We start from the raw sequence: 57,671 nt of genomic DNA, 5'->3' as shown, positions 1-57,671 counted from the left end.
GGTGCGCTCGCTGACCGTCATGTACACCATCGCCGCCAGCGCCCTGGTGGTGGTCAGCTTCGCCCTGCCGCAGGCCTGGATGGCCCTGGCCGTCTTCGTGGTCGCCATGCTGGCCCTGGGCATGGGCAACGGCGCCGTGTTCCAGCTGGTGCCGCAGCGCTTCCGCCGCGAGATCGGCGTCATGACCGGCCTGGTCGGCATGATGGGCGGCGTGGGCGGCTTTTACCTGGCCTCCAGCCTCGGCTACTCCAAGCAGCTGACCGGCGGCTACCAGGCGGGCTTCCTGCTGTTCGCCCTGCTGGCCCTGGCCGCCCTGGTCGGCCTGACCGGGGTGAAGCGCCGCTGGCGCACCACCTGGGGTTCCGCCGCCCTGGGCGCGGCCCGCGTCTGATCCCGACGTTACAGCTTTAAATTCAAGGGAAGGGTTCCCCCATGGACACGCATATGCCCCCGCGCCAGAAGCTGGTGGTCGTCGGCAACGGTATGGCCGGCATGCGGACGGTGGACGAACTGCTGAAGCGCAACCCGCTAAAGTACGACATCACGGTCTTCGGCGCCGAACCGCACGTCAACTACGACCGCATCATGCTGTCATCCGTGCTGGCCGGCGAAAAGGACCTGGAGCAGATCGTCATCAACCCTCGCTCCTGGTATGAGGAGAATGGGATCGAGCTGATCACCGGGGACGCGGTGACGGCCATCGACACCCAAGCCCGCACCGTGACGTCGGCCAGCCGCCGGGTGGTGGCCTATGACAAGGTCCTGCTGGCCACGGGGTCCCGCCCCATCGCCCCACCGGTGCCGGGCCTGGACCTGCCCGGCGTCTGCGCCTTCCGCGACATCGCCGACGTCAACACCATGATCAAGGCGTCGGAGGAACATAAGCGCGCCATCGTCATCGGCGGCGGCCTGCTGGGGCTGGAGGCCGCCAACGGCCTGCTGCGCCGGGGTATGCAGGTGGCTGTCGTCCACCTGATGGGCACCATCATGGAACGCCAGCTGGACAAGGCGGCGGCCGAGCTGCTGCAGCGCGAGCTGGACGAGCGCGGCATGAACTTCTTCACCAACGGCCAGACCGAGGAGATCTTCGGCGAGGGCCGGGTACAGGGCGTGCGCCTGGCCGATGGGCGGGAGATCCCGGGCGACCTGGTGGTGCTGGCCATCGGCATCCGCCCCAACATCGACCTGGCGCGGGCCGCCGGCCTGGCCATCAACCGCGGCATCGAGGTGGGCGACGACATGCGCACCTCCGTCCCCGACATCTTCGCCGTGGGCGAGTGCGTGGAGCATCGCGGCAAGACCTATGGCCTTGTGGCCCCGCTATGGGACATGGCCAAGGTCTGCGCCGACCACCTGGCGCGCGAGGACGCCACCAGCGACTACGTCCCCGCCGCCATGGCCACGCGCCTGAAGGTCACGGGCATCGACGTCTTCTCCGCCGGCGATTTCATCGGTGACGAAACGACGGAGGAGGTGGTCTTCCGCGACGCCGCCCGCAACACCTACAAGCGCCTGGTGCTGCGCGACGACAAGCTGGTGGGCGCCGTGCTGTACGGCGACGCCCAGGACGGCGGCTGGTACTTCCAGCTGCTGCGCGAGGACAAGCCGCTGGGCGAGCTGCGCGATACCCTGATCTTCGGCCAGGCCTTCGCCAGCCTGGCGGCCGGCGCGCCCGCCGCCGACCCCACCGCCGCCGTGGCCGCCCTGCCCGATGAGGCCGAGATCTGCGGCTGCAACGGCGTGTGCAAGGGCAAGATCATGGGCGCCATCGCGGAGCATGGCCTGACCACGCTGGAGGGGGTGCGGGCCCGCACCAAGGCGTCCGCCTCCTGCGGCAGTTGCACACCCCAGGTGGAACAGTTGCTGGCCCTGTCGCTGGGCGACGGCTACGCCAAGCCCACGGGGGAGAAGCCGCTGTGCAAATGCACGACCCACAGCCACGACCAGGTGCGCCGCGCCATCGTGGATCAGGAACTGCGCACCATGCCGGCGGTCATGTCCACCCTGGGCTGGTCCACGCCCGACGGCTGCCATGTCTGCCGCCCGGCACTGAACTTCTACCTGCTGGTGGCCTGGCCCGGTGAGTATCAGGACGACCAGCAGTCCCGCTTCGTGAACGAGCGCAACCACGCCAACATCCAGAAGGACGGCACCTATTCCGTGGTGCCGCGCATGTGGGGTGGCCTGACCACGGCGGATGAGCTGCGCGCCATCGCCGACGTGGTGGACAAGTACGCCATCCCCACGGTGAAGGTGACGGGCGGCCAGCGCATCGACCTGCTGGGCGTGACGCGCGAGCAGTTGCCCCTTGTGTGGAAGGATCTGAACGACGCCGGCATGGTCTCCGGCCACGCCTACGGCAAGGCGCTGCGCACGGTGAAGACCTGCGTAGGCTCTGAATGGTGCCGCTTCGGCACGCAGGACAGCACCGGCATGGGCGTGAAGCTGGAGCGCATGACCTGGGGGTCCTGGCACGCGCACAAGGTGAAGCTGGCCGTATCCGGCTGCCCGCGCAACTGCGCCGAGGCCACCATCAAGGACTTCGGCGTGGTGGCGGTGGACAGCGGCTGGGAACTGCATGTCGGCGGCAACGGCGGCATCCACGTCCGCGCCACCGACCTGTTGTGCAAGGTGACGACGGAAGGTGAGGTGCTGGAATACTGCGGCGCCTACCTGCAGCTCTACCGGGAGGAGGCGCGCTATCTGGAGCGCACGGCGCCCTGGATCGAGCGCGTGGGCCTGGCCCATGTGAAGCAGCGCATCGTGGACGATGAGGCCGGCCGCAAGGCGCTCTACGCCAAGTTCCTGTACGCCCAGAAATTCAGCCAGGACGACCCGTGGGCCGAGCGCGCGCCGGGCAAGGCGGCCGCCGCCCCCTTCCGCACCCTGGCGACGGTGGAGTGATGATCATGGACAGCGTTGGTATCGAGGGCCGCTGGGTCGAGGTGGGCGCCGTGGACGACATTCCCCGCCAGGGTGCGCGCGTGGTCGCCACCCCCCGGGGCGATGTCGCCGTCTTCCGCACCCTGGACGACGCCGTCTTCGCCGTGGACGACCGCTGCCCGCACAAGGGCGGCCCCCTGTCGCAGGGCACGGTGCACGGCCATGCCGTCACCTGCCCCCTGCACAACTGGGTGATCGACCTGGAAACGGGCGAGGCCTGCGCCCCCGACGAGGGCTGCGTCACCCGCATCCCCGTGCGGGTGCAGGATGGTCGTATCCTGCTGGCCATGGTGGCGTGATGCCGGAGGGGATGGCACGGGACGCTGAAGCCGGTGCCCTTGCCGGCACCGTCCGCTCCACCTGCCCCTATTGCGGCGTGGGCTGCGGCGTCGTGGCCCAGGCCGATGGCCGGGTGGTGGGCGACACCGACCATCCCGCCAACCGGGGCCGCCTCTGCTCCAAAGGGTCCGCCCTGGCAGAGACGCTGAAGGATGGAGAGCGGCTGACCCGCCCCCTGATCGACGGCCGGGCGGCGGACTGGACCCAGGCCCTGGATTCTGGTGGCCCAGCGCTTCAAGGCCACCATCGCCGAGCATGGGCCCGACAGCGTCGCCTTCTACGTCAGCGGCCAGTGCCTGACGGAGGATTACTACGTCGCCAACAAGCTGATGAAGGGCTTCTTCGGCAGCGGCAACATCGACACCAATTCGCGGCTGTGCATGGCCTCCTCCGTCGCCGGCCACAACCGCGCCTTCGGCGCCGACGTGGTGCCGGGGACGTATGAGGATCTGGAGCTGGCGGATTTGGTGGTGCTGGTGGGCAGCAATTCCGCCTGGTGCCACCCGGTGCTGCACCAGCGCCTGCTGGCCGCCAAGGCGAAGCGCCCCCTGCGCATCGTCGCCATCGACCCGCGCCGCACCGCCACCTGCGAGGATGCCGACCTGCATCTGGCCGTGCGCCCCGGCGCCGACGTCGCCCTGTTCAACGGCCTGCTGGCCCATTTGGCGGACCAGGATGCGCTGGACCACACCTGGATGGCGGCGCATGCGGAAGGGTTCGAGCCCGCCCTCGCCGCCGCCCGCCAGACGGCCGATCAGACCGCCGCCCTCACTGGTCTTGACCCGGCGGACCTGGCCCGCTTCTACCACTGGTTCGCGTCCACCTCGCGCGTCGTCACCGTCTATTCCCAGGGCGTGAACCAATCGTCCGTGGGCACCGACAAGGTCAACGCCATCATCAACTGCCACCTGGCGACGGGGCGCATCGGCAAGCCCGGCTGCGGCCCCTTCTCCATCACCGGGCAGCCCAACGCCATGGGCGGGCGCGAGGTGGGCGGGCTGGCCAACCAACTGGCCGCCCACATGCGCTTCGACCAGCCCGAGGCCATCGACCGTGTCCGCCGCTTCTGGCGGGCGCCCAACCTGGCGACCAAGCCGGGGCTGAAGGCCGTGGAGATGTTCGACGCCGTGCTGGACGGCCGCATCAAAGCCCTGTGGATCATCGCCACCAACCCCGCCGACAGCCTGCCCCGCGCCGATAGGGTGCGGGAGGCGCTGCGCGCCTGCCCCTTCGTCGTCGTCTCCGACTGCTGGCCCAACGACACCACGGCCCTGGCCGACGTGGTGCTGCCGGCGGCGGGTTGGGGGGAGCGGGACGGCACGGTCACCAACTCCGAACGGGTCATCAGCCGCCAGCGCCCGTTCCGCGCGGCCCCGGGCGAGGCGCGGGCCGACTGGCGGGTGCTGGCCGCCGTGGGCCAGCGCATGGGCTGGAAGGACGCGTTTTCCTGGACCAGCCCGGCAGCGGTGTTCCGGGAGCATGCCGCCCTGTCCGGCTTCGAGAACGCCGGCAGCCGCCCCTTCGACATCAGCGGCCTGGCCATGCTGACCGACGGGCAGTACGACGCCCTGGCGCCGGTGCGCTGGCCCGTGCGCTGGGCGGGGGATGAGGGCGGGCGTCTGTTCGGCCAGGGCGGCTTCGCCACGCCCAGCGGCCGGGGCCGCCTGGTGCCCACCCCCTGGCGCCCGCCCGCCAGCCGTACCGACGACGCCTATCCCCTGGTACTGAACACCGGCCGCATCCGCGACCAGTGGCACACCATGACCCGCACCGGCCGCGTGCCCCGCCTGCTGGCCCACACGGGGGAGCCGCGCGCCGCCCTGTCCCCCGCCGACGCCGCGCGCCTGGGCGTCACCGACGGTGATCTGGTGCGCATTGAAAGCGTCCACGCCGGCACGGTGGTGCGCGCCACCGTCGACGCCGGCCAGCGGGTGGGGGAGCTGTTCCTACCCATGCACTGGACGGATGAGTTCTGCTCCGCCGGCCCCGCCGGCCGGCTGGTCAATGCGGCACTGGACCCCGTCTCCGGCCAGCCGGAGCTGAAGCTCACCGCCGTACGGGCGGAGGCGGTGCCGGTGGCCTGGCGCGGCCTGCTACTGCACCGCACCGCCGTGCGGCCCCAGGGGGTGGCCTATTGGTCGCGCGTGCCGCTCAGCAACGGCCACGCCTTTGAGCTGGTGGGGTCGGACGCCCTGCCAGCGGGGGCGGCCCTGACGCGCTTCGTCGAGGGCCTGCTGCACCCGCCGGCGGGTGCGGAGTGGCTGCAACTGACCGATGCCGGGCGCGGCCTGCTGCGCGTCGCCATCCTGGTGGATGGCCGGCTGGAGGCCTGCCTGTTCCTGGCCGCCGGCGACGGTGCCCAATTGCCGTCCCGCGACGTGCTGGCGGCCCTGTTGGGTGACCGGGTCCCGGACGCCGCGCGGCCCAGCCTGCTGTCCGGCCGCCCCGCTTCTGGTGTCAGGCCCGCCGGCCGCACCGTCTGCGCCTGCTTCTCCGTCGGCCTCACCACCATCCGGGAGGCCATCGTCGCCAACCGCCTGACCTCGGCGGAGGAGATCGGCGCCTGCCTGAAGGCCGGCACCAACTGCGGGTCCTGCATCCCCGAACTGAAGGAGATCCTGCGCGATGTCCATGCCTCCGCCTAACGGCACCGGCCGCGCCAGTCTGGTGGGCGCCGGTCCCGGCGATCCCGAGCTGCTGACGGTCAAGGCCCTGCGCCGCATCGAAAGCGCGGACGTGCTGCTGTACGACAAGCTGGTCGACCCGCGCATCCTGGACCTGGCCCCGGCCCATGCCCGGCGCATCGACGTGGGCAAACGCTGCGGCCGGCACGAGATGAGCCAGGCGGCCATCAACCGCCTGATCGTCGCCCATGCCCAGGCGGGCGCGCATGTCGTGCGCCTGAAGGGCGGCGACCCCATGGTCTTCGGCCGCGCGGGCGAGGAGCTGGAGGCCCTGGCCGCCGCCGGCGTGGTGGCGGAGGTGGTGCCCGGCATCACCGTGGCCTGCGCCGCCGCCGCCGGCATGGGCATGCCCCTGACCCAGCGCGGCTACAGCCGCAGCCTGCACCTGATCACAGGTCACGGTGCCGACGAGGTGCTGCCCGCCCACGACTGGAACGCCCTGGCCGCCTGCGACGGCACCATCGCCATCTATATGGGCGGCCGCACGCTGGGCCAGGTGACCCAGCGCCTGCTGGCCGCCGGCCTGGACCCCAGCACCCCGGCCATCGCCATCGAGAACGCGACCCTGGCGACCGAGCGCCGCCTGCCCGGCACGGTGGCCGACATCGCCGGGCGGGTGGTGGCGGCGGCGGTGACCGGCCCCACCCTGGTGCTGGTGGGACGGGTGGTGGCATTGCGGCGGCGGGACGCGGTAGAGTCCGCGATGAACGAGGTGCGCTCCCGCGCCGCCTGATCGTCATCCGAATATTGGCCTGAGCTTGCCCGCCCCATGACCGATGAACACATCTTCGCCCAATACGTCCGCACCCTGGGGCGCGGCCCCGGCCGCTCCCGCTCCCTGACGCGGGAGGAGGCGCGCACGGCCCTGGGCATGGTGCTGAGGGGGGAGGCCGATCCCCACCAGGTGGGCGCCTTCCTCATGCTGCTGCGCTATCGCGGGGAGGACCCGGATGAGGTGGCGGGCCTGGTGGAGGCCGCCCGCGTCGCGGCGGGCCTCAGCGACGGCACCTGCAGCGGCGCCGCCGACCTGGACTGGCCGTCCTACGGCGCCGGCCGCACCCGGGATGAGCCCTGGTTCCTGCTGTCGGCCCTGGCGCTGGCCCAGGCGGGGCACCGCGTCATCATGCACGGCAGCAACGCCTTCACCCAGGGCCGCGACGTGCCCGACGCCCTGGGCGAGCTGGGCCTGCGCTCCGCCACCAGCCGCGCGGACGCCAAGGCCCTGGTGGCCGAGACCGGCTTCGCCTACCTGCCCCTGTCGGCGCTGAGCCCGGAGTTGGACCGCCTGCTGAACCTGCGCCACTTGCTGGGCCTGCGCAGCCCCATCAACACCGTCTGCCGCCTGCTGGACCCGTTCGACACGCACGCCGCCGTCGACGGCGTCTTCCATCCGCCCTACATCGACCTTCACCTGGGCGTGGCCCAGCGCCTGAACCGCCCCCGCCTGGTGGTGGTCAAGGGCGGCGGCGGCGAGGTGGAACGCAACCCCGCCAAGCCCACCACCGCCTATGTCCAGGTGGGCGCCGAGCGCCAGGAGCTACCCCTGCCCGCCCTGACCACGGCCAAGGCGGCGGCCACGGGCCTGCTGCCCGTCTGGCGCGGCGACCCCGGCCTGGAGGCCGAAACCGCCACCGTCATCGCCACCATCGCGCTGGGGGTGCTGGCACTAGGCCTGGCGCATGAGCCGGCCGAGGCCGACCGGGTGGCGGCGGAGATCTGGGCGGGGCGGCGGGCTGTAGCAGGTTGATCCCCGCGACGGCCCAGACCTCCCATGGCGTACGACAGGGCGGGGGCGACTACGCTAGTCACCGCACCTGTTGATCGCTCCGGGTTGACACCCACTCCCCCACGCTCAACGCGATTTGCGTGGCCGCGATCATGGCGGCGGTCGCAGCCCCCAGTAGCCCACCAACATCTTTATGAAACAGCAGGGTAGCTATAAGCCCCACCGCGACAACGCCGCCGACGCGCTGCAGCCCGCGGTCAACGACCGGCAAACCCCAGCTATTGATACGCACCCACCAGGGGAGCCGCCGGGCCTGCACCCGGCGCTCTTCATTCAGGGCTGAGACAACCCCTGGGAAACCCGGCTGAAGAAGTCCGCTGAAGAATATGCCAAGCGCCAGCGCCAAGTTGACGACCCCGGCGCCGACATTGGGCCAGGCCGGCCACGACGGAAAGACCAGCGGCAGGAAAATCAGGGGTGCGCTGACGATAGCGGCCGCCATCACCAGGGGCCGAAGCTTAAGTGCCAGTTTCGTTGCAAGGTATTCCCGGGTCATTCCCGATTATCGGGTGGAGTGCAATCCGACGGCAACAAGGATTCTCCTTCAGGACGCGGGCCGCCTTCACATCCCAAGGGCGCGCCTCACCCCGCCAGTTCCCGCTGTAAATCGTCCAGCGTGCCCTGGATGTGCCGGGCGGTCAGGGCTTCCACCGCCGGGGCGTCGGCGGCCATCCAGGCGTCGAACAGGGCGCGGTGCTCGTCCCGCGCCCTGTCGTCACGGCCCTGGGGTTCCAGGTGCACGCGGACATACCGTTCCGACAGGATGTGCAGGCGTTCCATCAACTGCACGGTGATGCCGCCGGTGGGGCGGATCAGGGCCATGTGGAAGGCGCGGTTGTGGGTGACATGGCCGGTGCCGGCGGTGCCCTGCTCCCGTTCCAGCGCCAGCAGGGCCGCGTGGGCGTGATCGCGGTCGGCGGGGGTGGCGCGGCGGGCGCCATCGGCCGACGCCCCCGGTTCCAGCTTCAGGCGCAGGGCGAAAACCTCCGTCGCCTCCGCCGTCGTCAGGCTGTTCACCACATAGCCCCGGTTGGGGAAGGAGGTGACGAGGCCGTCCTGCTCCAGCCGGCTCAAGGCCTCACGCAGGGGGATCTTGCTGATGCCCAGTTGGCTGGCCACCGCCCCCTGCTGCACCGGCGTGCCCGGCGCCATCGTGCCCAGCAGGATGTGCTCCCGCACGATTTCATAGGCCTGGTCGGGCAGGCTGCGAACGACAATGCTCATGCGGCGGTTTCAGTCGGAAGGCGGGGATAAGGCGGAACGCCATTCCCCACCATAGCATTTCCCGAATAAAAATACCCGGGGCGATGTTAACGCTACCACCTACGGTTTTGCCCGCAACAGCACCACGCCGTGCGCCGGCACCCTGTGGGCGGCGTTCGGCGCCACGCTGCGGTGGGCCCACAGGTCGCGCACCTTGGGATGGTCGCCCAGGCCAAGGGCGGGCCAATCGGCGATCATGGCCACCGGCGCGTCCGTGCGGTTGAACAGCCCCACGGCGACCGAGCCGTCGGCCAGGGGCCGCGTCCAGATCTCCATCCCGTCCCGCTTGCGCACCGGCAAGCCCTGGCGACCCAGCGGGTCCTGGTCGATGGCGATGACCTCGGCATTGCCCAGCAGGGCCAGGGTGTCCCGGGTCATGGAGCGGGCGTCGTTGCCCATCAGCAGGGGGGCGGCCATCAGGGCCCACAGGCTGATATGGGTGCGGTACTCCTCGGTCGTCATGCCGCCGTTGCCGACCTCCAGCATGTCGGGATCGTTCCAGCCGCCGGGGCCGGTGTGGTGGGGCACGCCGTTCTTGTCGAAGCCGATGGCGGACATGCTGGCGTAGGTATCCTCGATATCCCCGGTGGTGCGCCACAGGTTGCCGCCGACGTCGCGGCCCCAGGCGCCGACATCGAACCGGCCGTATTCGCACAGGCTGTAGACGATGGGGCGGCCGGTGGCGTTCAGCGCGGCCCCCATCTGCTGGTACACCGCCCGCACCGTCTCCGCGGTGTGGTAGAAGCCCTCGCCCGAGCAGAGGTCGTATTTCAGGTAATCGACGCCCCATTCCGCCCAGGTGCGGGCGTCCTGCTCGACATGGCCGTAGCTGCCGGCGTAGCCGGCGCAGGTCTTGGGGCCAGGGGAGCTGTAGATGCCCAGCTTCAGCCCCCGCGCGTGGACGTAATCGGCCAGGGCCTTCATGTCCGGGAACTTGACGTTGGGATGCAGCACGCCGTCGGGCCCCCGTTCGCCCTGCCAACCGTCATCGATGTTGACGTAGACATAGCCGGCGTCGCGCAGGCCGCTGCGCACCAGGGCGTCGGCGATCTCCCGCACCGTCTTGTCGTCGATGGCCTCGGCGAACTTGTTCCAGCTGCTCCACCCCATGGGCGGGGTCCGCGCCAAGCCGTTGCTGGGCACATAGGCCGGGGCGGGCAGCGGATACGTGGGAAAGTCCAGGGCCGCCATCTCCGCCGCCGTGGCGCGATGGGCGGTGGCGTCCTGCTTCTCGTACCAGACTTGGCCGGTCAGCCGAATGCCCGACCCATCCGGCGCCAGGGTCAGGTCCAGGGGCTTCAGCTTGGGATTGCCGTTGTCGATGTGGAAGGCCAACCTTTCCCCCACCGGGCCCTCCCCCACCGCTTTCAGGTCCAGCATGGGCAGGTCACCATACCACTCGGACGTGATGGTACCCCGCAGGCCATCGGCGTCGCGGCGGATGACCATCTTGGTGAAACGGGGAAAGGACGGGGCGGCCTGGAAGACCCAGTCGCCCGTCAGGTCAGCGCCCCACGCCTGGCCGGTGAGAAGAACACCGGCCAGGACGCCAAGGACGCGCCCGAGGACACGCCCGGGGGCGTGCCCAAGGAAACGCTTGGTCATTTCAGTTCCAGAACGACCACGGACTTGGCCGGCAGGGTCACACTGACGGTGTCGCCCGACAGCTTGGCGTCGCTGAAGGCCGTCGGCACCACGGTTTGCGGATGGTCGAAGGTGTTGTCGCTGTTCATGGCCGGAGCCGTCAGGATGCGGCCGGTGACCTTGCCCGCCTTCAACCCGGCCAACGTCACCTGCACGGGCGCCGCCTTGTTGGGGTCGACATTGGTCAGGGCCAGGCGGGTGACGCCGTCGGTGCCCCGGCCGGCGGAGGCGCTGACGGCGGGGACGGTACGGCCGCCCTGGCTGTAGTCCGGGCCGGTAACGGTCACCGGCAGGCTGGTGGCGCCCTGGAAGCCCTTGTACATATCGAAGACATGGTAGGTGGGCGTCAGCACCATGCGCGGCCCGTCGGTCAGGATCATGGCCTGCAGCACGTTGACCATCTGGGCGATGTTGGCCATGCGCACGCGGTCGGCATGGGCGTGGAAGATGTTCAGGCTGATGGCGGCCACCACCGCGTCGCGCAGGGTGTTCTGCTGTTGCAGGAAGCCGGGGTTGCTGCCGGGGGTCGGGTCATGCCAGGTGCCCCATTCGTCCACCACCAGGGCGACCCGCTTTTCCGGGTCGTACTTGTCCATGATGGCGCTGTGATGGCTGATGTAGGTGCCGATCTGATAGGCGCCGAAGATGCTGGCGAACCATTCCGCCTCACCAAACTCCGTGGCGGAGCCTTTCTTGGCCCAGGTGCCCTTGGGCACCATGTTGAACGACGCCACGTCGTAATAATGCATGGACAGCGCGTCGATCTCCTTGCCCGCGCGGGCCATGATGGTTTCGGTCCAGGCGGTGTCGTCGTCGCTGGGGCCGACGGCGATGAACTTCGTCGGCTGACCGGCGCCCGGCTTCAGGAACACCCGCGTCTGGCGCAGCAGGTCGGCGTAGTAATCGGCCCGCATGTTGCCGCCGCAGCCCCAGACCTCGTTGCCCACGGCGAACCAGTTCAGGGTCCAGGGCTTGTCCCGGCCGTTGGCACGGCGTTCCTGCACCAGAGTGCCGTGGTTGTCCGCCGTCATGTAGGCGACCCAGTCGGCCATCTCGCGCACGCTGCCGCTGCCCAGGTTGCCGTTGACGTAGGTGCCGGCGCCGATCAGTTCCGAGAAGTCCATGAACTCATGGGTGCCGAAGGCGTTGTTCTCCTCCACCCCGCCCCAGTTGGTGTTCACGATGACCGGCCGGCGATCCTTGGGCCCGATGCCGTCGCGCCAGTGGTATTCATCGGCGAAGCAGCCGCCGGGCCAGCGCACCACCGGGACATGCAGGTTCTTCAGCGCCTCCACCACGTCCTTGCGATAGCCGCGGATGTTGGGAATGGGGCTATCCGGCCCCACCCAGATGCCGCCATAAATCTGCGTGCCCAGATGCTCCGCGAACTGGCCGTAGATCGCCGGGGCGATGACCGCGCCGGGATGGTCGGCCTGAACCGCCACAGTGGCGGCGGAACCGGCGGCGATGGCGGCGGTGGCCGTGGCCAAGGCGGTGCCGGCCAGCAAGGCGGCAACGGCGAGACGTCCGGCGGGGCGCAGGATACGGGTCATTCCTCGGGGCACTCCCTGTGGTGTTTTTTAAAGTCGTATAATATTACTATCGGTCGGCAGCTTGGTTGTAAACCATTCGGGTTCACCCGCCGCTGGAAAATAACAAGCCGGAACAGAGCAAGCCGGAACAAGGAGACGTCATCCGTGCCCCCCTTCCCCGCGCCCCCCGGCGTCACCCGCCGCGCCCTGTTGACCAGCGGTGCCGGCACCGCCGTGGCGCTTGCCGCTGCCACTTCCGCCGGTGCGGCCACCTCCGGTGCGGGCGCCGCCGCCAACCCGGACCTGCAGCTGCTGACCTCGCGCAGCGGCGTCTACACCCCCGCTAGGGGCGAGGCGGTGCTGCAATTCAGCTTCGACTTTCCCGAGGCGTCGGTGCAGGTGGGCCCGCTGCTGATGGGCTTCCGGGTGCAGACCTATGAGAACGCCTACGCCATCGATCCGACGGTGACGCGCGTGGTGCGCGACGGTAACCGCACCACGCTGACCTGCGACGGCTTCCTCTGGGCCGGCGGCCAGGAAAAGGCGCCGGGCAAGCTGGTGGCCGAGTTCACGGTGGAGGGTGACGGCACGGTGCAATGGACCGCGCGGGCGGAGGCCCAGCACCCGGTGAAGTCCATCACCACCGTGGCGCGCGGCCTGCCGCGTGGTGAAATCTCCGTCTCCGGCCAGGATTTCACCGACCTGAAGGATGACGAGAAGGTCTTCGAGTATCCCAATTTCTTCCAGGGCATGGCCACCCCCCTGGCCGTGCTGAAGACTGCCGATGGCCGCCACTATGCCCTGTCGGCGCGGCAGAGCGCCGTGCGCACCTGCCGCTTCTTCTTCCAGCCGGGGCCGGATGGCTATCGCGTGGAACTGATCCATGAGGGCGAGGGCTGGGCCAAGTCCAACAGCCTGGCGACGCCGCCCTGGCGGGTGGGACCGGCGGCGGACTACGCGACGGCGGCGGCCGACCATTTCGCCCATGTGGAAAAGACCTACGGCATCCCCAAACTGGCCACCCGGCCCGACATGCCGGCGTGGATGCGGGAGGTCGACCTGGTGCTGAGCATCCACGGCGCGCATTGGACCGGCTATATCTTCAACGACTACGCCCGCATGCTGGACATCCTGCGCTGGGCCGCCACGCAGATCGAGCCTAAGCGCGTCATGGTGTTCCTGCCGGCCTGGGACGGCCGCTATTACTGGAACTATCCGCTGTACCAGCCCGACCCGCGCATGGGCGGGGTGGACGGTTTCAAGCGCCTGGTCAGCCAGGCGCAGAAACTGGGCTTCCGCATCGTCCCCATGTTCGGCACCAACAGCGCCAACAAGGTGTGGGAGGAGTTCAAGCTGTTCGCGGACGCGACGACGGAGCGGGTGGACGGCGACGCCTTCGACCTGAACTGGGTGGATTGGGACAACGACCGCTCCGGCGAGGGGTGGATGCCCTTCATGAACCTGGGCGTCGCGTCCTGGCGGCGCTGGTTGGGGGCGCGCATCTCCGCCACCATCACGCAGTTCGGCGTCGACGGCTATTTCCTGGACATCGCCGGGGCGGCCCTCAACAACACCAAGGCCGACATGCATGAGGGCACGCGGCAACTGGTGCAGGATCTGGCCCAGCGCCATCCCGGCATCCCGCCGGTGGGGGAGATGCTGTACGACGCGCAGATGGCCTTCATCCCCATGAGCCATGTGACCCGCTACACCCTGGCCCCGGCCGCCTGCGACGACCACATCCGCAACTATCAGCACCTCAGCCGCCCAGCCCCCGGCCGGGGCAGCACCGGCGTGCACGAGGCGGGCTTCGGCACCTACAAGACCGAGATTCCTCCGCACCAGCGCGCCATTCCCACCATCACCGTGGTCGACGACACCTTCACCAAGGAGCGCGCCGCCATGGCCGACTACATCCGCCAGGCCAAAGCCTGGGGCGAGGCGCGGCGGAAGTAAGCTTCCGCATGGTCAAAAGAAAAGGGCGCCAATCCACCAGGGTTGGCGCCCTTTTCCGTTTACGGGGCGGCGTCTTACGCGGCCTTGTTCAGCAGGCTGGTCCGGCGGCTATAGGCCAGGTAGATCACCAGGCCGACCACGTGCCAGATGGCGAAGTTGCGCAGCGTGGTGCCCGGCAGGGAGTACAGGAAGTAAAGGCAGCCGATAACCGCCAGCGGGGCCACCACCCACACGGCGGGGCAGCGGAACAGGCGGGGCAGGTCGGGCTTGGTCACCCGCAGGACCATGACGCAGACCGACACGGAGATGAAGGCCGCCAGGGTACCGGCGTTCGACAGCTCCGCGATGGTGGCCAGCGGCAGGAAGCCCCCGAACAGGGCCACGAACAGGCCGACCAGCAGGGTGACCTTCACCGGCGAGCGGCGGTCGGGGCCCAGGTCGCTGAGCGTGCGGGGCAGCAGGCCGTCACGCGACATGACGAAGAACACACGGGTCTGGCCGAACATCATCACCAGGATGACGCTGGGCAGGGCCACGATGGCGGCGGCCCCGATGGCCCAGGCGGCGCCCGGGTGATTCAGGCTGCGCAGGATGAAGGCCAGCGGCTCGCCACTGGCGGCGAACTCGGCGAAGGGCCAGGCGCCCACGGCGCAGGCGGCCACGATCATATAGATGATGGTGGAAATGACCATGGACCCCAGGATGCCGATGGTCAGGTCGCGGCCAGGGTTCTTGACCTCTTCCGCCGAGGTCGACACGGCGTCGAAGCCGAAGAAGGCGAAGAAGACGATGGCGGCGGCGGCCATCACGCCGCGCACATGGCCGGCGTCGTCCATGTGGGAGGCGAAGCCATAGGGCATGAAGGGGGTGAAATTCTCCGGCACCAGGCTGAACACGGTCAAGCCGACGAACACGGCCAGCGCGATGATCTTGATGGCGACCAGGGCGATGTTGACCGTGGCGCTTTCCTTGGCGCCCTTGGCCAGCAGGGCCGTGACCAGCGCGGTGATGATGACGGCAGGCAGGTTGATCCAACCGCCGGCGTAGGGTCCCGCGATGAGTTCCTTGGGCAGGTGTATGCCCATGCTTTCCAGCAGGCCGACCATGTAGCCCGACCAGCCCACCGCCACGGCGCTGCAGGTGACGGCGTACTCCAGCACCAGGGACCAGCCGACGATCCAGGCCAGCCCCTCGCCCAGCACCGAGTAGGTGTAGGTGTAGGCACTGCCGGCGGCCGGCATCATGGTGGCCATTTCGGCGTAGGTCAGGGCCGCGAAGGCGCAGAGGATGCCACAGGCGGCGAAGGCCAGGATGACGGCGGGGCCGGCGCGTTCGGCGCCGATGCCGGTCAAGGTATAGATGCCGGTGCCGATGATGCCGCCGATGCCCAGGGCCACAAGGTGCGGCCAGCTCAAGGTCTTGCGCAACTGCCGGCTTTGGTCCACGTGGGCCAAAGCGTCCAACGCCTTACGGCGCGTCCAGAACGTCATAAAGCAGTCCCCATGTAGAACGTGTTTTCGCCCCCTGCCTCAATGGGCCGCCCCCGTGTCCCGGGGCTGGCGCACATTGACCGGAAGCTGTTTGGACACCGATCAGCGCGGGCGTCAACAGCTTAACTGCCCTAGCCGTTTCAAACGACATTTTGTGGCGCGGATGGTCCGCTTTCCAACAAAAAACCCCGCCCGGGACCACCCGGGCGGGGATATCTTCGTTCCAGACCCAGGCCTTAGAACTCCACCGTCGCGCCGACGAAGATGACGCGGCCCAGCGGGTCGTAGATGCCAGGGTAGGTGTTGCCGTTGCCGAAGCTGCTGAGCAGGCCCGACGAGATGGCCGGCGGGTCGCGGTCGAGGATGTTGTTCACACCCGCGCGCAGCGACAGGTAGTCGGTCATCTTGTAGGTCATCGCCACGTCGAAGTAGCTGTACGACGGCAGCCGGGCGTTGATGCCGACATAGTCGGAGGTGAGGAAGGCGTTGGCCGTGTTGCTGGACAGCGTCGTCGGGCCGATGAAGCGCCAGTTGACCGACACCGTGGCCGGGACCCAGGGGCTGGACCACGTGGAGCGGAACTGGTGGCGCCACCGCGGGCTGGGCTGGCCGCAGGTGGGGCCGAACAGGCCGGTGCAGTCATAGGTGCCCAGGCCCGGCAGCTGCTCCGTCTCGCTGGTCAGCAGCACGGTGCCATTGAGGTTGAAGTCCAGGCTGCCCCAGTTGTGGTTGACGATGTCCTCAAGCTCCAGCTTGTACGACAGGTCGACGTCGACGCCAGAGGTCTTCAGGAAGCCGGTGTTCTGGTTGGTCGACTTGATGTAGCCGTCGGTGCCGAACAGCACGCCGGACTTCGGATCGCGGTGGAACAGGCCGCAGAAGTAGGAACTGCCGGTGGTGGCGCACTGGTTGATGGCCGTCTGGGCATCCACGCCGGCGATGTAGCCGTCCACGGTGATGTTGTAATAGTCCAGCGTGGCGGAGAAATTGGGCAGGAAGGTCGGCGTCAGAACCACGCCGGCGGTGAAGGTGTCGGCCGTCTCCGGCTTCAGCGCCGGGTTGCCGCCGCCCTGGGCGGAGCAAAGGTCCGTCGGGCACTCGGCGATCTTGCCATACTGGGCGGCCGTGACGCCGGTCAGGGCGCACTGCGCCAGCGAGGCTGACGGGCTGGACCCGGAGCAAGGATCCTGGGCCGAGACGTTGCCCACGGACTGCGGCGCGTACAGTTCGGAGATGCTGGCCGCGCGGACGGCGCGGTTATAGCTGCCGCGGAAGCGGATGTCCGTCACCGGGGCGTATTGCAGCTCGAACTTGTAGGTGCTGACGCCGCTGTCCAGGTAATCGTACTTGGAATAGCGATAACCGGTGTTGAACAGCAGATCCTGCACCAGGGGCTTGTCCTGGACCAGGGGGACCTGCAGTTCCATGTAGCCTTCGTTGACACTGAGGGCGCCCGAGGACGGCATGGTGCCGCCGGCCTGCGCCACCGCGTCGGCGGTGAAGTTCAGCGTCTCTTCCCGGTGCTCAAAGCCCAGGGCCAGCGCGGCGCCCTTGGCGGCCCACGGGCTCTTCACCCCATATTGCCCCAGGTCGCCGGTCAGCGACAGGCTGGCCACCTTTTCCGTTTCGGCGTCATGGGTGTGGCTGGGGGAATAGAGGTAACTATAACCGGCGCTGCTGATGCCGTTGTACTGGAACACGTTGATGGGAACGCAGGTCGGGTCGGTACCGTCGATGACGGACTTGCAGGTCGGCACCCCGTTGACGTTCACCACCTCCAGCGCGCGCTGGGCCTTGGTGTTGTCGACGTTGTTCAGGTACGTCTCATTCACAATGGTCTTGGAATACAGGAAGTTGGCGTCGTAGTTCCAACCGTCCCAGACCTCGCCGCGCAGGCCGAAGGTGCCGCGGTAGTCAATGTGGCGCAGGTCGTCACGGCGCGGCTGGCTGCCGGGGCCGGTCAGACGATAACCGATGAAGCTCTGGGCGTCGGTGGGCGTGCCGGCGGCGCTGCCGCACAGCGTGGACGCCTGCGAGGCCGACATCAGCGGATTGTCGCAGTTGATGTTGAAGGTCGTGCCCTGGAACAGGGCCGATGGCGCCACCTGCGAGAAGGTGTGGTCGTTCATGTACATGAAGCTGCCATAGGCTTCGACTTCCTTGGCAAATTCATAATGGGCCTGCACGCCCGCGTTTTCGCGCTTGTCCGACCGTTGGATGTAGTTCGTGGGCGTGTAGTTGTAGGCGTAGCTGCTGTTGTAGGGCACCCAAGTCTTGGTGCCGTCCTTGCTGTTGACCAGGCGGCTGTTCGCGTTCGGGCCGCTCAGCAGGTAGAACAGGCCATAGGGGTTGTTGCTGGAACCGCCGCAGGTGAAGGTGTCAGCGGTGGCCAGGTTCAGGTCGCAGTTGGAATAGTCGCGCTTATTCTGCGTTACCGGCATGGCGTACTGATAGCCGGCGAACAGGGTGACGTTACCCTTGTTGTTGTCGAAGTTCTTGCCGGCGGCGACACTGATGTTCTTCTTGATGCCGTCCCAAACCTCGTCCGGCGCCGTCTGGAAACCCTTGGCCTGGCTCAACGACCGCAGGGCGGTGTTGCCATTGTCATGCTGCGCGATGGTGTACTGCAGGTCGGCGCGGACACCGTCCAGGTTCTTGCGCAGGATGAAGTTCACCACACCTGACACGGCGTCCGAACCATAGACCGCCGAGGCGCCGCCCGACACCACGTCCACCCGGTCCACCATCGCGGTGGGGATGAAGTTCAGGTCGTTCATCTCGACCGGCAGCATGCGCTGGCCGTCGATCAGCACCAGGTTGCGGTTGGAACCCAGGTTGCGCAGGTTGACACGCGCGGTACCGTCGGAGCCGTTGGAGCCGTTCTCGTTTGAATCCGCCGTCACCTGGGGCAGGCGGTTCAGGGCGTTCTCGATATTGGTCGTGCCCTGGTACTGCAGTTCCTGCTGGCCCACCGTGGTCAGGGGGCTGGCGGTCGTCAGGTTCGCCTGCTTGATGCGGGAACCGGTGACGACGATTTCCTGGAGGTCGTCCGCGGCCGACGTCTGCGCCAGCGCCTGACCACCCACCATCAAGGCCACCATGGCGGCCCCCGCCGCCAGGGCCGACGCACGGCCCGAGCGGAGCGCCGCCCCAGGGGCGGACTTCGCATGAGTCTTTCGCATTTTTATCTCCCAGACCGCGCACCCCCGTTAGTGCGCGCTGGACAAACGTCCCGCAAATGCCACGAAGCTGTCAAATATCTTATATCGTATATCGTATGATTTATTCAGCGGTGTGGCGCAGATGCATCAGCGGAAACAAAAATGCGTACATCTTCAAGGGCTTGCGCAGGGCGCCACGCGGAACGCCAAAAGCCGCCCTCCCCGGGGCGGGAGGGCGGTTGCGGTATCGTCATCCGAGATGTGGGGCCCCTCCGTCGCTGGCAGGAGCCCGGAAATTCTTACAGTCTAAACACGCTCACAGGGGGGCCACGGTCACCGCTTCCGGCGCCTTGACCGCCAGCGGATTGCGCAAAGGCAGGCCGAAGGCGGCCGCCTCCACCTCAAACCGATCACCGGGGCGGGTGGTGAAGCCATCGCTGAACGACAGGGTGGCGGTGCCGAAATAATGCACATGGGCGTCGCCGGGGCGGCGGAAGCCGGCGTACTTGAAATGGTGGTGCTCCAGATTGGCCAGGCTGTGGCACATGTTGGCCTCGCCCGACAGGAAGGGTTTCTCCCAGGCCACCTGGCCGTCGCGAACGATGCGGGTCGTGCCACGGATGTCGGCGGGCAGCGGCCCCACCAGCAGCTCGGGCCCGAAGGAACAGGGCCGCAGCTTTGAATGCGCCAGGTAGAGATAGTTCTGCCGCTCGGTCACATGATCGGAGAACTCGTTGCCCAGGGCGTAGCCCAGGCGGAAGGGCGTGCCGTCGGGACCGATGACGTACAGGCCCACGATTTCCGGTTCCTCCCCGCCATCCAGGGCGAAGGCGGGGGAGGCCAGCGGCGCCTCCGGCGCGGTGATGATGCCGCCGTCGCCCTTGAAGAACCACTCCGGCTGCGCCCCCACCTGACCCGCGGCCGGCTTGCCGCCCTCCAGGCCCAGGCGGAACATGCGCATCGAGTCGGTCTGCTTGGCGGGATCGGCCAGGTCCTTGTGCATCCTGTCCCGCCCCTCGGCGGAACCCAGGTGCGTCAGGCCGGTGCCGCTGACCAGCAGGTGGGCGGCATCGGGATGGTCCAGCGGCGCCAGCAGACGCCCCTCGGCCACCACCGCCGCCAGGTCGACAGCCTCGCCCACGCCCGCCGCCTCGACCACTACCGCCAGGCCGGTGCCCGCCGCGATGGCCAGCTGCGCCAGCTCATAAACGCTGGCGGCGGCCGGCACCGTGTGGGCCGGACCGTCATCCTGGCGGGCCGCGACGGCGCGCGCGCCGGTGGCATCGATAAATTGAAGCAGACGCAGGACCATGGGTGTTTCCCTGACGATTGTTTTAAGTGACTGTGATGAACCCCTGCCCGGGACTAAGGGCCACGAGGCTGGACGTGCTCATTTAATAATACTATTTCTGTTCCGTCCAAGCCCTTTTCGGGGGAGGCGCTTCCCGATGCGATGGGACAGCAAAGGGGCTTGAGCCGCCCCCATAAATAATATCATATGACCCATAACAACAGATCGCGCCCTATAAAGGCCGCGCCCGCGGGTCCATTCGCACGATAAGCCCCACGGCGAGCCGGCCGGCAAGGACGAACAGGAACAGGGATGGATATGAAAACGCTGCCGAGACACCGCACACTGTCACGCCGGATCCTGGGTATCGGGGCCGCCGTTTTCCTGGGCGGCCTGGCCGCCGGGTGCGACAGCGGCGACAAGAAGGGCCTGACCGTGGGCTTTTCCCAAATCGGGTCGGAATCCGGCTGGCGCGCCGCCGAGACCAAGCTGGCCCGCCAGGGGGCGGAGCAGCGGGGCATCACCCTGAAATTCTCCGACGCGCAGCAGCGTCAGGAAAACCAGATCAAGGCCGTGCGATCCTTCATCGCCCAGGGCGTCGACGCCATCCTGTTGGCCCCCGTGGTCTCCAGCGGCTGGGATGAGGTGCTGGGCGAGGCAAAGGCCGCCAACATCCCCGTCATCCTGCTGGACCGGCAGATCGATACGCCCAACGTCGACCTTTACCTGACGGCCGTCACCTCCGACACCATCGAGGAGGGGCGCGTGGCAGGCCGCTGGCTGGCAGGCAAGGTGCAGGGCCGCGACTGCCGCATCGTGGAAATCCAGGGCACGGTGGGCGCCAGCCTGGTGGCCAACCGCAAGAAGGGCTTCGAGGAGGCCATCGCGACCGCCCCCAATCTGCACCTGGTGCGCACCCAGTCGGGCGAGTTCACCCGCGCCAAGGGCAAGGAGGTCATGGAGGGCTTCCTGAAGGCGGAGGCGCCGGGCAGCATCTGCGCCGTCTACGCCCACAACGACGACATGATGATCGGCGCCATCCAGGCCATAAAGGAAGCGGGCCTGAAGCCCGGCACCGACATCCTGACCGTGTCCATCGACGGCGTGCCCGATATCTTCAAGGCCATGGCCGATGGCGACGCCAACGCCACGGTGGAACTGGCCCCGGACATGGCGCCGCGCGCCTATGACATCCTGCTGGCCTACCGCAAGGACCACGCCCCGCCGCCCAAGTGGGTACAGACGCCGTCCAAGTTGTATGAGCCCGACACCGCCGCCGCCGAGTACGCCCGGCGCAAGGACCTCTACTGATGGCCAGCCCTGAAACCCCAGTCACCCCACCCCCGGTGGTGCTGGCGGCCCGGGGCCTGACCCGGCAGTACCCCGGCGTGCGCGCGCTGGACAGCGTGGACCTGACCCTGCGGGCGGGCGAGATCCACGCCCTGCTGGGGGAGAATGGCGCCGGCAAGTCCACCCTGATCAACCTGCTGACCGGCGCCCAGCCGCGTAACGGCGGCACCATCACCGTGGATGGGGTGGACATTGACCCGGATGGGCCCGGCGGTGCGGTCAAGGCCGGCATCGCCGCCGTCTATCAGGAGATCACGCTGCTGCCCAACCTGTCGGTGGCGCAGAACCTGTATCTGGGGCGGGAGCCGACGCGCTGGGGCCTGGTCCATCGCGCGCGCATGAACCGGGACGGCGCGGCCCTGCTGCACCGCTTCGGCCTCACCATCGACGCCAGCCGGCCGCTGTCGGACTTTTCCACCGCTGTGCAGCAGCTGATCGCCATCGCCCGCGCGGTGGACCTGTCGGCCAAGGTGCTGATCCTGGATGAGCCCACCGCCAGCCTGGACACGGCGGAGGTGCAGACCCTGTTCACCCTGCTGCGGACCTTGCGCGACCAGGGCTTGGCCATCGTCTTCGTCACCCATTTCCTAGACCAGGTCTACGCCCTGACCGATCGCATCACCGTGCTGCGCAACGGCCGGCTGGTGGGCGAACGGTTGACCGCCGAGCTGCCGCGGCTGGAGCTGGTGGCCATGATGCTGGGCAAGGCGCCCACGGCGGAAAGCCACCTGAGCCGCCGGCCGGCCGCCGCCACGCCCGCCGGCGCCCCGCTGGTGCAGGCGCAAGGCCTGGGCCGGCGCCGCCTGGTGGGCGCCTTTGACGCCGAGCTGCATGCCGGCGCCGTGCTGGGCGCGGCCGGCCTTCTCGGTTCCGGCCGCACGGAAACCGCCCTGCTGCTGTTCGGGGTGGAAACGGCGGACCAGGGCGAACTGATCGTCGACGGCAAGACCGTCACCCTGCGCAGCCCGCGCGACGCCATCCGCCTGGGCTTCGGCTTCTGCCCGGAGGACCGCAAGCTGGATGGCATCGTCGCCGGCCTCAGCATCCGGGAGAACATCGTGCTGGCGCTGCAGGCCAAGCGCGGCTGGTGGCGGCGCCTGCCCCCGGCGCGGCAGCGTGAACTGGCCGACCACTATATCAAGCTGCTGGACATCCGCACGCCGGACGCCGAGAAGCCCATCCAGCTGCTGTCGGGTGGCAACCAGCAAAAGGCCCTGCTGGCCCGCTGGCTGGCGACCGACCCCCGCCTGCTGATCCTGGATGAACCCACGCGCGGCATCGACGTCGGCGCCCATGCCGAGATCGTGCGCCTGCTGGAGGACCTGCGGGACCGGGGCATGGCGCTCTACGTCATCTCTTCGGAGATCGAGGAGGTGGCCGCCTATTCCGACCGGGTGCTGGTCATGCGCGACCGCGCCCCCGCCGGCGTGCTGGAGGGCGACACCATCACCCCCGCCGCCATCGTCAACGCCATCGCGGCGGATCATCACACCAAAGGTGCGGCATGAGCGCCGTGATACAACGCCTGAAGGCGGCGCGACCACAACTTGCCCTGCTGGCGCTGGCGCTGCTGGTCAATGTCTTCGTGGCGCCGGGCTTCCTGGATTTGCGGATGCAGGACGGGCGGCTGTTCGGCGGCTTGATCGATATCCTGAACCGGGGTGCCCCGGTCATGCTGCTGGCCGTGGGCATGGCCCCGGTCATCGCCACGCGCGGCATCGACTTGTCGGTGGGCGTCATCATGGCGATCGCCGGCGCCGTCGCGGCGGCCGGGGTCAACGCCGGGCTGGCCTGGCCCCTGGCCATCCTGGCGGCGCTGGCCACCGGCCTGGTCTGCGGCCTGTGGAACGGGCTGCTGGTCGCGGTGTTCCGCCTGCAGCCCATCGTCGCCACCCTGATCCTGATGGTGGCCGGGCGCGGGGTCGCCCAACTGATCACGGAAGGCCGCATCCTGACCTTCACCGAACCGCACCTGATCGCCGTGGCCGGCGGCACGCTGGCGGCCCTGCCCCTGCCGGTGGTGCTGGCGCTGCTGGCCGCCGGGCTGACCGGCCTGCTGGTGCGCGCGACGGCGCTGGGCCTGTTCGTGGAGGCGGTGGGCACCAATCCGCGCTCCAGCCGTCTGGCCGGCGTCCATACCGGCCTGGTGCTGGGGGCCGTCTATGTCTGGTCCGGGCTGATGGCGGCGCTGGCCGGCCTGATCGCCACGGCCGACATCAAGGGTGCGGACGCCAACAACGCCGGCCTGTGGCTGGAGCTGGACGCCATCCTGGCCGTGGTCATCGGCGGCACCAGCCTGTACGGCGGCCGGTTCAGCATCGGCCGGTCCGTCCTGGGCGCCCTGGTGTTGCAGGCCATGCGCACCGCCATCTTGCGGGCGGGTCTGCCGCCGGAGCTGAACCTGGTGCTGATGGCGCTGGTGGTGGCCGCCGTGCTGACCCAGCAGTCACCCGCCTTCCAGCCGTTGGCCGCACGCCTGATGGCCCGCCTCAAGAACAAGGAGGCCCGTGCATGATGGGCCGCTTCGTGAACACGCGCACCCTGCCCCTGCTGGCGACGGTGGTGGTCTTCGTCCTGATCTATGCCGCCTGCGCCGCGCAGTACCCCACCATGCTGGGCCTGCGGGTGATGGGCAATTTGCTGACCGACAACGCCTTCCTCGGCATCCTGGCGGTGGGCATGACGGTGGTGGTGGTGGCCGGGGGCATCGACCTGTCGGTGGGCGCCGTCATGGGCCTGACCACCGTGGCGCTGGCCCGCCTGATCGAAGGGGCCGGGATGCCCCCGGCCCTGGCTTTCGCCCTGGTGCTGGCGGGCGGCGGCCTGTTCGGTGCCGGCATCGGCGCCGCCGTGCATTACCTGAAGGCGCCGGCCTTCATCGTCACCCTGACGGCCATGTTCCTGGCCCGCGGCTGCGCCCTGCTGATCAGCACCGATTCCATCCCCATCCACAATGCCGCCTATGACACGCTGGCGGGCGCCGCGTTGGCCCTGCCCGGCGGCGGGCGGCTGACATTGGTGGCGGGCATCATGCTGGCGACCTTCCTGGCCGGCGGCGTCCTGCTGCACGGCACGCGCTTCGGTGCCCGAGTGTTCGCGTTGGGCGGCAACGCCCACTTCGCCCAGCTGATGGGCATCAATACCGGGCGCACCACCATCCTGGTGCATGCCTTCTGCAGCCTGATGGCGGCGCTGGCCGGCATCGTCTTTTCCCTCTACACCCGGTCCGGCTATGCCCTGACCGGGACGGGGGTGGAGTTGGACGCCATCGCTGCCGTGGTCATCGGCGGCACGCTGCTGACGGGCGGCGTGGGCGGGGTGGCCGGCTCATTCATCGGCGTGCTGATCCAGGGCCTGATCCTGACCTGGATTACCTTCGACGGCACACTGTCCAGTTGGTGGACCAAAATCGCCATCGGCGCGCTGCTCTTCGCCTTCATCGCCGTGCAACGCTTAATTTTAGTTGTCTCTGCCCGGTATGGCCGTCCGGGCGCAGGCCCCGCAGCCCCCAGTCCCTCCACCCGTCCCCGCCCCTCCCCCGGCGCCGCCGCGCCGTCCGCCCCGTGAGCCCTCCCCCCATGACCCTGTCGACCTGGTCATCGCCCGAACGTCCCCTGTCGCACCATGAGCAGATTGTGCGCACCCTGGGCATGGAGATCCTCAGCGGCGTCCTGCCCGTGGGCGTGAACCTGCCACCGGAGCCGGACCTGCTGGTCCGGTTCCAAATCTCACGCACCGTGCTGCGCGAGGTGATGAAGACCCTGGCGGCCAAGGGCCTGGTCGTGTCCAAGACGCGGGTGGGCACCAAGGTGCAGGACCCGGCGCACTGGAACTTCTTCGACGCCGACCTTTTGTCCTGGCGGGTCAGCCTGGGCCTGGACGATGCCATGCGCCGCCACCTCTATGAGATGCGCAGCGCGGTGGAGCCGCGGGCCGCCGCCCTGGCCGCCAAGCGGCGCACGGCCGAGCAGTTGGCCGACATGCGCCGCGCCATCGCCCGCATGGCGGAGCCGGGGCACAACCGCCGCAGCTTCGCCGAGGCCGACCTGGCCTTCCACGTCGCGGTCAGCGCTGCATCCGGCAACCCCATGATGCGCTCGCTGGCCGCGGTGATCGAGGCGGCGCTGCTGGCCTCTTTCTCCCTGTCCTCGCCCGTGGATGAGACGGCCTTGCAGCAGGACGTGGTGGACAGCCACGCCGCCATCGCCGACGCCATCGAGGCGGGCGATGCCGACCGTGCCGCCCGCGCCATGCTGGCCGTCATCGATTCCGGGTTCGACCGGCTGGACCTGCCCGACCCCGATGCCCCTTGAGTTTCCTCTCCTACCGTCTTGACCGCATTCCTGAAGAAAGCCCACCCAATGACTGCGTCCGACTCTTCCAACGGCAAGCCCAAGCTGCGGTCCCGCGCCTGGTTCGACAACCCGGACAACCCGGACATGACGGCGCTGTACCTCGAGCGTTACCTGAATTACGGCCTGACGCTGGATGAGCTGCAATCGGGCATGCCCATCATCGGCATCGCCCAGACGGGGTCGGACCTGTCGCCCTGCAACCGCCACCACCTGGTGCTGGCCCAGCGCCTGCGCGAGGGCATCCGCCAGGCCGGCGGCATCGCCATCGAATTCCCCGTGCACCCGATCCAGGAAACCGGCAAGCGCCCCACCGCCGGCCTGGACCGCAACCTGGCCTATCTTGGCCTGGTGGAACTGCTGCACGGCTATCCCATCGACGGCGTGGTGCTGACCATCGGCTGCGACAAGACCACGCCGGCCTGCCTGATGGCCGCCGCCACGGTCAACATCCCGGCCATCGCCCTGTCCGTCGGCCCGATGCTGAACGGCTGGCACAATGGGGAGCGCACGGGCTCCGGCACCATCGTGTGGAAGGCGCGCCAGATGCTGGCGGCGGGCGAGATCGACCAGCGCAAGTTCATCGAGCTGGTGGCCAGCTCCGCCCCCTCGACCGGCTATTGCAACACCATGGGCACCGCCACGACCATGAACAGCCTGGCCGAGGTGCTGGGCATGCAGCTGCCAGGCTCCGCCGCCATCCCCGCCCCCTACCGCGAGCGCCAGCAGATCGCCTATGAGACGGGCAAGCGCATCGTCGAGATGGTGAACGAGGACCTGAAGCCCTCGGACATCATGACGCGCGAGGCCTTCCTGAACGCCATCGTGGTGAATTCCGCCATCGGCGGCTCCACCAACGCCCCCATCCACCTGGCCGCCATCGCCCGGCATATCGGCGTGGATCTGGAACTGCAGGATTGGCAGACCCATGGCCACAAGGTGCCGCTGCTGGTGAACCTGCAGCCGGCCGGCGAATATCTGGGTGAGGATTATCACCACGCCGGCGGCGTGCCCGCCGTGGTGAACGAGTTGATGAAGCAGGGCCTGATCCATGAGCAGGCCCTGACCGCCAACGGCAAGACCATCGGCGACAACTGCCGCGATGCCGAGATCAAGCTGCCCGACGTCATCCGTCCCTTCGACAACCCGTTGAAGAAGGACGCCGGCTTCCTGGTGCTGCGCGGCAACCTGTTCGACAACGCCATCATGAAGACCAGCGTCATCTCGGACGAGTTCCGCGACCGCTACCTGTCCAACCCTGACGATCCCGACGCCTTCGAGGGCAAGGCCGTGGTGTTCGACGGGCCGGAGGATTACCACCACCGCATCGATGATCCCGCCCTGGGCATCGACGCCCACACCCTGCTGTTCATGCGCGGCGCCGGCCCGGTGGGCTATCCGGGTGCCGCCGAGGTGGTGAACATGCGGCCGCCGGCCTACCTGATAAAGCAGGGCGTCACCGCCCTGCCCTGCATCGGCGACGGACGGCAGTCCGGCACCTCCGGTTCCCCCTCCATCCTGAACGCCTCGCCCGAGGCGGCGGCCGGCGGGGCCATCGCCCTGCTGCGAACGGGCGACCGGGTGCGCATCGACCTGAAGGCCGGCACCGCCAACATCCTGATCAGCGACGCCGAACTGGCGGCCCGCCGCCAGGCCCTGGAGGCCACCGGCGGCTACCAGTACCCAGCCAGCCAGACGCCATGGCAGGAAATCCAGCGTGGCATGGTCGGCCAGCTGGGCGACGGCGCCGTGCTGGAACCTGCTGTGAAATACCAGCGCGTGGCCCAGACCCACGGCATCCCGCGCGACAACCACTGAGGCGCGGACAGGAACAAGGCGGCGGTGCGGGAAAGCGCCGCCGCCTTTTCTTATGGGCTCTCGGTCATCCCAAGCCGCGCCAGGAACGCCGCATGGGTGGGCAGCCGCTGGGCGGCGCTGGCTAGGCTGGTGCGGCGCAGGCGCAGGGTTTCGATGATTTCTTCGCGCCGCTGAGCCGCCATAAGGGGGTCGCGGCGTTTGGGGATCAGGCCCAGGCCGATGAACAGGGCCTGCCAGCTGGGAGCGACGAAGGTTTCCTCGTTCAGCAGCACCACATGCCCCGTCTCGCGGAAGGTTTCGATGCGATAGGCCAGGGTGTCGGGCAGGGCCATCCCACCCCGCTCCCGCCAAAAGGCGGTGTCGTCCCGCTGCGTCAGGGCGTAATGCAGGATGATGAAGTCGCGGATGCGGTCGAACTCCAACGCCTGGACACGGTTGTATTCCGCCGCCAGCCCCGGATTGAACGACAGGTCCGGCAGCAGGCTGATCAGCCGGGTGATGCCGCCCTGGATCAAGGAGATGGAGGTGGATTCCAACGGCTCGACAAAGCCGGAGGACAGGCCGATGGCAACGCAATTGCGCGCCCAGAACCGCTCCCGCCGGCCGGTTCGGAATCGTAACAACCGTGGCTCGTCCAGGGCCTGCCCGTCCAGATTGGCCAGGAGGCGTGCACGGGCCGCGTCTTCCGTGACATGGGCGGTGGAGAAGACGTAGCCGTTGCCGGTGCGATGCTGCAAGGGGATGCGCCACTGCCATCCCGCCTCCAGCGCGGTGGCGCGGGTGTAGGGCGACGGCGGCCCCAGGCTGGCGCAGGGCACGGCCCAGGCCCGGTCCACCGGCAGCCAATGGCCGTAGTCGATGAACCGCTCCTCCAGCGCCTTGTCCGCCAACAGGGCGATGAAACCGGAGCAGTCGATGAACAGGTCCGCCGACAGGACCCGCCCATCGTCCAGCCGGACGGAGCGGATGTGCCCGGTTTCGGGGTGCAAATCGGTGGCGACGATGCGCCCCTCATGGCGCGTCACGCCCTCCGCCTCCGCCTTGGTCCGCAACAGGCGGGCATAGAGGCCGGCGTCGAAATGGAAGGCGTAATTGAAGTAATGATAGGGTGAGCGGGGATCGTTGTCGGGGGCGGCGAACCGCCCGGCACGGGCCATAACGGCCGCCATGTGATAGGCGTCGAAATCGCCCGCCGCCTCCCCCACCAGATCGCGCGCCACCAGCCAGTGGTTCAGGGTGGAAAACGGCCCGGCGTTGACGATGTAGTCGCCAAAGCCATGAAAGAAGCGGGTTCCGGTCGCGCGCCAGTCCTGGAATTCGATGCCCAGCTTGAACGTGCCCTGGGTCGCCTTGATGAAGGTGGCCTCGTCCAGGCCGATGTCCTGGTTGAACTGGCGGATGGGGGGCACCGTCGCCTCCCCCACCCCGACGGTGCCGATGGCATCCGATTCCACCAGCTCGACCCGCGTGCCGCCCGCCCGCACGGCCTGGTTCAGGGCGCAGGCCGCCATCCAACCGGCGGTGCCACCGCCGACGATGAGGATGCGGCGCAGGGGGCCTTGGTTAGGGACGGTCATGGGCGGGCGCGGGCCATCGGCGCGGCGGCGCCATCGTCCAGGAAGGCCTCATGCGGACGGCAACCGTCCGCCACCTGGGCGATGGTGCGGCGCATGGCGTCGAAGCCGCTACGCACCTCCTCCAGCGGGGCGCCATCCGTCAGGGGGTCGTAGGACTGCGGCTCCAGCCCCTGGCCCAGCATGACGGCCAGCCAGTTGGGCTCCTGGAACAGGGTTTGGTTGGGGAAGATGGCGAAGCCACGGGCGCGGAACAGCGCCATCTTCTCCACCAGGCTGTCGGGGAGGGGCATGGCCCGCGCCCGGTCCCACAGCGGTTCGCCCACGCGGTCGTTGGCGTGATAGTGGAACACCAGGAAGTCACGAACCTGCTCCAACTCCTCCGCCATGATGCGGTTGAAGATGCCGGCGGAGACGGGATCGTCCTTGGCCAAGGGGAAGGTGGCGGCGAACTTGATCAGCGCGTGCTGGATGAAGTGGATGCTGGTGGATTCCAGCGGCTCCAGAAAGCCGGAGCTGAGCCCCACCGCCAGCACGTTCTTATGCCGCGACCGCCGGCGGCCGGTGGTGAAGCGCAGGAAGCGCGGATCATCCAACGCCGGCGCGTCCAGGTTGGCCAGAAGGGTGGCCGCGGCCTCATCATCGCTGATCAGGTCGCTGACATAGACATAGCCGTTGCCGGTGCGGTGGCGCAGGTTGATGCGCCATTGCCATCCCGCCGTCCGCGCCGTGGCGCTGGTGTAAGGCACCGGCGGCGCCACCCGCTGCGATGGCACGGCCACGGCCCGGTTGGCCGGCAGGTAGTGCGACCAGTCCTCATACCCCTGCCCCAGCGCCTGGCCGATGAGCAGGGCGCGGAAGCCGGTGCAGTCGATGAAGAAGTCGCCCTCCACCCGGCGGCCATCGGCCAGGTCCAGATGGCTGACGGTGCCGTCGGCGCCATCCAGGGCGACATTGGCCACCGTCGCCTCGATCCGCCGGACGCCGCGCGATTCCGCGATCTGGCGCAGGAATTGGGCATAGAGGCCGGCGTCGAAATGATAGGCATAGGCCAGGCCGGACTTGGGCGTACGCGGATCGCTGGAGGGAAAGTCGAAGCGGTTCTTGCGGGCCAGGACCTCGCTCATCCAGAAATCGGACAGGGGATGGGGATATCCGGCCGCCCGCAGCCGCAGCCACCAGGCATGAAAGGAGGCGCCGTTGATGGCCTGGCCCGGCTGGCCGAAGGGGTGCATGTAGCGGTGGCCGGGCCGCAGCCAGTCCACGAACTCGATACCCAGTTTGTAGGTGCCCTCGGTGGCGCGCAGGAACGCGGCCTCGTCGATGCCTGCCGCCTTGTTGAAGACCTGGATGGGGGGAATGGTCGCCTCTCCCACGCCGATGGTGCCGATCTCCGCTGATTCCACCACGGTCAGCGACAGCTGGCGCGCAGGGAACAGGCTGGATAGGAAGGCGGCGGACATCCATCCGGCGGTGCCGCCGCCGACGATGACCAGACGCGTGACCGTTGACGCGGACATGGGACTCCCCCCGAAACCGAACTGGTAAAAACCAGGCCACGGCTTACCTGCCCCGCGACCTGGCTTCCTTACTCTATCGCAATTCGGGCGGCGCCGATGGTCCCACCGGCGCCGCCTTTTTCAATACTTACCGCACCCTTAGTAAACGGCGCGGAAGACCAGGGAGTAGCGACGGTCCGCAACCGTGTAGTTATGCTTGTAGATCAGGCTGTTGCTCATGTTGCCCTGGGTGCCGTAGTACCAGTTGTCACGTTCATCGATCGAGATGACGTTCTTGGTCGCCAGCAGGTTGGCCGCCTGGACACCGACCTTGAAATGCTCGTTGATCGAATAGACCAGCGACGCATCCAACTGGCCGTAGTCTTCCATGTAGGCCGGCGCCTGGACGTTGGAGGCCGAGGCCGCCATCAGGTAGCGCGACCGCCAATTATAGGCCAGGCGGAAGTCGAAGTCGTACTTGGTGTACAGCAATGCCGCGTTCAGGGTGTAGGTCGACAGCTGTTCCAGGGGTAGCTTCAGCTTGCTGGCCCCGATCTGGCTGCCGTCGAACACGCTGCCGGAGGTGTTCTGCGTGCCGCTGCTGTCCAGGATGGTGAAGTTGACGTCCGTACCCAGGCCGCTGAGGACGCCGGGCAGGAAGTCGTAGAAGTAGGTGACTTGGCCTTCCAGGCCCATGATGCGGCCATGGCCGTGGTTCTGCGGCACATTGCCGACGACCGTCTGGGTGATGCCGTTGTTGGTCACCTGGACGACCGTCTGGTCGCTCTGGATGTAGTCGTAGATTTCCTTGTCGAACACACCGAAGGACACCATGGAGCCCGGCTTCAGGTACCATTCGTAGGACAGGTCGAAGGACTGGGCCCGCATGGGCTTCAGGTTCGGATTGCCCGTGTTGAAGGCGAAGGACACCCCGGTGTTGTACATGACCGGGCTGCCCGTCGCCGCCGCCTTGTCCAACTCGGCCTGGGTATAGGGCTGGTTGGTGACGGTGTTGATGACCTTGTCCGCCACCGTGGCCGCCCGGTTCTGATAGGTGCCCGTCATCGTGAAGGACGGCGACAGCTGGTAGAAGTCCGGCCGCACGATGGACGTGGCGGCCGCGAAGCGGATGGCCATGTCATCCTGGGGTTTGAACCGCAGGTTCAGGCTGGGCAGGATGTCGGTGTAGTGGTTGCTGAACGCGGTGATGTTGTTGGCGCCATTGGCGAACAACAGCGCCTGCAACGCCGCGGGCGAATACGACGAGGTATCGCCGTTCTGGGTCAACGACGCCACGTGGCCGAAACCGATGGAATGGCTGTCCGTGCGCACGGCGCGGACACCGATGTTGCCGTCCCAGGGCAGGTTCCAGCCGAACAGGTCGTCGTGGCCAAAGCGCACCTGGGCATAGACGGCGTTGGTCCATTCGGACTGATCATTGGTGCCCAGGCCCGAAGTGGAGGTCGGGGCGTAGTTGTAGTTGCCGTTGAAGGGCTGCCAGAAGGTGATGTTGCTGCCCACCGGCTGGGTGGTGCTGAGCAGCTTGTTGTTGGCGTCCACCGGCGCACCGGCCCAGATGGGCAGGTAACCGGCCAGGCTGCCGTTGGGGAACGGGCTGTACTTGCCGCCATTGGCCGCCCAGGACGGAATTGTGCCATGACCGCAGGTAGCGCAATAGTAACCGTACGTGCCGTCGGTGTAGGCTGCCAGGTTGCTGCCCAGGTTCGGCGTGTACAGCAGCTTCTGCATGTAGCTGGCCAGCAGGGTCTTGTTCTTGGCCAGGTCGACGCTGGGCATCCACAGCGACGGCATGCTGCCGCCCAGGAAGCTGTTGAAGTTGACGATTTCCTGATGCTCGGGGAACTGCCCCACCGTCGCCGTCTGGCCGGTGAAGGCCCAAGGCGCTGAAATCAACGCCCAGTTATAGCCGCCGTCGCGTTGGATGGAATGGCGATCAGTGCTGCGGAAACCGAACTTCAGCGATTTCAGGAAATCGCCGTCGACGTCGTAGACGGTATCAAACTTGCCCGCGGTTTCATCGGCCTTGTCGATCTCATTATGATCCATGGCCGCATAGAGGTTGAACACGTTGGGCGTGGCCGTCAGGTTCTGCATCTTGATGACGGGCAGGTCGCCCCGCAGGTCCAGGCCCACGCCGCCCGTGGCCGTGACCGTGTTGTAAACGGTCATGTCATAGTCGTCGCGGCGGGAGAAGATGCGCTGGAAGTCCGCGTTGACGTGCCAGCGGTCGTGGTTCCACTTCACGCCACCCGAGGCGTCCCACGTCTCGTCATTCTCCTCGCCATACCGGGTACCCAGATTCAGCAGGAAGCTGTTGGCGACGCCGTTGCCACCGCCACCGCCGTCGACGATCGTGCCGGTCAGGAAGTTTCCGTCGCTATCGAAGGTGAAGCCGCTGCCGGCCGCCGGCTGGTTCAGGAAGCTCTGGTTGTTGGTCGCGGAGCAGCAAGCCGACGTCTGGGCGAAGTGGTCGGTGCTCACCAGCTTGGAGGTGGAGCGGAAGTAGGTGCCGTAAATCTCCAACTCGTCCGTCGGCTTCCACTGCAGGGCGCCGTATTGGCCATCGCGGGTGCGGTCGCGGTCCTCCAGGCGATATTCGACCCCGCTGGGAACCATGACCACCGACTTCGGCTGGCCGCTGATGGAATTGTCGCCGTTGAAGTTGAAGGTCGTTCCGCCGTCGTAGGACGACTGGGTCTTGGTGGAATGGGCGTTGTAGGGATCGACCTCCAGCGCGTTCAGGCGGCTGCTGAGTTCGGAATGGGCGATGTCCACCAGGATGCCGATCTCACCGATCTTGGTGTCCCAGCGGTTGGAGTAGAGCCCCGACGCCGAGGGCGTCCACTTGTGGCGCAGGTCGCCGTTGGTGGCGTCCGCCGACAAGCCGATCACCTGGCCGTCGCTGTCGAACGGCATGCGGGTGCGCAGGTTGATGGTGCCGCCCAGACCGCCTTCGACGATGTCCGCCGAGGGGTTCTTGTAGACATCGACGCCAGCCGCCAATTCAGGCGTGACATCTTCCCACCCCAGCGCGCGGCCGTTCTTGGCGCCGAAGCTGTCGCGCCCGTTGATCTCGGAGCGCACCCAGGTCAGGCCGCGAATCTGCACGCCCGACCCTTCGACGTTCAGCCGGTCGATGTCGCGTGGCTCATCCGTGCGGCCGATGCTGATGCCGGGAACGCGCTGCAGCGCTTCGGTCACCGAGCGGTCCGGCAAGGCGCCGATGTCGACGGCGGAGATCGAGTCCACGATCTCCTCAGAGTTGCGTTTGAATTCCTGCGCGTTGTTCAGGGCCTTGCGCATACCCACGACGACGATTTCATCCAGGGAATCGTCTTTCGCGGTATCGGACGCGGTCTGCCCGTGGGCCAGGCCGGCCCAGGTGAATGCCAGTGCCGAGACGGATAGCAATGCGATGGCCTTAGAGGTCGGGCGCATCATCTCTCTCCCAATTTGATTTATTTATTTGTGGACACGCAAAAACGCCTCACGGCCTTAAAGGCCGGGCGCAGGAGTCGGTCTTGTGATGTCTGGAATGCTCATTCTCCCCCCGCTTTTTTGTTGCCGCGACCGATTGCTGGGTCAGCTGGCACGGGCATCTTTGTGGGGGTGTGGCAACGTTGTCAAGGCCGCCTTCACGATCTTGCAACGGAACCGGATGGCATAGGCCGCATCGTTGGCAAAAATATATGACTAATCAGGGTCTTGCCGCTAAGTCACAGTGCCAAATAAAAAATTTCGGAATGTCGTTGGCGCCGGCGCAAACATTGTTACGGTCCGAGAGGCCGCACCGCCTATGCCTTTAGCCCTATCGCCCCTTGAAAGCGTTTTCACGCTCATGAAAAAAGCCGGCGGAAGCACCGCCGGCTTTTTCGATATCACCATCGAAACCACGTCGGACTCAGTCGTGGAAATCCTCGACCAGCACACGGTGGCCACAGAGGAAAGCGTCGGCCACGTGGCTGAGGGGGGCCAGGTCCACATCGACCTGCCGCTCCCGCACCAAGCGGCTGAACAGGGCATAGAGGTTGGCGTACTCGGCCTCCGGCTCTTCCAGATGCGGCGCGCCATCGATGCTCATGGCGGCCCCTCCCCGGTTCAGGGTCAGGGTGCCATCGGTCGTTTCCACCACGATGTCCCAGCTTTGCGGGCCGGTCTGGCGCCAATCGAATTCCGCCCGCACCGGCACGCCGGCCAAGTCCTGGAAATCCAGCTGGGCGGCGATGGGGGCCTGGCGGTTGGCCGGGAACTCCAGTGTCGCGGCCTTCAGCACCAGGGCGCGCGGCAGGATGTGGGTGATGATGGAAAGGGCGTTGATGCCGGGGTCGAACACGCCCAGGCCGCCGGGCTGCCAGAATCCATTCCTGGCCCGGGTGCCAATGGCGCACGTCTTCCTTCCACGACACCGACACCGATTTCAGGGTGCGGCCCGCCAACCAGGCACGGGCGGGTTCCACCGCCGGGGCGTAGCGGGAATGCCAGGTCGCCAGCAGGGCCAGGCCCTTTTCCTTGGCGAGAGCGACCAGGTCATGCACCTCCGCCAAAGTGGCGCCTGGCGGCTTTTCCAACAGGACGTGGACACCCCGCTCCAGCGCATGGCGGGCCAGGGCGTGGCGGCCCTGCGGCGGGGTGCAGAGGGCGACGGCCTCGATCTCCGGGCGGGCGTCCAGCAGGGCGTCCAGGCTGACGTAGCTGTCCACACCATCCAGCGTGGCGTTACGGCTGGCCACGGCCACCAGCTCATAGTCCGGATTGGCGGCGATGACGGGCAGGTGCTGGTCGCGGGCGATCTTGCCCACGCCCACCAGGCCGATCTTGATCGGTGACATGCGCTCTGGTGACATCCGCTCTCTGGGCTCCCCTGTTTTTTATGAAAAAAGGGCGGGCCGCGCTTCCGGCCCGCCCCCGTGACGACTTACTTGCCGGGCTGCACCACGCCGTCGACACGGCGGTTCAGGCCCAGCGGGTTGGCGTACTTCACCGCCGCGGGCAGCAACGCGTCCGGCAGGTCCTGGTAGCAGACCGGGCGCAGGAAGCGCTCGATGGCCAGCGTGCCGACCGAGGTGGTGCGCCCGTCGGACGTGGACGGATACGGACCGCCATGCACCATGGCGTGGCAAACCTCCACGCCTGTGGGCCAGGCGTTGGCCAGGATGCGGCCCACCCGGCGCTCCAGCGTCGGCACCAGGGCGGCAGCGGCGTCATAGTCCGCCTCGTCCAGGTGCAGGGTGGCGGTCAGTTGGCCCTCCAGCCCTTCCAGCACCGCTTTCACCGCTTCCAAATCCGGGCAGCGTACGATGACGGAGGAGGAGCCGAAGACCTCGTGCGCCAGGGCCGGGTCGGCCAGGAAATCGGCCGCCGTCACGCTGAACAGCACGCCGGAGCAGGTGTTGCCCTCGCCCTCGGCCGCCTGGGCCAGGATGGTGGTGCTGGGGCTGTCGGCCAGGGCCTTCACGCCCTGCTTGTAAGCCTTGGCGATGCCGGGGGTCAGCATGACCAGCGGCGTGGTCCGGCCGATCGCCTCGGTGGCGGCGGAGATGAAGCGCTCCAGATCCGGGCCGTCCTGGGCGATGACCAGGCCGGGGTTGGTGCAGAACTGGCCGGCACCCATGGTAAGCGAACCGACGAAAGCCTGGCCCAGGGCCTCGGCCCGCGCCGACAGGGCGGCAGGCATCAGCACCACGGGGTTGATGCTGCTCATCTCGGCATAGACGGGAATCGGTTCCGGGCGGCTCTGGGCGATGCGCACCAGGGCCAGGCCACCGGCGCGGGAACCGGTGAAGCCCACCGCCTTGATCCGCGGATCGGCGACCAGGGCGCCGCCCAGCTCATTGGTGGTGCCGCTGAGCAGGCTGAACACGCCCTCGGGCAGGCCCAGTTCCTTGACGGCGGCGGCGATGGCCTCACCCACCATCTCGCTGGCGCCGGGGTGGGCGGGATGCCCCTTCACCACCACCGGGCAGCCGGCGGCCAGGGCCGAGGCGGTGTCGCCGCCGGCGACGGAGAAGGCCAGCGGAAAGTTGCTGGCGCCGAACACGGCGACAGGGCCCACGGCGATGTGGCGCAGACGCAGGTCGGCGCGGGGCAGCGGCTTGCGCTCCGGCATCGCCGGGTCGACGCGCACGCCCAGCCAGTCACCCTGGCGGACGACGCTGGCGAACAGGCGCAGCTGGCCCATGGTGCGGCCCCGCTCCCCCTCAAGCCGCGCGCGCGGCAGGCCGCTTTCCTGGCCGACACGGTCCAGCAGGGCGTCGCCCAGGGCCAGGATGTTGTCGGCGATCTTTTCCAGCAGGCTGGCGCGCAGCTCCAGGCTGGTCTCGCGGAAGGTGTCGAAGGCGGCGGCGGCAAGGGCGCAGGCCTGGGCCACATGATCGGCGCCACCCTGGGCGAAGGCAGTGTCCAGAGCCGCGTTGGTGGCGGGATCGATGGCGGTGAAGGTGGCGTCGGTGGCGACGCGGGCGCTGCCGATCAGCAGCTTACCGTGCAAAGACATCTGGTGTTCCTATCCCTTTGGGTGGCCCCTGACCGGGCGGCCTGGTGTCGGGGCGCCGTCCCTTGTTAGCCAAATTTGTACGATAAATCCACACTTCCCCCGGCCGCCGGCCATGGAAGGAGGGCGGGAACGACGGTCGCGTCCGGAATGTAGGCCTGATACCGGTAACATGCAATGGCGGGGCAGCCATCGCCAAGGTCGTTGCCATACCTTTCACGGCAAGGTATGATACCTAGCATCACAAGGTATGCGAGGGACCATGTTCGACCGTTTACGCGAACGCCTGTTGACGGCCGGCATAGCGCCGCGCTATGCACGCCGCTATATCGCGGAATTGCGCGAGCACGCCTCCGACCTGACGGAGGAAGAGATGGCCAGCGGCCTGTCCCGGGCCGAGGCGGAGACGCGCGCCCTGGCCCGCCTGGGCACGCAGGAGGATTTGGCCCAGGCGCTGCTGCGGCGCGGCGATTTCCGTTCCTGGGGCGCCCGGGCGCCGTGGGCGGTCTATGGCATCGGCGCCGTTCTGAGTGTGCTGGCCACCACCATCCTGGCGCTGGGCACCCTTCTCGCCGTCATCGAGATATACACCCCCGCGCCCGACACGCCCGCGATGCTGCCCAGCTGGTTCGGTAGCGCGGTCACCGTCATCAGTTATGGCCAAAGCCTGGCCCTGCCCCTTCTGATCGGCGCCGGCTTCGCCATCCTGGCCGCGCGCCAGCGGATGCCTGTCCTATGGCCCAGCCTGGCCTTGCTGGCGGTGGCCGTCCTGGGCGCCGGCAGCATGTGGCACATTCAGCCACCCACCACACCGGATAGCCAATGGTCCATTGGCGTCGGCACCATGCTGCTCCCCCTTACGGGCATCTCGGTACCGCCATGGGGCACATCGCCATGAACCTGTCGCTGACCCTGGTTCCCTATCTATGCTGGCAAAGCTGGCGTTGGACGGGCCGGCAGGGCACTGCCCATGCCTGACATTTTCACTCCCTTGCGGGAACGCCTGCTGGTGGCGGGAATCGCCCCCCGCCACGTCCAGCGCTATGTCGCCGAGCTGCGGGAACACGCGGCAGACCTGACCGCCGACGGCGTGGCGGCCGGCCTGACGCGGCCGGAAGCGGCGGCCTGGGCCGCCAGCCGGCTGGGCACGACGGACGATCTGGCCCAGGCCATGATCCGGCGGGGCGACTTTCGATCCTGGGGTGCCAAGGCCCCGTGGGCGGTTTACGGCTTCGCCCCCTTGGCGGGCGTCGCGGCCTGCTATGGGCTGGCGCTGGCCGCCCTGATCGGCATCCTGGTGTCGCACCGCCCCTACCCCGGCGCGCATCCCATCCTGCCCTCCTGGTTCGGGACGGCGACGGCCACCCTGGGCTATCTGCACAGCCTGGTCCTGCCGCTGCTGATCGGTGGCGGCGTCGCCTGGATGGCGGCCCGGCAACGCATGCCTGTCCTATGGCCCAGCGTGGCCCTGCTGATCATCGGCATCGTGGGCGGTGCCGGCGTGTCGGAGGTGCGGATGCCCACGGAACCGGACGGCTTCATCGAGCTGGTGGTCGGCTGGTCCTTCATCTGCCCGTACGTCAACCTGGACATGGCGCTGCGCCACACCGTGGTGATCCTGCTGTTGACCCTGGTGCCCTACCTTACCCACCACATCTGGACCCACCACATCTGCCGCGCGGCCGTGCCAACCGCCGGGGACGTGACCGCTGGAGACCAGGGCACCGACCTGGACTCCATCCCCCTGATCAAAACCTGAAACAGTCCGCTTGAGGCCTTCCATGGCAGAGAACAATTCCAACTTCATGAGCGGCGTGCCCGAGCTGCTGGTCCTGCGTCTGGTGCGGGAAAAGGAGATGTACGGGTATGAGCTGGTGCAGGCCATCCGCGAGCGCAGCAACGAGGCCATCGCCCTGGGCGAGGGCGTCATCTATCCGGTGCTGCACGCGCTGGAACGGGACGGCGCCCTATCCTCCAGCCGCAAGACGGTCAATGGCCGCAGCCGGGTCTATTATACCCTGACCGCGACGGGGGTCCGCCGCCTGGACGATCTGGCCGGCAACTGGTCGCGTCTGACCGAGGCCATCCAGGCTGTGCTGGGCGGCCCTGCCATCGGAGGGGTCAGCCATGCCTGATGTTTTCACCCCCTTGCGTGAGCAACTGCTGGCCGCCGGCGTCGCCCCCCGCCACGCCCGCCGCTACGTCGCGGAACTGCGGGACCATGCCGCCGACCTGGCGGAGGAGGAGCGGGCCGCCGGACTGGCGGAAGCGCAGGCCAGGGCGCGCGCCCTGCAGCGCCTGGGCACGCCGGATACCCTGGTGCGCGCCATGGTGGCGCGGGGGGACTTCCGCTCCTGGGGCGCCCGGGCGCCGTGGGCGGTTTACGGCCTGGGGTCGATGCTGGGCCTGGTCATGACCTATGGGCTGGCCATCGCCGCCGTCGCCGCCATCGTGGAGACGCATCGGGCATCCCCCACGGCTCGGCCCATCCTGCCCGACTGGTTCGACAGCGCCTTCGCCACCATCACCTACATCCATGGCCTGGCCCTGCCCCTGGTTCTGGCGGCGGCTTTCGCCATCATGGCCACGCGTCAGCGCATGGCGGTGCTATGGCCCAGCATCGCCCTGCTGATCATCGGCATCATCGGCGGCGCTGGAGTCTTGGACTTCATTCGTCCCGCCGATCCCAACGCCCCGATGGAATTGGAGATCCGGTTGGCCCTCAGTTCCCCCTGGCCGGGGATGCACAACTGTCTGCGGCACATCGCGATCAACCTGCTGCTGACCCTGGCGCCCTACATCGCCTGGAACGTCTGGCGCAAGGCCCTGAACGCGTGTTCCGGCCCGGAGGGCGACGCCCCCCTGGGCAGCGGTTCCCAACTGACCTGACGGGGGCGAACAAGATGGGGCGATCGACGACGGGGGCCGCGCTTTTCATGCTGGGCCTGGCGGGCTTGGTCCCGATGACGGCGCTGGCGCAAAGCGGGGCGCCCGCCCCGGCCGCGCCCATGGCCGCGCCGGCCACCACCCCGCCGGCCACCACCCCATCGCCGGCGGAGGAAGGGCCGATGCTGGGCCAGGACATCATTATCACACCCAGCTTCCTGCCCACCCCGGAAGAGGTGAAGGCCTTCCACGATGAGGAGTACGGCCGGCTGAAAGGCATGTTCGCCCCGGAAGCGAGACCCGTCAGCCGGGGCGACAGCCTGACCCGCAACAACACCCAGAATACGGGCACCGTCGCCGGCGCCAAGTCCGTCAACTGCGCCAGTGTGGGCGAATGCCGGTCGGTCTACACTGCCGACAAGTGAGAAGCTGTCAGTCCCACCAGAAGAACCAGTAGGGTGTTTGCAGAAGGCCGCCGGCCAGCGCACCGACAGTCCCGACACCCTGGTCGACGATGTCCCGGCAATAGCGATATTGGTTTCGCGCCAGGTCCCAAGCCTCGGCCTTATCCGCCGGTCGACGGTCAACACGTAATTCCATGGTGTCGTTGCTGAGAACGATCAGTTCCGCCCCGTATTTCTCATGCCAAACGCGGAGTGCGGCGACATGGGACTCCGGCGGCGGGCATTCATTCCAACCACCCCAGCGCAGATAGGCCGGTACCTGCCAGCCTTGGTCCGTTGGGATCAGCAGGATATGCACGCGCGCATAGGGCTTTTGATTGTGGTCATGCACCACACTCAGCCTGGGTGGCCCATCCGGCATCGGCGGGAAATCCTCCCAATCGTCTTCCATCACGCCGATCTGGTCTTCATCTGGGCCGTCGGGCCACCTATCCATGATCTCGGGGAAGCGCAGTCCCTCCGCCTCTCTCAGAATTTCAGAAGGCGCCAGCGTCTGTACCATGTCGGGAAGCGCGCCGGGAAATACTGCGGGATCGCTCAGGCTATAATGCTCGGCCAGCCTTTCCATCGCATCATCGTCGCCGACAATGATGGGCCAGCCACGCCCGGCCGCGCGCAGGCGCAGCCAATGGTCCCATGCCTGGGCTCCTGGTACGGTGATACGCTCATAAGGCAAGGCCGCCATCATCCGGGCATGCGTCGCGACCACCTCCGCCCTGCGGCTGGCGGGCACCCTGCTCAAGTCAGGTCTAATTACGGCCGCGGTTGGTGAGGTGGCTCTGGAACCCAGCGCCGTGAGAAGGCGGCGCAACCAGTGAACGATCATCGCGGAATCCCTTCTCGCTGGGCACATCCTTGGTTCAATACCGTCACCGCTTAGATGGAATACCACAATCCATCAAAGGACGCCCCAGGCCAGGGCATAGAAAGCGAGGGCGATGGCGGGACCGAAGGGCATTTCGGTCCACTCCCGCCCCTGATGCCGCCGGGCCAGCCGCCACAGGGGATAGGCGGCCAGCCCCAGGCAAGCGGCGGCCAGCACCAGCCAGGGCATGCCGGCCGGCCCGACCCACCAGCCGGCGGCCGCGAACAGCTTCACGTCACCCAGCCCCAAGGCGACACGGCGCAGGCGGCGGCTGAGGGCCCAGCGCACGGTCCACAGCAGGCCGGCGATGGCCAGGGCGGCCACCAGACCCTGCGCCGGGGGTACCGTCCACCCCGCCAGGCTGCTTCCCAAGCCCAGCAGCGCCACCGCCAGGGTCAAGCCATCCGGCAGATAGCGGTGGCGCAGGTCGATGACGGCGCTGGCCAGCAGCAGGGTGGCCAGCAGGCACAACGCCGCCGTCTCCGGTGCCCAATCCAGCCGCGCCACCGCCGCCATGAACGCCAGCGCGGCCAGCGCCTCCCCCACCGGATAGGCCGCCGGTATCGGCGCGCCACAGCAGCGCGCCCGCCCGCCCAGCGCCAGCCAGGAGAAGACCGGCACCAGGGTTGTGGGCGCCAAGGGGGTGCCGCAGCTGGGGCAGCGCGAACGGCCGGCCACCCAGGGTTCGCCACGCGGCAGGCGCCAGGCCAGCGCCATGGCGAAGCTGCCGCCCACCAGGCCCAGCAGGGCGGCGAGCATAAGGGAAAGGGCCGTCCACAGGCTGTCGTCCGGCACGTCCATCACGGCCCCCCGCCACGGTCGGTCATGACGCACGCGTCACGCCCCGCCAGAACCGGCCGCTGCCATTCCAGCACCAGCCACGGGGATTCGGCGCCGATTCCGGCCCCCGCCGCCTGGCGCCCAACGCCCCGATATAGAAGGATGCTACGCCGGACCTGGGCCCGGCCCTCCTCCGCCACCGTCACCCGCAGCATGCCGCCGGCCACCAGGCCCAGCGGCCCCTCCCCCGTTCATCCGCCGTAGCCGCCGTGGTCCGCCGGGGCGTCAAGGACGCCAGCCCAAGGAAGGGTCCGCGTGCATAAACAGTGCCCCAACGACGCAGGCAGGCGGCAACATCAGTGTCCAGGCCCGGGATGACGTCCAGGTCCTCCAGCGACCAAAGGGCGCGCAAGGGGTCGATGGCCAGGTCCAGGCCACCGGCCCCGGGTGTATCCATGCCCCGCCAGGCGGCGATGGCATCCGCCGCCTGGTGCGCCCGGCCTTCAGCGAAGCCAAGTCCATGGATAGCCTCGGCCAAGACCCTGCGCGACAGGCCGTTCAGGTCGATGCGTCCGGTTTCCGGCGTCACGGTGACGGTCAGGGATTGGCCGTCCAGCACCAGGCGCCGAGGGGGCGGGATATCCGTGCCGCCGCGCGCCAGCACATCATCCAGGGCGATCCAGGTGGACGCCGCCGCGCGCTGATCCTGCCCCACCGTGAGGGAGGCGGCGCGTGCCAGCTTGCGCGCCGAAAGGCCGTTGCCCATGACCACCAGGCCCACCGCCGTGGCCATGGCCAGCAGGAACAGGACCAGCAACAGGGCATAGCCCTGCTGGCGCGTCCCTTCCTGGCCGTCCCCCGCCCTCATTTGTCCGTGGGTGTGGCTGGCAGGGGCACGCTCTGGACGGGCGGCGTCACCATGGCCGAAGGCGGCGCGGGCATACCAGCGGGCATGCCGGTGGCGCCGGCGAAGATTTCCAGGCGGCTCATGCTGGCGCGCAGCGCGTCCGTCACCTCGCGCGCCCGGGTGGCGTCGCGCACGATGACGGGGCGCAGGAACACCAGCAATTCCGTCCGGCCCTTGGAATGGCCGTCGGTGCCGAACAGCTTGCCCAGCACCGGGATGTCGCGCAGGTAGGGGATGCCGGCGCCGGTGCGGCTGGAGGTGTCGCTGATCAGCCCGCCCAGCGCCACCGTCTCCCCATCCTGCACATTCACCACGCTGGTGATCTTGCGCTGTTGGATGGTGGGGCTGTCGATGCCGGACGTGGTGGTGTTAGTCACGGTGCTGACCTCCTGGTTCACGTCCAGCACCACAGCACCGCTGCGGTTGATGCGGGGCGTCACCTCCAGGATCACGCCGGTGTCGTGATATTCGACGGAATTCACCACGGCGCTGTCGCTGGTCAGGGTGCTGGTGGCGGACTGCACCACCACCGGCACCTCGTCACCCACCTGCAAGCGCGCCGTTTCATTGTTCAGCACCATCAGGCGCGGGGCGGACAGCACCTGGACATCGGTGACACTGGACAGCGCGTTCAGCACCACCCGGGTGTTGGGGGTCAGGAAGGTGTAGTTGAAGTTGGGATAGCTGGCGCCGACGGTGGACCCGGTGGTGTTGGAAAAGCCCACCGTGCTGCTGCCCCGGTCCAGGAACCATTGGACCCCGAAATTCAATTGGTCGTTCAGCGTGACCTCGGCGATGGTCGCCTCGATCAGCACCTGCTCTCGCGGGGCGTCCAGGCGGGTCAGCACCTGTTCCAGCAGCGCGTACTGCGCGCCGGAGCCGAAGATCAGCAGGGCGTTGCGCCGCTCATCCGCCACCACCCGCACGCCCTTCAGTTCCGAAAGCCCGTCTTCCTCCCCACCGCCCTCGCCACCGCCACTGGCCGGGAGGATGGCGCCGCTGTCCACCGGGCTGGGCGGCGCGCTGGCGGCGGAGCCGGAGGCGCCGGTCGCGGCGCTTCCGCTGGGGGGACCGCTGGCGGAGCTGCCGCCCATGGCGGTGGACAGGCCGCTACGGCTCGATGATGAAGTGCTGGCGCCCATGGCGCGGGCGCCGGCGCGACCCCGCCCCTGCTCCACCGCCGGCTGCTGTTGCGTGCCGGCACGTCCCACCAGGCGATTGAGGGCGTTGGCCAGTTCCACGGCGGAGCCGTTCTGCACCTCATAGAAATGCACGACCTTGCCGCCATCGGGACCCGGCCGGTCCAGGCGTTCCACCCAAGCGCTGACGGTGGGTAGCAGCTCGGGCCGCTTGGCCACCACCAGCAGGGCGTTCAAGCGGTTGATGGGCACGAAATCGATCATGCCCTGCAGGGGGCCGTTGTCCAGCTGCAGCACACGGCGCAGCTCCGCCTCCAGCCGGGCGGGTTCCACCGCTTGCAGGGTGTGGAGGGAAAAGGACAGCCCGGCCAGCCAATCGACATCGAAGCTGGCGATCAGCTGGGTGAAGGACTCGATCTCGTGCGCCGTGCCGTTGACGATGAAGATGTTGCGCCCAGCATCCGCCAGCAGAATGAAACCCTGGCGGGTCAGGGGGCGGACGATCCTGTCCAGTTCCGCGACCGAGACATGGCGGATGGGCACGATGGCGGTGCTGAAGCCGGCCGCGCGCTCCGCCGCCGATGGCGCCTGCACCGGGGCCTGGCCGGCCGCGTCCACCGCCGGCACCACCTGGTAGAAGCCATCGCCGCCCACGATGGCGAAGCCCTGGGTGCGCAAGGCCGCGTCCACCGCCGCCAGCGCCTGCCCCCGCGCCAGCGGCCGGGTGGTGCGGATGGTCACCTGACCCTGGACCTTGGGGTCGATGGTGTAGTTCAGGCCCAGCATGCCGCCCAGCACCGCGTCGATGACGGAGCGGACGTCGGCGTTGACGAAGTTCATCTCCACCGGTTCCCCCTCGCCCGCCGCAGCCGGGGCCACGCCCGACATCGGCCGGGTCTGGCGCACCAACTGCCCCGTGCCCGCCACGGTCTGCGGCGGAATGCGGGCGGGGGGGCGCCGGGACCGATCACGCTGCCGGCCGGTGCCGTGGAGGCTGGCGGCGACGCGGGCAAGGGTGTGCCCGGCCCCCGCGTCACCGCGCTGTCCGCGCAGCCGGCCAGGATCAGGCACATAAGCAGCGGGCGGGGCGAAGGGCGGGGGTGCGTCATGGCTGCCGTCTGTGGGGCTGGTCGGGGGGCGGTCGCGAGGGCGGATGGCTGGGCTGAACCTCCATCTGCCGGGAATCAGGCTGCCCCGGCGGTGGCACGCCCGATGGCGGGACGTCGGTCGGCGCCACGCCCCGTGACGACGGAGCCGTCGGGGGCGGGGGCGGCGGGCCCGGCACCAGGGGGGCGCCCATCGTTGGGGGAGGCGGTACGGCCAGGGGATAATCGCGGACGGCTACCCCCCGGCGCAGGCGCAGGTTGGACCGCCCGATGGCGTCCACCGTCCAGCCTTGCAGATCGTCGCCCAGGCGCACGCTGAACGGTTTTTGCGCCTTGCGATCCACACCGGTGGCAGCCCCGCCACCGGGGCCGGTGACCACGCCGGTCACCTGCAGATCCGGCCCGTCGGAGGCCACCGGCGCGACCCCCTTCGGCGGCGGCCGGCGGTCGGGCGTGAACAGGGGGCGTCGCGCCGCCTCACCCGGCTCGGCGGACAGGCCCATGGGCGTGGGCCCGGCCAACGGCGGCAGTCCCGGCAGCGGAGCCTGCGCCCGCACCGGCGGGTCCGACGCGTCGACCGCCACGGCCAGCGCCAGTCCGGTGCCGACCACCAAGCCGACGCCCGCCAACAGCAGGGCGGTTCGGTCAAGGGCCCCCTTAGGGGGCGGCCAGGTCGGCATAGGCGTCGATCTCAATGTCTAGGGTCACGGGATTGGCCTCCCCAACGGCGGAGCCGCGTGCGGCCCTGCCGAAACCAGGGCCCGGCGCCCCCGGTTCCGGCGCGTCCGTGTGCAGGCGTACGGAGCGCACCAGCAGGCGGGGGCGCACGCCATCCAGGGCCGCCAGGGCATTGGCCACCGTCACGGCGTCGCCCCGCGCGGATACCGCCAGGTGGATGCGCCGGTAGGTCCCCTGGCCCGCGTCCAGCCGAACCGTCAGGGTGTTGATGGTGACACCGACCTGCCGTAAGGCGCCGCGCACGTCGCCCTCGGCATCGGCCTGCACCGCCGCCGCATCCGCCCCGGTGCGTAACAAGGTGTGGACGCCCAGCGCCTGGTCGACCTGGGCGGCGCGGCGGGCAAGGTTGTCATGCTGGGCCAGCAGCGCGCGGGTGGCGGCCAACTGCGCCAGGCGCGCGGCGCGGCGGGCGGCGGCAGCCTCCACCCCATCCACCAGGGGGGCCAGGTAGAAGTAGGGCGGCAGCGCCAGCAGGCATAGGGCGATGACCAGCACGAAACCGGGACGCAAACCGCGCGGCGGGGAGGAACGGCGGGGGGAAAGCGGGGCTGTCATCTCAGGGCCGTCCGACCGCAAGCGATGTCGTCAAGGTGAAGTCCTGCGGGGCGCCACCCGCCTGGCCCGCGACGGGGGCGACCGGCGGAGAGGCCACCGCGTCCGGCGGATCGGTGAAGCGGGGATCGACGAAGGGGCCCGCCGCGCGCACCCGGGCCAGCACATCCGCCAGATCCGAGGCCCGGCCCTGGATAGTCACCGCCTCCGGCGTCAGCGCGACATCCTTCAGCCAGACGCTGTCGGGCAGGGCCAGTGCCAGTTCATCCAGCACCTGGCCCCTTCCCGGCTGCGCCAGCAGCAGGGCGGTGCTGGCGGCATCGGGGCTGAGGAACAGGATGCGGTCGCGCATGTCCCGCACCGCACGCGCGTCCTTGGCCACCACCGCCAATTTCTGTTCCACCATGGCCGTCTGCCGGTCCAGGATCCAAAGGGCGACGGCGAAGGGGATGGGCAGGGACAGCCAGAACAGGCCGGCGGCGCCGGCCAAACGCAGGAACCGCCGGCGCACCCGGACGGAATCGAAGCGCAGGAATTCCGGCGCCGGCCCTGCCGCCGCCGCCGTGATCCCGGCCGGCGTCAGGCCCGCCGCCGCAGCCCAGGCCAGCGCCGTCGACAGCACGCTTCGCCGTACCATATGGACCCGGGCGGTACCCGCCCCGCCGGTGGGCGGCCCAGTGGGCGGCCCAGTGGGCGGCCCAGTGGGCGGCCCAGCGGGCGGCAGGGTCACCACGTCCCAGGCCAGCAGGTCCGGCCGCAGGGGCATGAAGCGGTGGGCCTGAATCTCGACGAACCCCCGGGCATCGACAATGCCGCCGAGCAGCCGCCCCTTGGGCAAGGGCACGTCCACCGCGTGCACGTCCGTCGGATGCAGCACTAGGCGGACGGGCACCGGGGTCGAGGGCATCGTCATGCCGGCGCCGCCCGGTGACAGGAACAGGACGGGCACCTCGAGCCCCAGGATACGGCGTCCCCACGGGGGCAAGGCGGCGGCGGCACCATCGGCCAGCGCATCCACGGCCAGCACGGCCAGGCGTTTCAGGCGGTGGGCCAGCGTGGGCATCAGCCACCCCCAGGCCGGCACGCGCCCCGCACCGGGTCATAGGCGCAGAGCACCCCGCCACGCACCACCGGGCCGGCGATCATGGGCGGCCACGCTTCCCCGCCAGCGGGGGCGACATCCAGGCGCACCAGGGCCGGAGATGTCGCGGGGTCCGCCCAATGGTCGGTCCAGGCGTGGGCCTGGCCATCGAAATAGGACCAGGCGATGCGGGCGGCGGCGTCGATCAGCAGACCATCGCCCGGCGGTGGACCGTCAGGGCGCAGGGGCGCCACCCGCAGACGCAGGGCCTCATGGCCGGGCGCCCCCTCCACCGTCAGGGCCATGCGGTAAAGCCCGCCGCGGCCCAGTCCCGCCGGCAGCGGCGCCAGCACATCGAAATGCCGCGCATCCCGACGCAGGGGCGGCAGGTCCGTGCCCGCGCGCCCCAGGTCGGCGGGCGTCAGGGCGTTGACCACGAGAAAGCGGGTGAAGTCATGGACCCGGCCGAGGTCAGCGGCGGCCCGCTGCAGGACGCCGCTGCGGTCGGCCATACGGTTCATCAGGGGCAGCAGGCCAACGGCCGCGACCGCCAGCATACCCAGCAGCGCCAGAGCCACCAGGGCCTCCACCAGGGTCATGCCGCGATGGCCCCCGGCGGCATCGGGCGCGGCATCGGGGGTGGCGAGAGTGGGTGCCATCATGGCGGCCCGTCCACCAGCACGCGGCTGGTGACGGTCGCCAGCACGGGCCCATCGGCCCACCGGCCCGCTCCCGGCATGGCGGCCTCTGTTCCCGCTTCTCGCGTCACGTCTGGTTTCATTTCGCGGATTTCTACCCGATAGTCGCGGTCCCCCGTCGGCGAAAGGCGCCCTGGCACAATTTTGACACGGTAGGGCAAGCCCGCGCCGGCCCCGTCCAGCCCCACATCCCTGGGCCGGTCCTCCAGCGGCAGGGCGACGCCGACCTCCGCCGCGACGGATTGGGCCAAGCGCAGGGCCGCCGTCTCCCCCCAGGCCTGGCGGGCGGACCAGGCCCCGGACCAAGCCGATTGCATCAGTAGGACCGTGCCGAGGCCGAAGATGGCCAGGGCGATCAACATTTCCAGCAGGGTGAAACCATCCGCCCGGCGCATGGGCCCCTTCCTTATTCCCGGTGTACGGTGCCCAAGGGCCAATCCACACGCACGGTGGCGGCGCGGTTGCCCTCGCGCAGGCGGATTTGGGCACCGGGAGACCAGCCGCCGGGCAGGAAGACGACCGCGCCCGGGCGCGCGCCATCACCGCCTTCTATGGCCAAATCCACCGCCGCGATGCGCCGCAGGCGGCGGCCGGCAGCCCCGCCGGCGGAGCGTTTGACATCATCCAGGGTGAAGAGGACGGGGTGTCCCGTCACCATGGCCTCGACCTGGCGGTTGCGCAGTTCATCCTCCAGCGCGGAAACGGCGGCGGTGAAGCGCAGTCCAGGCAGGCGGTCCTGGATGCCGAGGGCCAGCGCCGCCCCCAGAATGCCGATGATGACCAACACCACCAGCACCTCCACCAAGGTGAAGCCGGCCTGTCGGGAGGGCGTGCCCCGCCCTGTGAAGCACCCAGCCATCGCCCGGCCCTACCAACTGGTGACGTCGCGCGCGTCGCCCTCGCCGCCCGGGGCGTTGTCGCTGCCAAGGGAGAAGATGTCGTAGGCGCCGTGGTCGCCCGGCACCTTGTAGCGATAGGCGTTGCCCCAGGGATCGACCAAGGCCTGGCGCTTGCGCAGGTAAGGGCCGCGCCAGTTGGCGTCGCCGGCCGGCGCGGTCACCAGCGCCTCCAGCCCCTCCTGCATGGTCGGATAGCGCCCGACGTCGACGTAGAACAGGTCGACGGCCGCCACCAGGGTGTTGATCTGGGCCTGCGCCGCCTCCCCCTTCGCCTTGCCCAGGCGCGCCACCAGGTTGGGGGCGACCAGCAGGCCCAGCAGGCCGATGATCACCAGGACCACCAGAACCTCGACCAGGGTGAACCCCTGCTGCCCGCTCCGTCGATCACCAAGGGGGCGATCACCAAGGGGGCGATCACGAAGGGACGGATGTTGTTCCGGGATGTCAGAGGGCGATGTCATTCAGGCTGAGGATCCCCGCGATGAGGGCGGCGAAAATGCCGCCGACCATGCCGCCGAGAACCAGGGTCAGGATGGGCGTCACCAAAGACAAGGCCCTATCCAGAGCTATGCCCCTTTCGCGCTCCAACACTTTCGATAGATCCAGCAGCCCCTGTGGCAGGCTGGCGGTCTGTTCCGCCAGGGCCAGCATGCGCGACAGGCGGTGGGGGAACAGCGGTTCGGCCTGCACGGCCCGGCTGAGATCCAACCCGCCGCGCACGGCGACCCGCACCCGGTCGGCCGCACCGGCCAGCGCGCGGTTGGCGAGGCAGCCGCCGGCGGTGGCCAGGGCGGCGGCCAGGGGCACCCCGCCGCTGAGCAGGCTGGCCAGCGTGCGGGTGTAGAGCGCCAGTTGGGCATCGCCAACCAGCCGGCCCAGGGGCCCCGTGGCCACCAGCAGCGCGCGATCCAGGCGCAGCCGCAAATCGGGCTGGCGATAGGTTCGGACCAGAGCCAGCACGGCCAGCGCCCCACCGGCCAGGATGCCCGGACCGAAGCGACCCAGGAAATCACCGATGGCCAGCACGGCGGACGTGGCGGCCGGCAGCTTGGCCTTGCTGCCGGCGAACAGATCCTGGAACTGCGGCAGGACATAGCCGGCCATCAACGCCAAGGCTGCCAGGGTCAGAAGGGCGATCAGCGCCGGATAGACCATGGCACTGACCAGACGCTGGCGGAACTGGGCGCGGTCCTCTTCCAGGGCCGCCAGATGGCCGAGGGCGGCCGCCAGGGCCCCGCCCTGCTCTCCCGCCGCGATCAGGCCGACGAATTCCGCCGGGAATGCCGGACCTTGCGCGGCCACGGCGGTCGCCAGGCTGTCACCGGCGCGCACCCGGGCGCGTATTTGACCCACCAGAGCGGCCGCAGCCGGACGCTGCATCTGATCACCCACCAGACCCAGGGCGGGCTCCAGCGCGAAGCCGGCGGCGACCAGGTTGGCCAGGTCGCGCACGAAGGACAGGCGCTCCGCCCGCTTGAGGCCCCCCGCATGGCCGGCGCCCCCGGCACGCTTGGCGCCCTCCTCCTTCACCGACAGCGGCGTCAGGCCCCGCTGCATCAACTGGTCCACAGCGGCGCGGCGGTCGGCGGCCTGGATGGTGCCGCGGCTGGCGCGGCCGCTGGCATCGACGGAGCGGTAGGAAAAGCGGGTCATGGCCATTGTCGTCATCGTCTTAATCCGTCCTAATCCGCCTTGGTCACGCGCAAAATTTCTTCAGGCGTGGTGACGCCGTCCAACACCCGCTGCAGGCCGTCCTGGTACAGGGGCACCATGCCGCCGGTTTCCACCGCCGCCGCCTCGATCTCCGCCGAGGACGCCCCCTGGCGGATCAGCGCCCGCACCGCGTCGGTGATGGGCAGCCATTCGGCGATGGCCGACCGCCCGCGATAGCCGGTGCCGTTGCAGGCCGGGCAGCCGACGGCGCGATGGACAGTGGTTTCCCGTGCTGGCAGCCCCAGGGCCGCCGCCGCGTCGGCCGACAGGGTGTGGGGCTGGCGGCAGGTGGGGCACAGGGTGCGCACCAGGCGCTGGGCCAGCACCCCGTTCAGGGTGGAGGCCAGCAAGTAGGGGTCCACGCCCATGTCCATCAGGCGGGGCACGGCGCCGGCGGCGTCGTTGGTGTGCAGGGTGGACAGCACCAGGTGGCCAGTTAGGGCCGCCTGCACCGCCACCTTGGTGGTTTCGCCGTCGCGCATCTCCCCCACCAGGATGACATCGGGGTCCTGGCGCAGGAAGCTGCGCAGGGCGTGGGCGAAGGTCAGGCCGATGCCGGGCTTCACCTGGGTCTGGTTGATGCCGTCCAGCAGGTATTCCACCGGGTCCTCGACCGTGAGGATCTTGCGGCGCGCTGCATCCATGCCGCGCAGCCCGGCATAGAGGGTGGTGGTCTTGCCGCTGCCGGTGGGGCCCGTCACCAGTACGATGCCGTGCGGCCGATCCAACTGGGCGGCCAGCGGCTGCGCCACCCAGGCGGGCAGGCCCAGGCTGTGCAGCCGACCGCCCGCCGTCTGCTGGTCCAGGATGCGCATCACCACGTCTTCGCCATGCACGGTGGGGGTGGTGGAGACGCGGAAATCGATCTCGCGGCCCTGCAGGGTTTGACGGATGCGCCCGTCCTGAGGCAGGCGGCGTTCCCCGATGTCCAGGCCGGCCATGACCTTGACACGGGTGATGAAGCCGGCGGCCATGCGGCGGGGCAGCACCTCCGCCTCGCGCAGGATGCCATCGATGCGATGGCGGACGACCAGACGGTCGGCCATGGGTTCGACATGGATGTCGGTGGCGCCGGCGGCCAGCGCCGCCTGGATGGCGTTGCCCACCAGGCGCACCACCGGCCCCTCGCTGGCCAGATCCCGCAAGCGCTCGGCATCGCCCTCCAGCAGGTCGGGCATCGCATCCTGGTTGGCGGCGGGCTGCGCCGGCTCATACAGCCGGTCCAGGGCGGCGGCGATGGCCGTGCCGGTCATGACCACCGGGCGCACCGGCCGGCCGGCCAGGAAGGCGGCCGCGCCGAGCGCCTGGCCATCCAGCGGATCGGCCATGGCGAACACCACCTCGGCGCCCTCATCGATCAGCGGCAGCATCAGCTTGGCCTTGAGGAAGGCCAGGTTGGCCACCTCCATCATCACCGGCACCTGGGGCAGGTGGTCGGCGGGCCACAGCGCCAGGCCCAGGGCCTGGGCATACGCGGCCGCCATATGCTCCTCCGACACCAGGCCCAAATCCAACAGCCGCCGGTCCACCCGGCCGCCGGCCGCCTGCGCCCGGCCCAGCGCGCCCGGGGACAGCTGCCCCTGCGCCGCCAGTGCGGACAGGACGCGATCCAGCGCGCCATCATCCGGGCCGCTGATATCGCTAACAGCGTGGGCGGCTGAATGTTGATGGGGCATCACGTAATAAACCCTTTAAATCGGATATTGGATGTACCGGGTGCGTCGCCTGGGAATAGTTTTAGGTCGCAAAGGTTAATATATCGCCAAGGACCTATGGCGCACTGTCTAGCTCTTAAGAGGTAGGTGATTATACTTAATTGAAATACCCTTCATAATACGCTGATAAAATTACATTATTTCAAAGATAACCGCACATGAATAGGGCCTGGACGTTAACATCTCGTTCCTGATTGCCTACCCTCCCGCACCACTGGCCTATGCCCAAGGAAGGAAATCACGAAAAACCAGGAAGAATATTCATAAAATTTTATACTTCAAGCTGGCGGCATAAATATCTTCGATTCTGGATAGATACGTGAATCGAATAATCTTTTAATGGCGGATATGTCGGGCGTGGAGCAGCACCAGCCACGCTTTACGTTGCCTCTATTACACGAGACCGATGCCGCCATCCCCTCGAGGAAGCCCCCCCTTGAAAAGGGCGCATGGCTGGACGCGTTTGGCGAAATCGTTCCCTAAATGCGGTCCAGGCTTTCCAACAGCTTGCGCGACCGGGCCAGCAGATCGATGAAGGCCGCATCCTGGATCTTGGCCAGCCGCACGGCGAAGGCCACGGCTTCCGGGTCGCGTTGGCCGGACAGTTCGTGCAGGGCGCGTGCCCGCTCTAGCCCCGCCGCCAGGCTGGTGTACCAGTAGACCAGGTCGCGCGGCAGCGGCGTGGGGAGATAACCCACCGTACTGCCCAGGGCGCGGAACACGGGCATGTAGTCGCGGTCGCCCCGGAAGGCGTGATGCACGACCGAGGGCGCCTCGCCGCAGGCCTGCAGATCGGCGCGCAGCATGGATAGGTAATTCTCCTCGATATGCTGCGACAGGGCACCGATCTCGCCGATCAAGGCGCAGGCGATGTTGCGCTTGGCCCGCAGGCGCACGCGGCGCTCATGGAAGGTATTGGCGATGAAGCCCGAGAAACCGCCGACGACACCGCCGGCGACGGCGCCCGATATCTGCAGCCATGGCAATTCCATCCCACCCCCCATTTGCCCATCCCCCCCCTTGTGACCGCCCCACCGAACAATAACGACTCATAGGGCCCAAACATCGTTAGCCGGCGCGCGCTAACCGTTATACCAACCTGTGAATTGGTCACCTACCTTGACCCACCCCGGCCACTGCCCGCATAAATTGCAGCGAACTTGCATTTCAGCTGAATTTTCAAAAGGACAGGGCTCACTTGGATCCCAACAAGATGCCATCGCCCTGGGCCGTGCGCGAGCAGATGGACCGGTTGCGGGCCAGCCCCCCGTTCGCGGGGTCGGACCGGCTGCTGGCCTTCCTGCATTTCATCGTCGAGGAAACACTGGAAGGACGCGGCGCCACCTTGAAGGAGGCGGTGATCGGCAATGCCGTCTATGGCCGCGAACCGCCCTATGATCCCCGCATCGACAGCACCGTGCGGGTGGAGGCGCGGCGCCTGCGCCGCAAACTGCAGGATCATTACGCCGGCCCGGGCCAGGGCGATCCGGTGGTCATCACCCTGCCCACGGGCGGCTATGTCCCGCTGTTCGCCCTGAACCAAGCGCCAGCGGTCGCCTTGAACGCAGCCGCCCCCTTGGCCGAGGGGCCGACATACACCCCCGGATTCGGCGCCGCCGTGGCGGTCATGCCGTTGCGCGCGCTGAGCCGCACGGCGGAGGATGACCGTTTCGCCGACGGCCTGACGGATGAACTGATCTACGCCCTGGGGCGTGCGCAGGGCCTGCGCGTCGCCTCGCGCGCGGTCGTCTTCCAGGCGCACGATCAGGGCTGGACCGTGCCGACACTGGCGCGGGAGCTGGGCGTGGACGCCGTGTTGCAAGGGACGGTGCGCCGGCAGGACGGCATGCTGCGGGTGACGGTGGAGGTGTCGAACCCCAAGGGCTTCGTCATCTGGTCCGACCGCTTCGACGCCCCCGACCATGAGCACCTGCGCCTGCAGGAACGCATCGCCGCCACGGTGCTGAGCCGGGTGCGCCTGGACAACAGCGCCATGCGCGCCTCCCGCATCAGCCCGGGCCCGGTGGCGCTGGAGGGGCACGCCCGCATCTATCGCGCCCGGCAGCTGTTGGACCAGCAGACGCCCGCCGCCCTCTATGAGGCTCTGGAGATATTCCAGCGGGTGGCGGAGGGAGCGGCCGACTTCGCCCGGGGCCATTCGGGCATCGCCGACTGCCAGTGCGACCTGTTCCGCCTGGGCCTCATCGGCCATGCCGAGGCCAAGGCGGCGGCGGACACCGCCGTGCGGCGGGCGCTGGAGATCGACCCCCAGTCGGTGGAGGCGCTGACGGCACGGGCCACCGCCGCCGCCTGGCTGGACCGCGACGCCCCGGCGGCGGAAGCGGACTTCATCCGCGCCTTGCGCCTGGGCGATCACGCCCGCGCCGCCCGCCTCTATGGCGTTCTCCTCACCATCCTCGACCGGCAGGAAGAGGCGGAGCACCTGTTCCGTGACGCCCGCGCCATCGAGCCCTTTTCCGTCCAGCAGGACATCGCCGAAGCCACCAGCCACTATCAGGCCCGCCGCCATGCCCAGCTGATCGCCGCCGGGAGCCAAACCGGCGGGCAGGCGGCGGGCGGATCAGCGGAGATACTTGTCTACCGCGCCCTGGCCCATGTCTTCGGCGGCGAGCCCGATGGCGCCCGCGCCCTGGTCGGCGCTGTCGAACGGGCGGCGGCGCGGCACCCCGATCTGGCCTATGCCCGGGCGGAGATCGAGGCCTGGCTGGGCGAGCCGGAGCGCGGCTGGCGCTTGCTGGCCACCGCCGACACGGTGCCAGCCACCGCCTTCGCCCGCGCCACCCTGGCCGCCGCCCTGAACGATGAGGCGCGGGGGCTGGCGGCCCTGAACCGCGCCATCGACCAGCGGGAGCTGTCGACCGTGTGGTTGCGCACAGACACCCGCTTCGACGCCTGGCGCGACCGGCCCGCCTTCCAGGCGCTGATGGATCGGCTGCGACCGCCCAAGGCGACGGCCCAGGCGGGCTAACCGTAAGTGCTGGCGCGCTCACTCCATCCCCGCCCGCCCCCGCGCCTAGGATCGGCCCTCGAAAGGACACGCCGACGGACGGGGGACTGGAAATGGGGCCGGACAGTGGGACATCACAGTGGCAGTCGCGGCCCTGACATGGCGTTACGCCGCACGCTGGATCGGATGCGCGCCCTGGACCGCGCCTGGAATGACCGGCGCTGGGGCGACTATGCGGAATTCCTGGAGGAGAACGTCGTGGTCCATGGCGACGGTGCCGCGCCCGCGCTGGACAAGCGGGCCCACATCGACCAGGCCATCCGCTTCTGCGCCGCCTTCCCCGACGCCCATATCCACGTCAACCCCTACGTGGCGCTGTTCAGCAGCCATGACGGCCGCCACAGCTGCGCCGTCACCCGCCTGACCGGCACCGCGACGGGCGGCCTGACCCTGCCGGCCGACCTGCCCGGCGGCCCCGATGCCGCCCCGCTCAAACGCGCTTTCGATGTGCCCCGGCTGGCCGTCTGCCGCTGGTCGCATGGCTGGCTCGTCGACTATCGCGTTCATCTCGACACGGCGCTGATGCTGCTTCAACTACGGGACCCGGGGGCGGTGCCATGACCGGCGACGCCTACACGTTCAAGCCGGAGGAGCGGCCGACCTTTGTCGGCTCCCCCGCCGTGCCGGCGCATCCCCTGGGCCGCCGCCTGGGCTATGCCGCCGTGGCGGTCCTGGTGGGGGTGGCGTCCACCCTAGGCAATGCGTTGGTGAACGTGAACCTGGCCAGCCTGTCGGGCGCCCTGGGCGTCTATATCGACCAGGCGAGCTGGCTGCCCGCCCTCTACGTCGCCTTCAACGCCGGCGCCAACCTGATGCTGGTGAAGGCGCGGGCACAGTTCGGCATTCCAGCGGTGACCGGCACCCTGCTGATCGCCTACGCGCTGGCGGGGTTGCTGCAATTTGCCGCCCCCGGCTTCACCGCCGCCGTCATCATCCGGGCTGTCAGCGGCATGACGGCGGCGGGCCTGGTGACCATGACCGTCTACAACCTGCTGCAGGTCTTTCCCGGCCGGCTGCGCCCCTTGGCCCTGGTCATCGGCATCGGCCTGACCCAGCTGGGCACCCCCCTGGCCCGCCTGGTGCCGGTGGAGATGCTGGCCTTGCACCAGTGGCAGGGCCTGCACCTGATGGAAATCGGCATCGCGCTGGCCGTGCTGGCCGCCATCACCGCCCTGCCCCTGCCGCCCAGCGACCGCGCCCCGGTCTTTCAGCCGCTGGACTTCGCCGTCATCGGCCTGATGCTGCCTTGCCTGGTGCTGGTCTGCGGCGTGCTGGGCCAAGGGCGGCTGCGGTGGTGGGTGGACACACCCTGGCTGGGCTGGGCGCTGGCGGCGGCCGTGCCCCTATTCACCCTGGCCTGGCTGATCGAGCGGCGGCGGCAACAGCCGCTGATCCAGGTCCGCTGGCTGACCACGCTGGACATGGCGCGCTTCGCCGCCGCCGCCCTGATGGTGCGGGTCTCGCTGGCGGAACAGACCTATGGCGCCGTCGGCCTGCTGACGGCGGGCGGCCTGATCAACGACCAACTGCGCCACCTGTTCATCATCGTGGTCATGGCCATGCTGGGGGGAACCCTGACCGCCGCCTTGACCCTGTCGGAACGGCGCCTACCCTACCAGGTGATCGCGGCGTCGCTGCTCATCGCCGCCGGCGCCTGGCTCGACAGCGACGCCACCAGCCTGGTGCGCCCGCCGCAGCTGTACCTTAGCCAGGCGCTGATCGCCTTCGGCACCACGCTGTTCATCGGGCCGGCGCTGGTGCTGGGCTTTCTGCGCATGGTGTCCAAGGGGCCGGACCACCTGGTCACCTTCATGGTGCTGTTCAGCATCACCCAGAACGTGGGCGGGCTGGCCGGGTCCGCCCTGCTGGGCAGCCTTCAGGTCGCCTCGACCCACTGGCATTCCCAG

At 68.7% G+C, this 57,671-nt stretch carries 48 protein-coding genes and 2 pseudogenes (2 of these 50 running past the window's edge); 22 read left to right on the top strand and 28 right to left on the bottom strand.

Annotated elements, in window-relative coordinates; translation table 11 throughout:
- The 7 genes and pseudogenes from UCD39_RS06480 to UCD39_RS06450 form a co-directional block, all read left to right on the top strand.
- Window positions 1-391, top strand: the end of a protein-coding gene (locus tag UCD39_RS06480; RefSeq protein ID WP_330495235.1) for a nitrate/nitrite transporter. Its footprint begins 821 nt before the window's first position; the window shows 391 of its 1,212 coding nt (coding positions 822-1,212); the start codon falls outside the window, past its left edge; its stop codon occupies window positions 389-391.
- A gap of 41 nt (window positions 392-432) precedes the next feature.
- A complete protein-coding gene (nirB, locus tag UCD39_RS06475) occupies window positions 433-2,904 on the top strand; it encodes a nitrite reductase large subunit NirB (RefSeq protein WP_330495234.1) in 2,472 nt (823 codons plus the stop codon).
- Window positions 2,904-3,242 carry a nitrite reductase small subunit NirD gene (nirD, locus tag UCD39_RS06470; RefSeq protein WP_442943578.1) on the top strand — a complete coding sequence of 113 codons (339 nt, stop codon included), beginning with the start codon at window positions 2,904-2,906 and terminating at the stop codon, window positions 3,240-3,242. The genes nirB and nirD overlap by 1 nt, the downstream gene beginning before the upstream one ends.
- A pseudogene (locus UCD39_RS06465) lies at window positions 3,242-3,370 on the top strand (hypothetical protein); the annotation flags it as partial. The gene nirD and the pseudogene UCD39_RS06465, both read left to right, overlap by 1 nt.
- A gap of 133 nt (window positions 3,371-3,503) precedes the next feature.
- Complete coding sequence (locus UCD39_RS06460) at window positions 3,504-5,927, top strand: molybdopterin-dependent oxidoreductase (protein ID WP_330495232.1); 2,424 nt, start codon at window positions 3,504-3,506, stop codon at window positions 5,925-5,927.
- On the top strand, window positions 5,908-6,699 hold the full coding sequence (gene cobA / locus UCD39_RS06455) for a uroporphyrinogen-III C-methyltransferase (protein ID WP_330495231.1): 792 nt from the start codon (window positions 5,908-5,910) through the stop codon (window positions 6,697-6,699). Before UCD39_RS06460 ends, cobA begins: the two co-directional genes overlap by 20 nt.
- Window positions 6,700-6,735: 36 nt before the next feature.
- Window positions 6,736-7,713, top strand: coding sequence for a glycosyl transferase family protein (locus tag UCD39_RS06450; protein ID WP_330495230.1), 978 nt, complete (start codon window positions 6,736-6,738; stop codon window positions 7,711-7,713).
- A gap of 58 nt (window positions 7,714-7,771) precedes the next feature.
- Here the strand turns inward: UCD39_RS06450 and UCD39_RS06445 are convergent, their stop codons facing one another.
- The 4 genes from UCD39_RS06445 to UCD39_RS06430 form a co-directional block, all read right to left on the bottom strand.
- A complete protein-coding gene (locus UCD39_RS06445; RefSeq protein ID WP_330495229.1) occupies window positions 7,772-8,248 on the bottom strand; it encodes a hypothetical protein in 477 nt (158 codons plus the stop codon).
- An 86-nt stretch (window positions 8,249-8,334) separates the two neighbouring features.
- Entirely contained in the window at window positions 8,335-8,976 is a 642-nt protein-coding gene (locus tag UCD39_RS06440) for a GntR family transcriptional regulator (protein ID WP_330495228.1), read from the bottom strand.
- Window positions 8,977-9,075: 99 nt separating this feature from the next.
- The gene (locus UCD39_RS06435) at window positions 9,076-10,620 is read right to left on the bottom strand and encodes a glycoside hydrolase family 27 protein (RefSeq protein WP_330495227.1); all 1,545 of its coding nucleotides are present in this window, start codon (window positions 10,618-10,620) and stop codon (window positions 9,076-9,078) included.
- A complete protein-coding gene (locus UCD39_RS06430) occupies window positions 10,617-12,212 on the bottom strand; it encodes an alpha-N-arabinofuranosidase (RefSeq protein WP_330495226.1) in 1,596 nt (531 codons plus the stop codon). The genes UCD39_RS06435 and UCD39_RS06430 overlap by 4 nt, the downstream gene beginning before the upstream one ends.
- 144 nt (window positions 12,213-12,356) lie before the next feature.
- Between UCD39_RS06430 and UCD39_RS06425 the strand changes: the two genes are divergently transcribed.
- Window positions 12,357-14,147 carry an alpha-amylase family protein gene (locus tag UCD39_RS06425; protein ID WP_330495225.1) on the top strand — a complete coding sequence of 597 codons (1,791 nt, stop codon included), beginning with the start codon at window positions 12,357-12,359 and terminating at the stop codon, window positions 14,145-14,147.
- Window positions 14,148-14,221: 74 nt separating this feature from the next.
- Here UCD39_RS06425 and UCD39_RS06420 read toward each other — a convergent pair whose 3' ends face one another.
- From UCD39_RS06420 to araD1, 3 genes are all read right to left on the bottom strand, one after another.
- On the bottom strand, window positions 14,222-15,637 hold the full coding sequence (locus UCD39_RS06420; RefSeq protein ID WP_330495224.1) for an amino acid permease: 1,416 nt from the start codon (window positions 15,635-15,637) through the stop codon (window positions 14,222-14,224).
- Between the two features lie 236 nt (window positions 15,638-15,873).
- Window positions 15,874-18,819 (bottom strand): TonB-dependent receptor plug domain-containing protein, encoded by a 2,946-nt coding sequence (locus UCD39_RS06415; protein WP_330495223.1) that lies wholly within the window; start codon window positions 18,817-18,819, stop codon window positions 15,874-15,876.
- A 295-nt stretch (window positions 18,820-19,114) separates the two neighbouring features.
- The gene (gene araD1, locus UCD39_RS06410; protein ID WP_330495222.1) at window positions 19,115-20,110 is read right to left on the bottom strand and encodes an AraD1 family protein; all 996 of its coding nucleotides are present in this window, start codon (window positions 20,108-20,110) and stop codon (window positions 19,115-19,117) included.
- 291 nt (window positions 20,111-20,401) lie between these two features.
- Here araD1 and ytfQ point away from each other — a divergent pair, with 291 nt between their 5' ends.
- The 6 genes from ytfQ to UCD39_RS06380 are packed head-to-tail and all read left to right on the top strand — an operon-like array spanning window position 20,402 to window position 27,609.
- A complete protein-coding gene (gene ytfQ / locus UCD39_RS06405) occupies window positions 20,402-21,400 on the top strand; it encodes a galactofuranose ABC transporter, galactofuranose-binding protein YtfQ (RefSeq protein WP_330495221.1) in 999 nt (332 codons plus the stop codon).
- Window positions 21,400-22,947: a sugar ABC transporter ATP-binding protein gene (locus tag UCD39_RS06400; RefSeq protein ID WP_330495220.1), complete on the top strand. Its 1,548-nt coding sequence runs from the start codon at window positions 21,400-21,402 to the stop codon at window positions 22,945-22,947. The genes ytfQ and UCD39_RS06400 overlap by 1 nt, the downstream gene beginning before the upstream one ends.
- Window positions 22,944-23,954 (top strand): ABC transporter permease, encoded by a 1,011-nt coding sequence (locus UCD39_RS06395; protein ID WP_330495219.1) that lies wholly within the window; start codon window positions 22,944-22,946, stop codon window positions 23,952-23,954. Before UCD39_RS06400 ends, UCD39_RS06395 begins: the two co-directional genes overlap by 4 nt.
- Window positions 23,951-25,006: a galactofuranose ABC transporter, permease protein YjfF gene (gene yjfF / locus UCD39_RS06390; RefSeq protein ID WP_330495218.1), complete on the top strand. Its 1,056-nt coding sequence runs from the start codon at window positions 23,951-23,953 to the stop codon at window positions 25,004-25,006. Before UCD39_RS06395 ends, yjfF begins: the two co-directional genes overlap by 4 nt.
- Window positions 25,007-25,017: 11 nt before the next feature.
- The gene (locus UCD39_RS06385; RefSeq protein ID WP_330495217.1) at window positions 25,018-25,752 is read left to right on the top strand and encodes a FadR/GntR family transcriptional regulator; all 735 of its coding nucleotides are present in this window, start codon (window positions 25,018-25,020) and stop codon (window positions 25,750-25,752) included.
- A 48-nt stretch (window positions 25,753-25,800) separates the two neighbouring features.
- Window positions 25,801-27,609 carry an IlvD/Edd family dehydratase gene (locus UCD39_RS06380; RefSeq protein ID WP_330495216.1) on the top strand — a complete coding sequence of 603 codons (1,809 nt, stop codon included), beginning with the start codon at window positions 25,801-25,803 and terminating at the stop codon, window positions 27,607-27,609.
- Window positions 27,610-27,659: 50 nt separating this feature from the next.
- On the opposite strand, the gene UCD39_RS06375 is transcribed toward UCD39_RS06380, so the two are convergent.
- From UCD39_RS06375 to UCD39_RS06350, 6 genes and pseudogenes are all read right to left on the bottom strand, one after another.
- Window positions 27,660-29,186 carry a tryptophan halogenase family protein gene (locus UCD39_RS06375; protein ID WP_330495215.1) on the bottom strand — a complete coding sequence of 509 codons (1,527 nt, stop codon included), beginning with the start codon at window positions 29,184-29,186 and terminating at the stop codon, window positions 27,660-27,662.
- Window positions 29,183-30,703, bottom strand: coding sequence for a tryptophan halogenase family protein (locus tag UCD39_RS06370; protein ID WP_330495214.1), 1,521 nt, complete (start codon window positions 30,701-30,703; stop codon window positions 29,183-29,185). The genes UCD39_RS06375 and UCD39_RS06370 overlap by 4 nt, the downstream gene beginning before the upstream one ends.
- Window positions 30,704-30,841: 138 nt before the next feature.
- Window positions 30,842-34,141: a TonB-dependent receptor gene (locus UCD39_RS06365; RefSeq protein WP_330495213.1), complete on the bottom strand. Its 3,300-nt coding sequence runs from the start codon at window positions 34,139-34,141 to the stop codon at window positions 30,842-30,844.
- Between the two features lie 463 nt (window positions 34,142-34,604).
- Entirely contained in the window at window positions 34,605-35,036 is a 432-nt protein-coding gene (locus UCD39_RS06360) for a hypothetical protein (RefSeq protein WP_330495507.1), read from the bottom strand.
- Between the two features lie 217 nt (window positions 35,037-35,253).
- Window positions 35,254-35,532: pseudogene (locus tag UCD39_RS06355) on the bottom strand (Gfo/Idh/MocA family protein); the annotation flags it as partial.
- Between the two features lie 86 nt (window positions 35,533-35,618).
- Window positions 35,619-37,196, bottom strand: coding sequence for an aldehyde dehydrogenase (NADP(+)) (locus UCD39_RS06350; protein ID WP_330495212.1), 1,578 nt, complete (start codon window positions 37,194-37,196; stop codon window positions 35,619-35,621).
- A 259-nt stretch (window positions 37,197-37,455) separates the two neighbouring features.
- Between UCD39_RS06350 and UCD39_RS06345 the strand changes: the two genes are divergently transcribed.
- The 5 genes from UCD39_RS06345 (at window position 37,456) to UCD39_RS06325 (ending at window position 40,504) form a co-directional block, all read left to right on the top strand.
- Complete coding sequence (locus UCD39_RS06345; RefSeq protein ID WP_330495211.1) at window positions 37,456-38,091, top strand: permease prefix domain 1-containing protein; 636 nt, start codon at window positions 37,456-37,458, stop codon at window positions 38,089-38,091.
- A 72-nt stretch (window positions 38,092-38,163) separates the two neighbouring features.
- Entirely contained in the window at window positions 38,164-38,952 is a 789-nt protein-coding gene (locus tag UCD39_RS06340; protein ID WP_330495210.1) for a hypothetical protein, read from the top strand.
- Window positions 38,953-38,974: 22 nt separating this feature from the next.
- Window positions 38,975-39,328, top strand: coding sequence for a PadR family transcriptional regulator (locus UCD39_RS06335; protein ID WP_330495209.1), 354 nt, complete (start codon window positions 38,975-38,977; stop codon window positions 39,326-39,328).
- On the top strand, window positions 39,321-40,082 hold the full coding sequence (locus tag UCD39_RS06330; RefSeq protein WP_330495208.1) for a permease prefix domain 1-containing protein: 762 nt from the start codon (window positions 39,321-39,323) through the stop codon (window positions 40,080-40,082). The genes UCD39_RS06335 and UCD39_RS06330 overlap by 8 nt, the downstream gene beginning before the upstream one ends.
- Before the next feature lie 14 nt (window positions 40,083-40,096).
- A complete protein-coding gene (locus tag UCD39_RS06325) occupies window positions 40,097-40,504 on the top strand; it encodes a hypothetical protein (RefSeq protein ID WP_330495207.1) in 408 nt (135 codons plus the stop codon).
- 7 nt (window positions 40,505-40,511) lie between these two features.
- Here UCD39_RS06325 and UCD39_RS06320 read toward each other — a convergent pair whose 3' ends face one another.
- The 15 genes from UCD39_RS06320 to UCD39_RS06250 form a co-directional block, all read right to left on the bottom strand.
- On the bottom strand, window positions 40,512-41,369 hold the full coding sequence (locus UCD39_RS06320) for a DUF4253 domain-containing protein (RefSeq protein ID WP_330495206.1): 858 nt from the start codon (window positions 41,367-41,369) through the stop codon (window positions 40,512-40,514).
- 72 nt (window positions 41,370-41,441) lie between these two features.
- Window positions 41,442-42,209: a prepilin peptidase gene (locus UCD39_RS06315; RefSeq protein ID WP_330495205.1), complete on the bottom strand. Its 768-nt coding sequence runs from the start codon at window positions 42,207-42,209 to the stop codon at window positions 41,442-41,444.
- The gene (locus UCD39_RS06310; RefSeq protein ID WP_330495204.1) at window positions 42,209-42,403 is read right to left on the bottom strand and encodes a hypothetical protein; all 195 of its coding nucleotides are present in this window, start codon (window positions 42,401-42,403) and stop codon (window positions 42,209-42,211) included. Before UCD39_RS06310 ends, UCD39_RS06315 begins: the two co-directional genes overlap by 1 nt.
- Window positions 42,391-43,056, bottom strand: coding sequence for a hypothetical protein (locus UCD39_RS06305; protein WP_330495203.1), 666 nt, complete (start codon window positions 43,054-43,056; stop codon window positions 42,391-42,393). The genes UCD39_RS06310 and UCD39_RS06305 overlap by 13 nt, the downstream gene beginning before the upstream one ends.
- Window positions 43,053-45,305 carry a type II secretion system secretin GspD gene (gene gspD / locus UCD39_RS06300; RefSeq protein WP_330495202.1) on the bottom strand — a complete coding sequence of 751 codons (2,253 nt, stop codon included), beginning with the start codon at window positions 45,303-45,305 and terminating at the stop codon, window positions 43,053-43,055. The genes UCD39_RS06305 and gspD overlap by 4 nt, the downstream gene beginning before the upstream one ends.
- Before the next feature lie 34 nt (window positions 45,306-45,339).
- The gene (locus UCD39_RS06295; protein WP_330495201.1) at window positions 45,340-46,020 is read right to left on the bottom strand and encodes a hypothetical protein; all 681 of its coding nucleotides are present in this window, start codon (window positions 46,018-46,020) and stop codon (window positions 45,340-45,342) included.
- Window positions 45,998-46,633, bottom strand: coding sequence for a type II secretion system protein GspM (gene gspM / locus UCD39_RS06290; protein ID WP_330495200.1), 636 nt, complete (start codon window positions 46,631-46,633; stop codon window positions 45,998-46,000). Before gspM ends, UCD39_RS06295 begins: the two co-directional genes overlap by 23 nt.
- A 1-nt stretch (window position 46,634) precedes the next feature.
- The gene (locus tag UCD39_RS06285) at window positions 46,635-47,693 is read right to left on the bottom strand and encodes a PilN domain-containing protein (protein WP_330495199.1); all 1,059 of its coding nucleotides are present in this window, start codon (window positions 47,691-47,693) and stop codon (window positions 46,635-46,637) included.
- A complete protein-coding gene (locus tag UCD39_RS06280; RefSeq protein WP_330495198.1) occupies window positions 47,693-48,373 on the bottom strand; it encodes a prepilin-type N-terminal cleavage/methylation domain-containing protein in 681 nt (226 codons plus the stop codon). Before UCD39_RS06280 ends, UCD39_RS06285 begins: the two co-directional genes overlap by 1 nt.
- On the bottom strand, window positions 48,370-48,804 hold the full coding sequence (locus tag UCD39_RS06275) for a type II secretion system protein (RefSeq protein WP_330495197.1): 435 nt from the start codon (window positions 48,802-48,804) through the stop codon (window positions 48,370-48,372). The genes UCD39_RS06280 and UCD39_RS06275 overlap by 4 nt, the downstream gene beginning before the upstream one ends.
- A gap of 11 nt (window positions 48,805-48,815) precedes the next feature.
- A complete protein-coding gene (locus UCD39_RS06270; RefSeq protein ID WP_330495196.1) occupies window positions 48,816-49,268 on the bottom strand; it encodes a prepilin-type N-terminal cleavage/methylation domain-containing protein in 453 nt (150 codons plus the stop codon).
- A gap of 9 nt (window positions 49,269-49,277) precedes the next feature.
- A complete protein-coding gene (gspG, locus tag UCD39_RS06265; RefSeq protein WP_330495195.1) occupies window positions 49,278-49,769 on the bottom strand; it encodes a type II secretion system major pseudopilin GspG in 492 nt (163 codons plus the stop codon).
- Window positions 49,753-50,976, bottom strand: coding sequence for a type II secretion system F family protein (locus tag UCD39_RS06260; protein ID WP_330495194.1), 1,224 nt, complete (start codon window positions 50,974-50,976; stop codon window positions 49,753-49,755). The genes gspG and UCD39_RS06260 overlap by 17 nt, the downstream gene beginning before the upstream one ends.
- Before the next feature lie 14 nt (window positions 50,977-50,990).
- Entirely contained in the window at window positions 50,991-52,697 is a 1,707-nt protein-coding gene (locus tag UCD39_RS06255) for a GspE/PulE family protein (RefSeq protein WP_330495193.1), read from the bottom strand.
- A 518-nt stretch (window positions 52,698-53,215) separates the two neighbouring features.
- Entirely contained in the window at window positions 53,216-53,728 is a 513-nt protein-coding gene (locus tag UCD39_RS06250) for a hypothetical protein (protein WP_330495192.1), read from the bottom strand.
- A gap of 221 nt (window positions 53,729-53,949) precedes the next feature.
- On the opposite strand from UCD39_RS06250, the gene UCD39_RS06245 reads away from it, so the two are divergent.
- From UCD39_RS06245 to UCD39_RS06235, 3 genes are all read left to right on the top strand, one after another.
- Complete coding sequence (locus UCD39_RS06245) at window positions 53,950-55,725, top strand: hypothetical protein (RefSeq protein WP_330495191.1); 1,776 nt, start codon at window positions 53,950-53,952, stop codon at window positions 55,723-55,725.
- A 165-nt stretch (window positions 55,726-55,890) separates the two neighbouring features.
- Window positions 55,891-56,325, top strand: coding sequence for an ester cyclase (locus UCD39_RS06240; RefSeq protein WP_330495190.1), 435 nt, complete (start codon window positions 55,891-55,893; stop codon window positions 56,323-56,325).
- Window positions 56,322-57,671, top strand: the 5' portion of a protein-coding gene (locus UCD39_RS06235; protein ID WP_330495189.1) for an MFS transporter. Its footprint extends 216 nt past the window's final position; only the first 1,350 of its 1,566 coding nucleotides appear in the window; its start codon is at window positions 56,322-56,324; its stop codon lies beyond the right edge, outside the window. Before UCD39_RS06240 ends, UCD39_RS06235 begins: the two co-directional genes overlap by 4 nt.

Origin of the sequence: Nitrospirillum karajorum, assembly GCF_036348415.1 — a bacterium.
Classification (GTDB): domain Bacteria; phylum Pseudomonadota; class Alphaproteobacteria; order Azospirillales; family Azospirillaceae; genus Nitrospirillum; species Nitrospirillum amazonense_B.
The sequence above is the reverse complement of the archived record's forward strand: the minus strand, read 5'-3'. Positions and strand labels throughout refer to the sequence as shown.

Coding starts and splice junctions, on each gene's coding strand:
- nirB (WP_330495234.1), top strand. CDS start 433: ATGGACACGCATATGCCCCCGCGCCAGAAGCTGGTGGTCGTCGGCAAC.
- nirD (WP_442943578.1), top strand. CDS start 2,904: ATGATCATGGACAGCGTTGGTATCGAGGGCCGCTGGGTCGAGGTGGGC.
- cobA (WP_330495231.1), top strand. CDS start 5,908: ATGTCCATGCCTCCGCCTAACGGCACCGGCCGCGCCAGTCTGGTGGGC.
- UCD39_RS06450 (WP_330495230.1), top strand. CDS start 6,736: ATGACCGATGAACACATCTTCGCCCAATACGTCCGCACCCTGGGGCGC.
- UCD39_RS06445 (WP_330495229.1), bottom strand. CDS start 8,248: ATGACCCGGGAATACCTTGCAACGAAACTGGCACTTAAGCTTCGGCCC.
- UCD39_RS06440 (WP_330495228.1), bottom strand. CDS start 8,976: ATGAGCATTGTCGTTCGCAGCCTGCCCGACCAGGCCTATGAAATCGTG.
- UCD39_RS06435 (WP_330495227.1), bottom strand. CDS start 10,620: ATGACCAAGCGTTTCCTTGGGCACGCCCCCGGGCGTGTCCTCGGGCGC.
- UCD39_RS06430 (WP_330495226.1), bottom strand. CDS start 12,212: ATGACCCGTATCCTGCGCCCCGCCGGACGTCTCGCCGTTGCCGCCTTG.
- UCD39_RS06420 (WP_330495224.1), bottom strand. CDS start 15,637: ATGACGTTCTGGACGCGCCGTAAGGCGTTGGACGCTTTGGCCCACGTG.
- UCD39_RS06415 (WP_330495223.1), bottom strand. CDS start 18,819: ATGCGAAAGACTCATGCGAAGTCCGCCCCTGGGGCGGCGCTCCGCTCG.
- araD1 (WP_330495222.1), bottom strand. CDS start 20,110: ATGGTCCTGCGTCTGCTTCAATTTATCGATGCCACCGGCGCGCGCGCC.
- ytfQ (WP_330495221.1), top strand. CDS start 20,402: ATGGATATGAAAACGCTGCCGAGACACCGCACACTGTCACGCCGGATC.
- UCD39_RS06400 (WP_330495220.1), top strand. CDS start 21,400: ATGGCCAGCCCTGAAACCCCAGTCACCCCACCCCCGGTGGTGCTGGCG.
- UCD39_RS06395 (WP_330495219.1), top strand. CDS start 22,944: ATGAGCGCCGTGATACAACGCCTGAAGGCGGCGCGACCACAACTTGCC.
- yjfF (WP_330495218.1), top strand. CDS start 23,951: ATGATGGGCCGCTTCGTGAACACGCGCACCCTGCCCCTGCTGGCGACG.
- UCD39_RS06385 (WP_330495217.1), top strand. CDS start 25,018: ATGACCCTGTCGACCTGGTCATCGCCCGAACGTCCCCTGTCGCACCAT.
- UCD39_RS06380 (WP_330495216.1), top strand. CDS start 25,801: ATGACTGCGTCCGACTCTTCCAACGGCAAGCCCAAGCTGCGGTCCCGC.
- UCD39_RS06375 (WP_330495215.1), bottom strand. CDS start 29,186: ATGACCGTCCCTAACCAAGGCCCCCTGCGCCGCATCCTCATCGTCGGC.
- UCD39_RS06370 (WP_330495214.1), bottom strand. CDS start 30,703: ATGTCCGCGTCAACGGTCACGCGTCTGGTCATCGTCGGCGGCGGCACC.
- UCD39_RS06365 (WP_330495213.1), bottom strand. CDS start 34,141: ATGCGCCCGACCTCTAAGGCCATCGCATTGCTATCCGTCTCGGCACTG.
- UCD39_RS06350 (WP_330495212.1), bottom strand. CDS start 37,196: ATGTCTTTGCACGGTAAGCTGCTGATCGGCAGCGCCCGCGTCGCCACC.
- UCD39_RS06345 (WP_330495211.1), top strand. CDS start 37,456: ATGTTCGACCGTTTACGCGAACGCCTGTTGACGGCCGGCATAGCGCCG.
- UCD39_RS06340 (WP_330495210.1), top strand. CDS start 38,164: ATGCCTGACATTTTCACTCCCTTGCGGGAACGCCTGCTGGTGGCGGGA.
- UCD39_RS06335 (WP_330495209.1), top strand. CDS start 38,975: ATGGCAGAGAACAATTCCAACTTCATGAGCGGCGTGCCCGAGCTGCTG.
- UCD39_RS06330 (WP_330495208.1), top strand. CDS start 39,321: ATGCCTGATGTTTTCACCCCCTTGCGTGAGCAACTGCTGGCCGCCGGC.
- UCD39_RS06325 (WP_330495207.1), top strand. CDS start 40,097: ATGGGGCGATCGACGACGGGGGCCGCGCTTTTCATGCTGGGCCTGGCG.
- UCD39_RS06320 (WP_330495206.1), bottom strand. CDS start 41,369: ATGATCGTTCACTGGTTGCGCCGCCTTCTCACGGCGCTGGGTTCCAGA.
- UCD39_RS06315 (WP_330495205.1), bottom strand. CDS start 42,209: ATGGACGTGCCGGACGACAGCCTGTGGACGGCCCTTTCCCTTATGCTC.
- UCD39_RS06310 (WP_330495204.1), bottom strand. CDS start 42,403: ATGCTGCGGGTGACGGTGGCGGAGGAGGGCCGGGCCCAGGTCCGGCGT.
- UCD39_RS06305 (WP_330495203.1), bottom strand. CDS start 43,056: ATGAGGGCGGGGGACGGCCAGGAAGGGACGCGCCAGCAGGGCTATGCC.
- UCD39_RS06295 (WP_330495201.1), bottom strand. CDS start 46,020: ATGCCGACCTGGCCGCCCCCTAAGGGGGCCCTTGACCGAACCGCCCTG.
- gspM (WP_330495200.1), bottom strand. CDS start 46,633: ATGACAGCCCCGCTTTCCCCCCGCCGTTCCTCCCCGCCGCGCGGTTTG.
- UCD39_RS06285 (WP_330495199.1), bottom strand. CDS start 47,693: ATGCCCACGCTGGCCCACCGCCTGAAACGCCTGGCCGTGCTGGCCGTG.
- UCD39_RS06280 (WP_330495198.1), bottom strand. CDS start 48,373: ATGATGGCACCCACTCTCGCCACCCCCGATGCCGCGCCCGATGCCGCC.
- UCD39_RS06275 (WP_330495197.1), bottom strand. CDS start 48,804: ATGCGCCGGGCGGATGGTTTCACCCTGCTGGAAATGTTGATCGCCCTG.
- UCD39_RS06270 (WP_330495196.1), bottom strand. CDS start 49,268: ATGGCTGGGTGCTTCACAGGGCGGGGCACGCCCTCCCGACAGGCCGGC.
- gspG (WP_330495195.1), bottom strand. CDS start 49,769: ATGACATCGCCCTCTGACATCCCGGAACAACATCCGTCCCTTCGTGAT.
- UCD39_RS06260 (WP_330495194.1), bottom strand. CDS start 50,976: ATGACGACAATGGCCATGACCCGCTTTTCCTACCGCTCCGTCGATGCC.
- UCD39_RS06255 (WP_330495193.1), bottom strand. CDS start 52,697: ATGCCCCATCAACATTCAGCCGCCCACGCTGTTAGCGATATCAGCGGC.
- UCD39_RS06250 (WP_330495192.1), bottom strand. CDS start 53,728: ATGGAATTGCCATGGCTGCAGATATCGGGCGCCGTCGCCGGCGGTGTC.
- UCD39_RS06245 (WP_330495191.1), top strand. CDS start 53,950: ATGCCATCGCCCTGGGCCGTGCGCGAGCAGATGGACCGGTTGCGGGCC.
- UCD39_RS06240 (WP_330495190.1), top strand. CDS start 55,891: ATGCGCGCCCTGGACCGCGCCTGGAATGACCGGCGCTGGGGCGACTAT.